The following is a 53,084-nucleotide window of genomic DNA, read 5'->3' on the forward strand; positions in this document are numbered from 1 at the left end:
TGAAAAGGGCCAGCGCAGATCAGGACTTGTCCTCGTCCTCGACCACACCCGCTTCCTCGCGCAAATCCTCGAAGTCGGTCTTGAGCCCCTCTTCCATGGCATCCAGCTCCACCAGCAGGCTGCGGAAGCTGGTCTCCTCCTTCGGTTCACCCTCGTCTTCCGGCCCATCCTCGCCCAGGCTGGCATCGGCCAACGCCTGCAGGTGCGCGGGCACCGGCGCATCGTCCAGGTCGTCGAGCACAGGTTCTGGCTCCATCTCGCGCAACTCGGCCAGGGGCGGCAACTCATCGAGGCTCTTGAGGTTGAAATGATCGAGAAACGCCTTGGTGGTGGCGAACATGGCCGGGCGGCCAGGCACTTCGCGGTAGCCGACGATGCGGATCCACTCGCGTTCCATCAGGGTCTTGATGATGTTGCTGTTGACTGCCACCCCACGCACATCTTCGATCTCGCCACGGGTGATCGGCTGACGGTAGGCAATCAAGGCCATGGTCTCGAGCAGCGCGCGAGAATAGCGCTGCGGGCGCTCCTCCCACAGGCGACCGACCCAGGGTGCGAAGTCCTCACGAATCTGCAAACGGTAGCCGCTGGCCACTTCCTTGAGCTCGAAGGCGCGACCATTGCAGGACTTGCCAAGCACCTCCAGGGCCTTCTTGAACACGGCAGGCGCCGGGCGCTCTGCTTCCTCGAACAATTCGAAGAGGCGCTCCAGGGACTGTGGCTTGCCAGAGGCCAGCAGAAAGGCCTCGATCAGCGACGCAAGGTCGCGGGGTTCGTTCAGGTTCATCGGCGCTCTTTACTGTCACTCGGCCCGGGCACGGACATGGATCGGGGTGAAAGGCTCATTCTGCACCAGTTCGATCAGCGATTCCTTCACCAGCTCGAGAATCGCCATGAAGGTGACCACCACACCAAGCTTGCCCTCCTCGACGCTGAACAGCTCGATGAAGGGTACGAAGCCTTCGCCCTTCAGACGCTCGAGCACCTCGCTCATGCGCTCGCGGGTCGACAAGGTCTCACGGGTGATCTGGTGGCTTTCGAACAAGTCGTTGCGGCGCATGACTTCGGCCATCGACAGCAGGATTTCTTCCAGCGCGACGTCGGGTAGCAACTTGCGCACCTTGGCCTGCGGCGCCTCCAGTTGTGGCACCAGCACCTCGCGCCCGATCCGCGGCAGCTCGTCGATACCCTCGGCGGCCGCCTTGAAACGTTCGTACTCCTGCAGGCGGCGGATCAGCTCGGCGCGCGGATCGCCCTCTTCTTCCTCGATTTCACTGGAGCGCGGCAGCAGCATGCGCGACTTGATCTCGGCCAGCATGGCAGCCATCACCAGGTATTCGGCAGCCAGCTCCAGGCGCACCGACTTCATCAGTTCGACGTAGCCCATGTACTGCCGAGTGATCTCGGCCACGGGGATGTCGAGAATATCGATGTTCTGCTTGCGGATCAGGTACAGCAGCAGGTCCAGCGGGCCCTCGAAGGCTTCGAGGAAGACTTCCAGGGCATCCGGGGGAATGTACAGATCAACCGGCATTTCGGTGAGGGCTTCACCGTAGACCAGCGCCAACTGCAGTTGCTGCGGCGCCTCGGTTTCGACCGTCGGCGCCTCGGGGGCCTGCACCTGGTTCACGCGTTGACCAGGAAGGGTGTGGGATCGCCGCAGCCTTCGCGGATCAGCTGTGGCTCGTCACCGGACAGGTCGATGATGGTGGACGCCTTCAGATCGCCGAAGCCGCCGTCGATGACCAGATCGACGTGGTGCTCCAGGCGTTCGCGGATTTCGTAGGGATCGGTCATCGGCTCATCGTCGCCGGGCAGGATCAGGCTGACGCTCATCAACGGCTCGCCCAGTTCCGCGAGCAGCGCCAGGGTGATGCCATGGTCCGGCACGCGCAGGCCGATGGTACGGCGTTTTTCATGCAGCAACAGGCGCGGCACCTCGCGGGTCCCGTTGAGAATGAAGGTGTAAGGGCCGGGTATATGGGCCTTGAGCAGGCGGAAGGTGCCGGTATCGACCTTGGCATACAACCCCAGCTGCGACATGTCGCAGCACATCAAGGTGAAATTGTGCGTTTTATTCAGGCCGCGCAGGCGCCGGACCCGCTCGATCGCCGCCTTGTCGCCGATCTGACAACCCAGGGCGTATGCCGAGTCGGTCGGATAGACCACTACCCCGCCCTTGCGGATAATCTCCACGGCCTGCTTGATCAGGCGCGCTTGCGGGTTCTCCGCATGAATCTGGAAGAATTGACTCACGTAATCGTCCTGTTCATACCGCCATAGGCTGTTCATGGCTGAATCGGCGCCACAGAGGTGGCAGGTCCTCGGGCAATGGCCGGTAGGCACCGATCTCGCCCCAGGTGCCGGGGCCGTGGAAGTCACTGCCAGCGCTTGCCAGCAGGCCGAACTCACGGGTGAGGATGGACATCGTGCCCACTTGCTCGGGCGGCATCATGCCATTGACCACTTCAAGTGCCTGCCCTCCCGCTTGAATATAGTCGGCGATCAGGCGTCTGCGCTTGCTACGAGTCAGTTCGTAATGCATGGGATGGGCCAGGCTCACCCAAGCATTGGACTGACGAAGGGTCGCGACAGTTTCCTCGAGTGTCGGCCAATGCAGCTTGACGTCACCCAGCTTGCCGGCGCCCAGCCATTTGCGGAACGCCTCACCGCGGTCCTTGACGTGCCCCGCACGCACCAGGAATTCGGCAAAGTGCGGGCGCGCCGGCGCGTTGCCGCTGTCGCCCAGTTCCTGCTGCACGGCGCGCGCGCCCTCGAGCGCATCGGGCATGCCCTTGCCCGCCAGACGCTTGGCGATATCCTCGGCGCGCAGCCAGCGACCACGGTGCAATTGCTCGATGGCCTCCAACAGTGGCGGGGCATCGAGGGGGAAGTTGTAACCCAGCACATGGATGGTCGCACCGCCCCAGGTGCATGACAGCTCAACTCCGCTGACCCATTGCATGCCCAGGTCAAGACACGCCTGGCGCGCCTCGGGGAGCCCTTCGAGGGTATCGTGATCGGTCAGCGCCAGCGTGCGCACCCCGTGCTCGTGGGCGCGGGCGACCAGTGCCGTGGGCGACAGGGCGCCGTCGGAGGCCGTGCTGTGACAGTGCAGATCAACATTCATGGAGGAGCGCTTTCGCCGGAATCGATGTTTGTTATTATGCCGTCACATCCCGCTTCTGGCTGCCATTGTGAAACAATTCATCGATTTCATCCCGCTGCTGCTGTTCTTCATCGTCTACAAGCTGGACCCACGCCCGGTCGAATTCGCCGGACAAAGCTTCGAGTTCGGCGGCATCTACAGTGCCACGGCGATGCTCATCATCAGCTCCGTGGTGGTCTACGGCGCGCTGTTCCTGCGCCATCGCAAGCTCGAAAAGGGTCAGTTGCTGACGCTGGTGGCCTGCCTTGTGTTCGGCGGCCTCACCCTGGCCTTCCACAGCGAAACCTTCCTCAAGTGGAAAGCGCCGGTGGTCAACTGGCTGTTCGCGCTGGCCTTCGCCGGCAGCCACTTCATCGGCGATCGGGTATTGATCAAACGCATCATGGGCCATGCCCTGACACTCCCGGAAACAATCTGGACCCGCCTGAACCTGGCCTGGATCCTGTTCTTCCTGGTCTGCGGCGCAGCCAACCTGTTCGTCGCCTTCACGTTCCAGGAGTTCTGGGTCGACTTCAAGGTCTTCGGCAGCCTGGGCATGACCGTGATCTTCCTGGTGGCCCAGGGCGTGTACCTGTCGCGCCACCTGCACGACACCGACCCTTCCACCCCTAAGCCCAAGGATTGACATGCTCTACGCCATCATCGCCAGCGACGTCGAAAACTCCCTGGAAAAACGCCTGGCTGCACGCCCTGCGCACATCGAGCGCCTGCAGCAGCTCAAGGCCGAAGGCCGTGTAGTCCTGGCCGGGCCGCATCCGGCCATCGACAGCAACGATCCCGGCGCGGCCGGCTTCAGCGGTAGCCTGATCGTCGCCGAATTCGACTCCCTTGCCGCCGCACAGGCCTGGGCCGACGCCGACCCGTACATCGCGGCAGGCGTGTACGAGAAGGTGGTGGTCAAACCGTTCAAGCAAGTGCTGCCCTGAGCCTGATCGAGCCTGTTCGCGGGCAAGCCTTCACGACGACTTGCACGCGCACAGGCCCAGGCAATCCCCGGATTCATCTATTGCGACCCACTGCCGACAACCTTCTGAATCGAACAAGAATCAGGAGTTCCGATGCGCCAAGGTCCGATGTCCCTGCTGCTTTTCTGCCTGTTGCTGCTCTCTCCCCTCGCCCTCGCCGAACAGCCTCTGTCGTTGGAAGCCGGTGCGCGCATCACCGAGCTGCAGCAACGTCTGGAGGAAAGCGAGAAACAGCGCGCTGCACTGAGCAAACAGCTGCAAAATGCCGACAGCGCCCGGCAAAGCACCCAACTCGAACGCCTGCGCCAGGACAACCAGCGCCTGCAGGCTACGGTGGAAAAACTGCAGACCACCAGCCCCCTACGCCTGCTTACCGACCAGCAGCAGTGGTTCCTGATCGGATCGGTCGTTGCACTGTTGTCGGCAGTCTGCGGTATCTTAGCCAGCGGCGGACACAGAAGACGCCGACAATGGTTGAATTGAGTGAGTCATGAGCGAGCTGTTACTGATTGATGATGACCAGGAGTTGTGCGAGCTGCTCGGTAGCTGGCTGACTCAGGAGGGCTTTGCGGTCCGCGCCTGCCACGACGGCGAGAGCGCGCGCCAGGCCCTGGCCGCCCACGCCCCGGCGGCGGTGGTGCTGGATGTGATGCTGCCCGATGGCAGCGGCCTGGAGCTGCTCAAGCAACTGCGCAGCGACCACGCCGAACTGCCGGTATTGATGCTGTCGGCCCGTGGCGAACCCCTGGACCGTATCCTGGGCCTGGAGCTGGGTGCCGACGATTACCTGGCCAAACCCTGCGACCCGCGTGAGCTGACGGCTCGCTTGCGTGCCGTGCTGCGCCGCAGTCATCCGGCGGCGCCCAGCACCCAGATCGAGATCGGCGACCTGGCCTTCAGCCCCGTGCGCGGGGTAGTCAGCATCGATCAGCGCGAGATGAGCCTGACACTCTCCGAGAGCCGCATCCTCGAAGCCCTGCTGCGCCAACCCGGCGAGCCATTGGACAAGCAGGAACTGGCGCAGATCGGCCTGGGCCGCAAACTGACGCTCTATGACCGCAGCCTGGACATGCACGTCAGCAACCTGCGCAAGAAGATCGGCCCCCACGCCGATGGCCGTCCACGCATCGTTGCCCTGCGCAGCCGCGGCTACTACTACAGCCTGTAAACGCCGCGGGGCGGCCATGCCCCGCAGCGACACCATTACTTGCGCAACGGATCGTCCCAGAACGGACGCTCCACCTCCTGCAGGGTATCTGCCCGACTCAACCCCAGATCGTGCAGCGCATCGTCGCTGAGGCTGGCCAATTGCCGACGCTGGCGGTACAGCTGCTGCCAGCGCAACAGTCGCTCAAGCGCCTGTGCAAGCAGTTGGCCCAAGGAGAAGGAAGTGTGGGTAAAACCGACATGACCTTTCATCGTGAAGCCCTCCGTGTGAGTGGCTTCAGTCTCGCGCCGAGCTTAGGATCAATCCAACGAATGTTTCTTATATCTTGCATCTGGAGGATTGATGCAATGTCCACCTACCAGAGCCTCGACGCCGACGTCTTGCGCACCTTCGTTGCCATCGCCGAACAAGGTGGTTTCACCCGTGCCGGGGAGGTCGTCAACCGAACCCAGTCGGCCGTGAGCATGCAGATGAAACGCCTGGAGGAAGACATCCTCCAGCGCCAGTTGTTCGAGCGCGACGGACGCCAGGTGCGCCTGACCGCCGAGGGCCAGGTGCTGCTCGGTTATGCCCGGCGCATCCTCAAGCTGCACGGCGAGGTGTTCAACACCTTGCGCATGCCACACATGGTCGGCGTAGTGCGCATCGGTACACCGGACGACTACGCCATGCGCTTTCTGCCGGCGATACTCACCAGCTTTGCCAGCAGCTATCCACTGATCCAGGTAGAGGTGCATTGCGAGCCATCGAAGCAATTGATGCTGCGCCAGGACCTTGACCTGACGATCATCACCCGCGAGCCAGGTGCCGAGGTGGGCCAACTGCTGCGCCAGGAACGCCTGGTATGGGCCGCTGCCAAGGGCTTCTGCCCCCACGAACAGCGCCCGATACCCCTGGCGATGTTCAACACCGACTGTTTCTGCCGCTCCTGGGCCTGCAATGCCCTCGAACATCAGGGGATCGATTACCGCATCGCCTACACAAGTCCGAGCCTGGCTGCGATCTTTGCCATCGTCGGCGCGGGTTTGGCGGTTACGGCCCAGTTGCAGAGCCTGATCGGCGACTCGCTGTGCATTCTCGGCGAAGACCAGGGCCTGCCGCAGTTGCCGATGGCCAATGTGATGCTGCTGCGCAACGCGCAAAGCCATTCGCCGATCACCGACTGCATGGCCGACTATGTGATCGACGGTTTCAGGTAAAGGTTGTCAGAGCTCCAGGCCCAGCATCACCGCACAGACGATCAGGAACACGCAGAACAGCGTACGCAGCACTTTCTCGGGCAGCGCATGGGCGAGCTTCACGCCCCAACTGATGCTGAGCAATCCGCCTACCGCCAGCGGAATACCGACATGCCAGTCAACGCTGCCATGAACGCCATAGGTGAGCAGCGTCACCATGGTGCTCGGCGCCGCAAGCGCCAGCGACAGGCCCTGAGCCACCACCTGGGTGGTGCCGAACACGCTGGTCAGGATCGGCGTGGCCACTACCGCGCCACCAACGCCGAACAACCCGCCCATGCTACCGGCGAAACAGCCCAGCACACCCAGCCACGGCCAGGGATAACGCAGCTGGCTGCTCGGCGGGCTGGCTTTCATGAACATGCGTGCCACGTTCCACACCGCCAGCGCCACCAGGAACGCGACGAAGCCCAGGCGCATGGAGTGTGCATCGAGCCCTACCGCCCAGATCGAGCCCAGCCAGGCAAAGATGAAGCTGCACAGCGAAAGCGGCACGGCATGGCGCAGCTCGATGCGGTTGCGCTGATGATAGCGCCACAGCGCCAGCAGCACGTTGGGCACCACCATCACCAACGCCGTACCCTGGGCCAGCTGCTGGTCGAGACCGAACAGCACTCCCAGTGCAGGAATCGCAATCAACCCACCGCCGATCCCGAACAGGCCGCCCATGGTGCCCAGCGCCGCGCCCAAAACGATGTACATCAACCACTCGATCATCAGTGCCTCATTCGACTGCATTCTCAATCCAGGCATGCTACCCAGTGGAGGCTGGCAGGGAAACGCACAGCAGCGCACAATGGCTTTGCGTTTTACGCACAAGCATGGGAAGGGTCATGAGTCCAGATATCCTCACCGAACAACTGAGTCTGTTTCTCGATGTACTCGAAACCGGCAGCTTCTCGGCGGCCGCGCGCCGTCACCCCTTGACGCCTTCGGCAGTCGCCCGACGCATCGACAACCTGGAAAACGCCGTGGGCAGCCGCCTGTTCGTGCGCAGCACCCATGCCGTGCGCCCGACTCCGGCAGGCAATGCCTTCGCCGAGCGCGCCCGGCGCATCATCGAGGAACTGCGCCTGGCACGGGCCGAAGCGGTATCCCTGAGCAATGCCCCGGAAGGCCTGATCCGCATGGATGCCCCTGCAGCCTTCGGCCGCCGCCACCTGGCGCCAGCGATCGCGGACTTCCTGGTGGCTTACCCCGGGCTCGATGTGCAACTGCGCCTGATCGACAGTTTCGTCGACATGCACGGCAGCCACCTGGGCGAGGTCGACCTGGTGCTGCGCGCAGGCACTCTGGCCGACACACGTCTGGTCGCCACGCCGCTGGCCTACATGGTGCGCATCGCCTGCGCCAGCCCCGCGTACCTGGCCGCCAGAGGCGTGCCCACCTGTCCCAGCGAACTGCCGCAGCACGACGGCCTGGACTGGGATGGCCTGGCACCACCGTTCGCCTGGCGCTTCGCCGTCGACGGCCAGGTGCGCCTGTACCGCCCGGCACGCCTGCGCATGACCGCCAACAATGCCGAAACCCTGCTGTTCGGCGCCCTCGCCGGCCTCGGCATCGCCCACCTGCCCACCTGGCTGGTCAGCGAATACCTGCTGCGCGGTGAACTGCTGCCGCTGTTCTGCGAAAACGGCCTGCCCGAACCGGAAACGACCGGTATCTATGCACTACGACTCGAACATGAAACGAACTCTCGCAGCCGCTTGCTGCTCGAATTCCTCAAGAGCCGCTTCAGTCCTGTCCCTCCCTGGGACCTGGCGCTACGCAGTGGACTGCGTGGTTGATGAGCGCGCTAACGATCAGCGTGCTAGATTCTTAACTGAACTCATTCAAGGACCTGCATGAACGCCGACATCAAAGCCCCCTGCGACGAGCTGCTGCTGGACAATCAGGTGTGCTTCGCCCTGCACTCCACCTCGTTGCTGATGACCAAGGTCTACAAACCCTTGTTGCAGGCCCTGGGCCTCACCTACCCGCAATACCTGGCCATGCTCGTGCTGTGGGAGCAGGACGGCCTGACCGTAGGCGAAATCAGCCAGCGCCTGTTGACCGACCCCGGTTCGCTCACCCCGCTGCTCAAGCGCCTGGAAAGCGAAGGCCTGCTCAAGCGCACCCGCAGCCGCGAGGATGAGCGCGTGGTGCTGGTGCAACTGACCGACAAGGGCCGTGATTTGCGCGACGAGGCCAGCAAGGTGCCGCACTGCATCCTGGAAGCCTCCGGGCGCACGGTGGAACGCTTGCAGAAGCTGCAAGCCGAACTGCTCGACCTGCGCAACAGCCTGCAAAAAAGCCTCTGAGGGCTATGCTGTGAAAGCCTGTCGGACGAATGGTCGAAAATTTATCTTGCGCACTAAATGATTGCGCGCTAATTTAAACCCATACCCACCCAGCGCCAAGGCGCACAGCACACAAGCGAGGCTCAAGATGCAAAAGGTCACTCCCCTGTACATCGCAGAAGCAACCTCCACTGGTGGTCGCGACGGCAAATCCCGCTCCAGCGACGGCAAGCTCGAAGTCAAGCTGAGCACCCCTAAAGAACTGGGCGGTGCTGGCGGTGAAGGCACCAACCCCGAGCAGATGTTCGCTGCCGGCTACTCGGCCTGCTTCATCGGCGCGCTGAAGTTCGTCGCCGGCCAGGAGAAGAAAGCCCTGCCTGCCGACGCCTCGATCACCGCCAAGGTCGGTATTGGCCAGATCCCCGGTGGTTTCGGCCTGGACATCGACCTGCACATCAACCTGCCGGGCCTGGCCCAGGCAGATGCCGAAGGCCTGGTGGAGAAGGCGCACAAAGTCTGCCCATACTCCAACGCCACCCGCGGCAACGTCGATGTGCGCCTGCACGTGACGGTCTGAGTAAACGCCAGACACAAAAAAACCCGGCCAAGGCCGGGTTTTTTGTGGGCGCCAGAAGGATTACTTCTTGGTACGGCCCTTGAAGCTGTTGTCGCGGGTATCGATATCGATCCACTCGTCGATTTCGATGAAATCGGCGACCTGGATTTCAGTACCGTTGGCCAGCTTGGCAGGTTTCATGACCTTGCCGGAAGTGTCGCCACGAGCAGCGTTCTCGGTGTAGACGACTTTGCGGCTGATGGTGGTCGGCAGTTCTACCGATACCAGACGGCCTTCGAAGAAGACGGCTTCGCAGACATCTTCCATGCCTTCTTCGATGTACGGCAGAACGGCGTCGATGTCTTCGGCGTTCAGCTCGTACATGGTGTAGTCGGTGGTGTCCATGAAGGTGTATTCATCACCGTTGATGAACGACAGGGTCGCTTCTTTGCGATCCAGGATCACGTCGTCCAGCTTGTCATCGGCGAAGTAGACGGTTTCGGTCTTGTAGCCGGTCAGCAGGTTCTTCAGCTTGGTCTTCATGATCGCGCTGTTACGGCCCGACTTGGTGAATTCCGCTTTCTGGACCAGCCACGGGTCGTTGTCGATCCGCAGTACGGTACCGGGTTTCAGCTCTTTACCAGTTTTCATTACGAAGTATCCGAATCTGGATGGATTTATAAAAATCGAGGCCGCATATCATATCCAATTTCGGTAAAACTGTACCAGCGCTGTGGCAAGGTCCGGCCGAGTGGCCTGTTCCAGGCACCATTGCCGGGCATGTGTCTGCAGTTGCGGCCAGTGTTTCAGCACCCCGCGCCAGGCCTCGCCCATGTCACGATCCATGTTCCAGGCACGCCACAACGCCACCAGTGCATCTGCGGCATCGTCCGACAGACCCTGTCGATAGATCTTGAGAAAAGCCTCGAGTTTTTCCCAGTGAGCGTTCTCTTCCTGCACGTAGATGTGCCACAGCAAAGGGCGCCCGGCCCATTGGGCACGCACGAAGGAGTCCTCGCCGCGCACGGCATTGAAGTCGCAACACCAGAGGATACGGTCGTAGTCGTCCTGGCTGACGAATGGCAGCACCTGCAAGGTCAGCGCCCCGCGCTGGCGCACCTCGCCCACGGCCAGTCGTTCACCCAGCCACGCATGCAGGTCGGACAGGATTCGACCTTCGGGGACCAGCAGGTGGGTGGGCTGATCGTCTGCCGCCAGGGCTTCCAGCCAATGACCCAACTGCGCGTTCTCGTAGGCGAACAACGACATCAGTCGCGCCTCGGGCGCAGGTTTCACGCCGAGGCCGGCAAGGAATGCCTTGCTCGCGGCAGCATCCTGCTCGAACGCAGCACGCTTGCCCAGCAGTTCGCCTTCACGCAGCAAGCCGCCGGTATTGGCGGTGAAACCCGGGAAGAAAAACACTTTGCGCAGGCCATTAGGTTGTGGCGAAGGCAGCCCATGACAACCCTCGACCCAGTCTTCGGCGCTCAGGTATTCGAGGTTCAGCCACAACGCTGGTGTCGAGCGCTCGGCCAGGGCTTCGACATAGGCCGCCGGCAGTCGGCAACCGAAGGCACCGATCACCACCTCGGCGGTTTCGCATGCGGGCCAATCGACCGGCCAATGGCATACCTCGACGCCTTGCTGATATTGCCGCGCGGCCTGTGGATCAGCCTCCGGGCACAGGCGTGCGAACGCGTGCAGGTCGTCCACCCAAAGGCGCACGGTCAACGCATGCTCATTGGCGAGCTGGCGCGCCAGGCGCCAGGTGACGCCAATATCGCCGTAGTTGTCGACGACCGTGCAGAAAATGTCCCAGGTGGCTTTCACGACCACTCCCCTCGCAGCGCAGAAAACCATGGATTGTGCGGATAAACCGGCACCGACAAAAGCGCTACCCGCACCCGGCAATAAAACAAATCGCACAGCCATGCGACAATGGCACCTCGATCGACCCCTGCCAGGAGGCCACGATGCCCCGTCGCCGCGAACTGAAGATCACCCTGAACCCTTTGCAGTTGATTGTCTGCGTGGCCTTCGGCCTGTGGCTCGGCGCCGTCGCCATCGCTTCAAGCCTGTGGCTGGCCTGGCAGCTGTGGCCACAGCAGGTCGAGCCACTGGCCCAGGCAGTGGCACCGGCACGCAGCGCCCTCGCCCCAGTTGCCCCGCCGCAACCGGCCGACGCGCAGCAGGCGATGTTCGAGCGCTACAAGGAAATCCTCAACACGCAGCAAGCCCAACAGGCCATCGAGGCCAACCCGCGCAACCTGAACAACCCCAGATGCCAGTTCTGGCTGCAGCAGAACCGCAATGCACCGACCGACAAGAGCCAGGCCAACGTGCTGGAGTTCTGCCGCTGACCATGGACAAGCCAACCCTGCTCGCGCGCATCATCGACACCCTCGAGCACGACATGGAGGTGCTGCGCCGCGCCGCCCAGACCGCCTACGAAACCGCCACCGCCGAAGAGAACATCGCCGAGAACAAGTACGACACCCTGGGGCTCGAGGCCTCCTATCTCGCCACCGGCCAGGCGCGCCGTACCGCCGAAATCCGCCAGGCGCTGCTGAGCTACCAGCAATTACTGCTGCGCGACTACGATCCGGCGCGCGGCATCCAGCTGAGCAACCGGGTAACGCTTGAAGATGAGCAAGGTCGCCAGCAGTTGCTGTTTCTCGGCCCCGAGGGCGCCGGGCTGAAAATCGGCGAAGGCCCTGGACGGGTGACCGTGATCACCCCGCGCTCGCCGCTGGGCAAGCAGTTGATCGGCAAGAAACTCGATGACGAAGTAAGCCTGGTGCTCGCCGGGGTGGCGCAGGTGCAGTTCGTTGTCGAAGTCGACTGACGGCAGAGTTCAGGCGCCTGCCATCGCATCGAACTGCTTCGCCAACCCCTGCGCCTCGAAACACGCCAACAGATAGTCGATGAACGCGCGCGTCTTGCCCGGCAGCAGCTTGCGCTCGGCGTAGTAGACGCTGACGCTGCCATCGTCCACATACCAGTCCGGCAACACCCGGCACAGGCGTTTGCTGGCGAAGTACGGCACGGCGAACGGCATGCTCACCAAGGCAATGCCCAGCCCCTGCTCCGCCGCAGCGCAGGCTGCATCCGAGTCGCTCATGGTCATCGCCTGGCGCAGGTGCAGCGGGCGCTGCTCCTGGTTGCGGCTGGTCAGCGGCCAGGAGCGCACTCGCCCGGTCTGCGGTGAACGGATCAGGATGCCGTCGTGCTGGGGTAGTTGTTCCGGCATCTGGATCGGCGCGTGCCGCTGCAGGTACTCAGGCGCGGCTACCAAGACTCGGTGTGCAGGCGCCAGCTTGCGCGCAACGACTCCCGGCGGCAGGTCGAAGCCGCCGCCAATCGCCGCATCGAACCCTTGGCCGATGAGGTCGACCTGGCGGTTGTCGAAATGCCAGTCCGGTGTGATCGCCGGGTATCGGCGCAGGAACTCTCCCAGCAACGGCAGCACGTACAAACGCCCGAACACGATGCCCATGCTGACCCGCAGCACCCCGGCCGGTTGACCTTCGCTACTGGCCAGGTTGGCCACAGCGTACTGGATGCTGCGAAAACTCTCGCTCACCTCACCGAGAAAGCGTTGCCCGGCCTCGGTCAGGGTCAGTTTGCGCGTACTACGCTGGAACAGGCGCACACCCAGGCGAGATTCCAACTGGGCGACGTTCTTGCCCACCGCCGCAGGTGTGATGGACAGACGCCGGGCGGCCTCGGCGAAGCTGCCGACCTCGGCACTGGTGATGAAGCACTCGAGGCTGCTGAAGGATTCCATAAGCGATTCCCAACCAGAAGTTCACTCTGATGATAGTGATTGCGATCTTATCAGCAGGTAATCACACGCCGATACTGGCCCCATCCAAGGCACACCGCCTTGCTCGCTTCAGGAGAGCAGCATGTCCCACGTATCGAACCTCGAAGGCAAAGTCGCCCTGGTCCAGGGCGGTTCCCGCGGCATCGGTGCCGCCATTGTCCGGCGCCTGGCCCGCGAAGGCGCACAGGTCGCCTTTACCTATGTCAGCTCTGCTGCCCCCGCGCAGGCCCTGGCTGACGCCATCAACGCCGAGGGTGGCCGCGCTCTGGCCCTGCGCGCCGACAGCGCTGATGCCAGCGCGGTACAGCAAGCGGTGCACGACACCGTCAAAGCCTTCGGCCGCCTCGACATCCTGGTCAACAACGCCGGCGTATTGGCCGTGGCGCCAGTGACCGAATTCGACCTCGGCGACTTCGACCGCATGCTGGCGATCAACGTGCGCAGCGTGTTCGTGGCGAGCCAGGCCGCGGCCCGACACATGGGCCAGGGTGGCCGGATCATCAACATCGGCAGCACCAACGCCGAACGCATGCCGTTCGCAGGCGGCGCGCCCTACGCCATGAGCAAGTCCGCGCTGGTCGGCCTGACCCGCGGCATGGCCCGTGACCTCGGCCCTCAGGGCATCACCGTCAACAATGTGCAGCCTGGCCCGGTGGACACCGACATGAACCCGGCCAGCGGCGAGTTCGCCGACAGCCTGATCCCGTTGATGGCGATCGGACGCTACGGGCATGCCGATGAAATCGCCAGCTTCGTCGCCTACTTGGCAGGGCCTGAGGCTGGCTACATCACCGGCGCCAGCCTGCTGGCCGATGGCGGTTTGGCCGCCTGAGCAATTGCGACAGGGAGCGGCCCACTGGCCGCCCCTATCCGCCAGCCGCCACGAAGGCTTCGTCCACTCGCGCCAACTGCGCTTCGCTCAAGGTCCCTGCCTGGTAATGCAGCTTGATCCAGGCCAGCAGGTAGTCGTAGCGCGCCCGCGCCAGGTCACGCCGGGTGGTCGCCAGTTGCTGTTCGGCATTGAGCACATCCAGACTCACCCGCTCGCCTCCCTGCACGCTCTTGCGCGTCGACACCACCAGCGCCTCGGCCGCCTGCAGCGCCCGCTCATAGGCACGCAAGCGACTGGCGCCGGACTCGCAGGCGTTGTACTGCTTGCGCAGCTCGATAAGCGTGTTGCGGGTATTGCCATCCAGTTCGTACTCGGCCTGCTCCAGATGCCGGCTGGCCTGGCGCGTCGAAGCGCTGACGCCACCACCGGCAAACAGCGGCACGCTGATCTCGATACCGACGGTGTTGGTGTCGTAGCGCTGATTGTAGGTGTTACCACTGTCCGACTCCTGGCGCCGCGAAGTGGCGAAGGCGCTGACCTTGGGCAGGTGCCCGGCGCGATTACGCTCGACTTCGTAGCGCGCCACTTCCAGCGCATGACGCTGCGAGCCGAGTTGCGGGTTGCTGGCCAGCGCCAGCGATTGCCAGGCCTCATAGCTGGTTGGCGTAACCTGCGGGAAGGCGAAGCCACTGCGCAGCGGCGCCAGCTCATCGATGCGCACAGCCGGCTCGCCGATCAGCGCACCGAGTTCGCGCAATGCGGCATCCTCGTCGTTACGTGCCTGGATTTCCTCGGCATCAGCCAACTCGAAACGTGCCTGGGCCTCGAGGATGTCGGTGCGCGTCCCCTCGCCGGCCTGGAACAGGCGCTGGTTCTGCTGGAATTGCTGGCGGTAGGCCTGCTTGCTGGCCACGCTGATGGCGATCTGATCCCGGGCATACAGGGCCTGGGTGTAGCTGGTCATCACCCGCACCAGCAACTGTTGGCTCTGGTCGCGGAAGCTCTCGTCGGCAAACAGCGCCTGGGCCACCCCCTTCCGGTAGGCGGCATAGGCTTCATAGTCAAACAGCGGTTGCTGGAGGATGAAAGTCGAGCCATAGCTGTCATAGCGCCTGTCTTCGCTCGAACGACGCGAATCACCGAGGTAGCTGGCTTTCGAATCGTTGCGACCCTTGTTGTAGCTGTAGGAAAGATTGGGCAGCAGGCCTGCACGTCCGATGGCGCGGTACTCCTGGCCTGCCTCGCGGGCCTTGAAGGCGGCGAGGTAGGTTGGATCGCGGCGCAAGGCCTGTTCGTAGACCTGAAACGGCCCCATGCCGGCCTGGGCCAGTGTCGGCAGCAGCACGCAGGCCGCCAGCAGACCGGTTGCAGATGATTTCATCGCAACCTCCTTATTGTTCGGTCAAGGCGCTGCCTGCACGGTCGAGCAGGGGCTTGAACAGGTAGTTGAGCAGCGAGCGCTCGCCAGTGCGCACGAACAGTTCGGCGGGCATGCCCGGACGGATCGACAAGCCCTGCAAACGCGCCAGCGCCTCTTCGCTGACGGTGCTGCGCAGCACGTAGTACGGCTGGCCGCTGCGCTCGTCGAGCAACTGGTCGGCCGATATCAGCGCCACCTCGCCGGTGACCCGTGGCGTGCTGTTCTGGTTGAAGGCCGTGAACAGGATATCGACCGGCAACTGCGGCGCGACCTTGTCCACCAGGTTCACCGGCAAGCGCCCCTCCACCTCCAGCGCTGCGCCTTGCGGCACGATCTCCAGCAACGTGTCGCCTGCCCGCACCACTGCACCCTCGGTGTGTACGCACAGGTTGACGGCGATGCCGTCGGCGGGTGCGAGGATCTCGCTGTGACGCAACTCGAAGCGTGCCGAGTTGAGCTGCTGCTCCAGCGTCGCGGCCTTGACCTGGGCCTCGGCCAGTTGGGTGCGCACGTCTTTCTGGTATTCCTCGCGTCGCTGCTGCAGGTTGAGCCGGGCCTCGACGATGCCTTGCTCCAGGCGCGCGCTGTCGCCCGCGTTCTGCGCCAGGTCACGTTGCACCTGGGACAACTGCCGCTGGTATTCGAGCACCCGATTGCGCGGGATGTAGCCCTCGCCGGCCAGCGGGCGCAGATTGTCCAACTGCTCGCGCAGGGAGTCAGCCTGGGCCTGCAGGTCGCCCCGTGCCCGGCGCATGCCGGCCAGTTGGGCCTGGGAGCCTTCGATGCTGGCCGACACCGCGCCCTGTTCACGGGCCAGGGCCTGGCGACGGCTATCGAACAGCTGGCGCTGACCTTCAACAACCAGGCCGAGTTGCGCATCGGACTCATCCATCAGCTCCGCAGGAAACTGCACCTGCCCCACGTTGTCCCGTTCACCGCGCCAACGCGCAAGGCTGGCCTGGGTCATGCGGTACTGGGCCTGCAGCGCCTCGACATCTGCTTGTACCTGGGTACGATCGAGGCGGAACAGCGGCTCCCCCTGACGCACCATCTGCCCTTCGCTGACCAGAATCCGGCTGACCACCCCGGCAGCCATCGACTGCACTGCCTTGCGCTTGCCCGACACCACCACGGTGCCCTGCACCGCCACGCCCTGATCCAGCGGCGCAAGGCTGGCCCAGGCCATGAATCCGCCAAAGCCCAGCAGGGTCAGCAGCCAGCCAAGGCGCACGTAGAAGCGTGCATCGCTCGTCACGCGGCTCATGCACCACCTCCGGCTTGCAGCGGCCGCTGTGCGGTGCCCTGGCCCAGCGCCTGGAGAATATCCCGCGCAGGGCCAAACGCCTGCACGCGCCCGTCATTCATCACCAGCAGTTTGTCAGCCTGGGCCAGCGCCGCGCTGCGATGGGTCACCAGCACCACCGTGCGCCCCAGAGCCTTCAACTGGACGATGGCATTGGCCAACGCCGCCTCGCCAAGGCTGTCGAGGTTGGAGTTGGGTTCGTCGAGCACGATCAGACACGGGCTGCCATAGAGCGCGCGCGCCAAGGCAATGCGTTGCTTCTGGCCGCCAGAGAGGTCGCCACCGCCCTCGCCCAGGCGCGTGTCGTACCCCTGCGGCAAGCGCAGGATCAATTCATGCACCCCCGCCAGACGCGCAGCCTCCACCACCTTATGGCCGTCGAGCTCGCCGAATCGGGCGATATTCTCGGCAATGCTGCCACGCAGCAGCTCGATACTTTGCGGCAGATAGCCGATATGCGGACCGAGCGCATCGCGGTCCCACTGGGAAAGCTCGGCGCCATCCAGGCGCACATGCCCCGCCAGCGGTTGCCAGACACCCACCAGCAACCTGGCCAGGGTCGACTTGCCGGACCCCGAAGCCCCCAGCACCCCCAGCACCTCACCGGGCGCCAGGGCAAAACTGACCTGCTGCACGGTGGCGACCCTGCGCCCCGGTGGCCCGCCGCTGACCTGCTCGATGGACAACTGACCGTCAGGCGCTGGCAGCGACATTGGCACTGGTGGTTCAGGATGCTCCTGCAGCAAGGTTTCCAGGCGCTTGTAGGCCAACTGCGCACCGCTCCACTGCTTCCACACCGCAATGAGCTGGTCGATCGGCGCGAGCACCCGGCCCATGAGAATGGAGCCGGCGATCATCATGCCCGGCGTCATCTGGCCCTCGATCACCAGCAGCGCACCCAGGCCCAGCACCAGCGACTGCAGACACAGGCGCAGGGACTTGCTGGTGGCAGTGATCACTGCCGACGTGTCGCTGGCCCGGTTCTGCAACTCGAGAAAGCGCCCGTGCAAGGCGAACCAGCGCTGGCGCAGCGCGCCGAGCATGCCCATGGCCTGGATGCTTTCGGCGTTGAGCAGTTGGCTGCCGGCCAGGCTGCTCGACTGCTGCTGCAGGCTGCTCGCTTCGGCCAGCGGGCGCTGGGTCAGGCGCTCGTTGAGCACGGCCAGCAGTACCAACAGCAAGGCTCCGGCACTGGCGAGCACACCCAGCCAGACGTTGAACAGGAAAATCACCGCCAGGTACACCGGAAACCAGGGGGCATCGAAGAAGGCGAACAACGCAGGGCCAGTGACGAACTGGCGCACCTGGGTCATGTCGTTCAAGGCCTGGCCAGCGGCGCCATCACCCTGGCGCAAGTTACGTTCGAACGCGGCGCGATAGATGTTCAGGTTTAAGCGCTGTTCCAGTCGATGGCCGACGCGAATGACAATGAAACTGCGCACCGCTTCCAGCACGCCCATATATACGAAGAAACCCACCACCATCAGGGTCAACATCCACAAGGTGGTTTCATTCTGCGAAGTCAGTACACGGTCGTACACTTGCAGCATATAAATCGACGGCACGAGCATGAGAATGTTGATCAGCGCAGTAAAACAACCGACGCTGATCAACGTCGATTTGAATTCGCCAAGTGCCGCCCACAAAAGTGCGCCGGGCCTGTTGCTCGGAAGTTTCATGTTTCGCCCTTATTGCCGTTATAACTTGGCCGGGTAATTAATTGTCCACACGCTCCAGCACCACTGCACTGCCGGCGGCTGAAGTCCAGGTATAGCGACCGGCGCCCTGTCGGCTGAAATGCACCACCGTGCTGCCGTCGCCGCCCACCAGTGCCAGGGTGTCGGGTGTCACCAGCCAACTGCCCGGACGAATCCCGAGCAAGCGCTCGGCGCAGGCCAGGTCGCCGTCAAGCGCGCCCTCGCTGGCCGACAGGCGCAGGGTGCAGGCATTGGCCTGCTGCTGCTGCGGATAAAGCGCCCAGCGCCCGGCCAGTTGCGCGGCGTTGGGGAGTAGCAGGCTGCTCGCCATACCTACCTCGGTCATAGACATCAAGGGAATCGCGCCCAGCGCGATCATTCGTTTGATTGCTCGCATCCATCCACCTCGCGTGGTCCATGTGGCTGGGAGCGACCCGCGCAGCGCTACGCGGGCCGCTCCCGGCCCGTCAGACCACGATATCCGTGGCGGCGGCCTGACCTACGGTGGTCACCAGGAAGTCAGCCAGGCTATTGCCGGTGAAGTCGATGGACAGGCTGCCCAGGTTGGTCGCCTGGTCGTAGCTGAGGACGGCCTCGCCGGCATGTCCGGTGAAGGCACTGACGAACTCTAGCGGTAGCTTGCCCTGGGAAAACGCCGAGATGGCTGACAGATCAATCTTGTCCTGACCGCTGACAAAATCCATGATCCGGTCCGGCGCCTTGGCTGTCGAATCGCTGATGGCCCCATAGACGAAGGTGTCCGCACCGCTTCCCCCCCAGAGGGTGTCAGCCCCGCCACCGCCGTAGATGATGTCGTTGCCAGCACCACCCTTGAGCACGTTGGCCACCGCGTTGCCGATCAACAGGTCGTTGCCCGAACCGCCGATGGCGTTTTCCACGGTCACGCCCTTGGCGATCGAGACGTTCCCGATCATGCCGCCAACATCGGAGAACGAAGCCTCGTTGAGGTTGATCTTCTGGTTCTGGGTGAACCCGGAGAAGTCCAGAGTATCGTTGCCGCCGCCATCCCACACGCTGAACACCACCTTCGACGAAGCCGAGGTGGCCGAGTAGAAGTCGCGATCAGCCGTGGAGTTGAAGCCATACACGGTATCGCCCGAACGCGTGGCGTAGTTGGCGCCGTAGAGTTTCTGGATCGCCGCGATGTCGTCCATCAGCGGGGCCGACGCGTAGTACTGCCCGCCGCCCTTGACGAAGTTCTGCGCGGTGTTGCTTTCGCTCCAGTAGCTCATGACGCTGTAGCCGCGGGTGTCCTGTGCATACGAAGCGTCACGGTAGCTCGGGTTGCCCTCGCCGGCGTTGTAGTCACCGGGGTGGGACAGGCCGAGCACGTGGCCGATCTCGTGGGTCAGGGTCTGGCGACCGTAGTTGCCAGTGTCGGGATTGATGTTCACCTGATAACCGCTATTGATCAGGTACCACGACTCACCTTTGTGCGAACCCCATCCGTCGAACGGCAGGTAGGCGAACGCCGCGCCACCGTTGCTGGCGCTGAAGTTGCCGAAGGTCATGTGACCGTCGCCGCCCGAAGCTGCCTCGGTGAAGCTCAGCTTGGCCACGTCGGCCCAGGACTCCATGGCCAGCTTGGCCTGGGCTTTCTGCTGGTTGTTGAACTGGCTGAAGCTGCCCAGGCCACGACTGACGAAGTCCGCCGGCGCTTTGGTCAGGAAGGTGTAGGTGAGGCTGATGGTGCCGTCCTTGTTCAGGTCCTTCCAGGACGCCCCGTCGCGCAGCAGCTGGGTGGCTGCCTGATCGACGGTGAACGAAGGTTTGCCATTGATGTTCGCACCACCGCGATCGTACTGGTGGGCGAAACTGTTGATCAGCCCGAAGGCCGAACTCGGCCCGTTCGGTTGCAACACCGAGGCAGCGGAAACAACAGCATTTGCTTTGACTTTCGACATGCAGACACTTCCTTGTTTGCGGAAAAGTTGATGTTCGACAGGAACGCTCAAACTTTCGGCGAGAGCATCCTGTCACTCGCCCTTGTGAGGCGCAAAAAAACTGACACATTCAGAAACTTTCTGTCCAGTGTTTTTTGACGCCAATCTTCCGAACGGAGAAATAAGCCGTGTGCCGCTGTTATTTGCGCAAACTGTTATGCATCAGGTGTATTGAGGAGTACCCATACTCCAGATAATGACTGACCGGTTTATTATTCAAGGCCGGGAAGTTTTATTATGAAAAAGCGACGTCCTGCTGATGATTCAAGACCGTTGTTCGTTAATGGCATCTGGCCTCGCGACAACCGGTCGCACGACCCTCCGTCGCCTGCTCGTTGACTTGCCGAGGGGCGCGGCGCTCAGTAGGTGCTGGTCACAGCCCCTCCACTGACAGGACGACACAATGACAAGACTCACGGTGCAATCCGGCGATTTCTTGCAAGGTGAAGGCGAGTATCGCAACGGATCGCTCACACTCAAGACCCCACGCAGCCAGGCCGGTGAGCGTATCTCTCTGGCCCGTATCAAGGACCTCCGGCTCGCCAGCCTGGAATCGAACCGCAACCTGGGCGCCACCCTAGGCTGGGGTGTAGCCGGCGCCCTGGTGGCCGGGCCGGTCGGCATGCTCGCCGGATTGTGGCTTGGCGGCAAAGAGGAGGAAGCCACCTTTCTCGCCACGTTCAAGGATGGCCGCAAGCTGCTGGCCATTACCGATGGCAAGACCTGGTCGAAGATCGACGACACCTGGCGCCAGCGTCAGCGCTCGGGCGCCAGGTAAAACCATCGGGGTCGAGTTCGTCTGCATGATCGAGGTGTTCTTTTCGCGGGCACCCCACTGAACCCAAGAGCAGTGTGATACCCGTGGGAGCGGGCTTGCCCGCGAAAAGAACACCGCACAGCCCCTGACACCCCTGCTACCATTGCGCCCCCTTTGCCAACCGCCCCACCGAATGCCGCCGGAGCAACCGGCGCGTCCGCCTTCCAAGGAGCCTTGCATGACCTCGCTTCGCCCCCGCCTGCCCTTTGGCCTGCTTGGCCTGGGCCTTGCGCTGCATGCTGGCCAGGGTCTGGCCGATGAACGCGTGACCCTCGCCCCCTTGCAGGTCACCGAACGCAGCGGCGATGACGGCTATCAACCTCGCGAAGCCCAGGTCGGCGGCTGGCATGCCGCACCGCTGCTCGACACCCCGGCCTCGGTCAGCGTGTTCAGTCGCCAACTGCTCGATGATCGCCAGGTACGCCTGCTCAGCGAGGTGCTGCAAAGCGATGCCTCGGTCGGCGAAAGCTACGCGCCGATCGGCTACTACGAGAACTTCAACGTGCGCGGCTTCGAACTGAATGCCGCCAGCAGCTACCGGATCAATGGCCAGACCATCGCCGGCGAGCAGAACGTGGCGCTGGAGAACAAGCAACAGGTCGAATTGCTCAAGGGATTATCGGGCCTGCAGAGCGGCGTGTCCGAACCCGGCGGGCTGGTCAACTATGTGACCAAGCGCGCCGAGGATGTGCGCAGTGTCACCGTCTCGACCAACGAGCAGGGCGAACGCTACCTGGCCACCGACCTCGGCGGCTGGTTCGGCAGCGAGAAACAGTTCGGCCTGCGCGCCAACCTCGCCCATGAAGACATCCGTTCCTACGTCGACCATGCCGACGGCAAGCGCGACTTCGCCTCGCTGGCATTCGACTGGCAGATCAACCCCGACGCCACCCTGCAACTCGATGTCGAGTATCAGCACCGCGAACAGCGCTCGGTGCCCGGCTACCAGTTGCTGGGCGGCACCCAGGTGCCCCACGGCATCGACCCGGACGACCGCCTGGCCTACCAGCATTGGGCCAAGCCTGTGACGAACGACTCGTTGAACCTGGGCGGACGCTTCGAGTACCGCTTCAACGAAGCCTGGACCGGCACGCTCAGCGCTTCGCGCAGCAAGGTTGTGATTGACGACTACAGTGCGTTCGCCTGGGGCTCCGGCGACGACGCGTTCTTCTCCGGCAACGGCGACTACGGCATCTACGACTTCCGCAGCCCCGACGACATCCGGCGCACCGACGAACTCCAGGCCACCCTCGAGGGACGTTTCCAAGCCTTGGGCCTGCAGCATGAACTGACTGTCGGCAGCAGCGCCCAGCGCCGGACCCTTGATCAGCGTCCGTATTACAACGAGTGGCTCGGCAGCGGAAACATCTACACCGGCGCGCCCGCTCTGGCGCCGTCCGAAAAACCGATCGGACATAGCGAACGCCGCCTGGACAGCCGCCAGTACGGCCTGTTCGTCAGCGACCGCATCAGCTTCAACGAGCAATGGCAGACCGTACTCGGCGCCCGCGAAGTGCGCCTGGACGAAAAGACCTGGGACGAAACCGGTGCTGCTGGCCGCCATACCCGCCAGTACCAGTTGCTGCCCAACGCCGCCCTGATCTACAAACCGCAAGCGGACACCACGCTGTACGCCAGCTGGTCCAAAGGCCTGTCGGCGGGCGGTACCGCGCCTTGGTTCGCCAGCAACGCTGCCGAGATCCTCGCCCCGACCCTGTCGCGCCAACTGGAAGTAGGCATCAAGCGCGACTGGAAAGGCCTGAGCCTGAGCGCAGCGCTGTTCCAGATCCGCCAGGCCTACCAGTACGCCCGCCCGCAGGAGGGTACGGCCCCGATCTATGTGCAACAAGGCCAGCAGAAGAACACCGGCCTGGAGCTCGGCGCCAGCGGCTGGGTGACATCCAACCTGCAGTTGCACGCCAGCGCCGCCGCAATCCGCGCCCGGGTGAAGAACAGCGGCACCGACGCCTACGAGGGCCACCAGGCGATCAACGTGCCTCGTCTGCGCGCGGCGCTGCAAGCCGAATACAACCTCCCGGTGCCGGGCCTGGCACTGCTCGGCGGTGCACGCTACAGCGCCAGCAAGTACGCGAGCCAGGCAGGCAACGTCGAGGTCGGCGGCTACACGGTATTCGATATCGGCAGCCGCTACCGCATCCGCATCGGTGACTACGACACCGTGCTGCGCCTGACGGTCGATAACCTCTTCGACAAGCGCTACTGGCGCGATGTGGGGGATTACCTGGGCGACAACTATCTGTTCCAGGGCGCGCCGCGCACGGCAAGACTGTCGGCTTCGGTCAGTTTCTGAATATATCGCGTCCCCTGCGGACACCGGCTTGGTCGGTGTTCGCGGGCGAGCCCGCCAAGCCGGATTTCACGCAAACAAAAAACCCTGAACCTTTCGATTCAGGGGTTTCTTGTGGAATGTGGCGGTGAAGAAGGGATTTGAACCCTTGATACGATTTCTCGTATACACACTTTCCAGGCGTGCTCCTTCGACCACTCGGACACTTCACCGGATCTCTTCAAGCCATTCAGCCTGTCGAGGCGCGCTAATTTAGTAGAAGACCTTTCCTTTGGCAAGCATTTTTTTCAGAATTTTCATGCGCTTAAGCCTCGCCCCGGAAAAGGCTGGCCAGCCAGGGCGATGCTGCCAATCTGGCCTGCGCTTTTTCCGCATTCCGGACACCTGCCCCGACGCCACACGGGGTAGCTGGCCAAGGCTGACCGGCCAGTCAGCCTTGGCGCTTTACCTGGCCTGCGCTGCTGGGTAACGTCATCGCCACGCCACCCAAAGGACTCTGTCATGAGCGAGCTGATTACCTACCACGCCGAAGACGGCATTGCCACCCTGACCCTGAACAACGGCAAGGTCAATGCGATCTCGCCTGACGTCATCACCGCCTTCAACGCAGCACTGGACCGTGCCGAGGAAGAACGTGCCGTGGTGATCATCACCGGCCAGCCAGGCATTCTTTCCGGCGGCTACGATCTCAAGGTGATGACCGCCGGCCCCAAAGAGGCGATCGACCTGGTCACCGCCGGCTCCACCCTGGCCCGCCGCCTGCTCTCGCACCCGTTCCCGGTGATCGTCGCCTGCCCTGGCAATGCCGTGGCCAAGGGCGCGTTCCTGCTGCTGTCGGCCGACTACCGCATCGGTGTCGAAGGCCCGTACAAGATCTGCCTGAACGAGGTCCAGATCGGCATGACCATGCACCATGCCGGGATCGAGCTGGCCCGCGACCGCCTGACCCGCTCGACCTTCCAGCGCTCGGTGAACAATGCCGAGGTCTTCGACCCGCATGGTGCAGTGGTGGCCGGGTTCCTCGACAAGGTGGTACCCGCCGAGCAACTCCAGGAAACGGCGCTGAGCGCGGCGCGGGAACTGAAGAAACTGAACATGCTGGCGCACAAGAATACCAAGCGCAAAGTGCGCAAGGCGCTGCTGGAGACGCTCGACAAGGCGATCGAGGCCGACAAGGGCCACATGGGCTGAAACCAGGCTTGCTGGAGTCGCCGCGTGCCGCTCCAGCAAGCCAGGACGCGACCGGGCTCCGTTCGCCGGTTTGCCCTGACCAGTGCACGGTCGTACACTGCGCCGCGACTGTCTGGTGTGAGCCGTATCATGCTCTATATGCTTCGCATGCTCCTTCTGGCGCTGCACTTCCTGCTGGTCGGCGCCGTCGGCCTGGTCATCGGCCTGTGCCGCCCCTTCAACCCCGATAACAGCCGCCTGTTCGCCCGCCTCTACAGCGTGCCGGCAGCCTGGCTCATGCGCATCCGGGTCAAGGCTGAAGTCGGCCCCTTGTGGGACCAGCCGCCCGGCTGCGTGATCGTCGCCAATCATCAATCCAACTACGACCTGTTCATCCTCGGCCAGGTGGTTCCACGGCGGACGGTCGCCATCGGCAAGAAGAGCCTGGGCTGGATTCCGTTGTTCGGCCAATTGTTCTGGCTCGGCGGCAACGTACTGGTGGACCGCAAGAATGCCTACCAGGCGCGCAAGGCGATGCGACTGACCACGCGGATCCTGCGCGACGACACCTCGATCTGGATCTTCCCCGAAGGCACACGCAACCCGACTGAACACCTGCTGGCGTTCAAGAAAGGCGCGTTCCACATGGCGGTCGAGGCCGGCGTACCGATCGTGCTGGTATGCGTCAGCCGCTACTCCAAGCGCCTGAGCCTCAACAGTTGGCGACAGCGCACGGTGATCGTCCGCTCCTTGCCACCGATCGCCACCCATGGCCTGGGACAGCAGGACGTGCCGGCGCTGATGGAGCAATGCCGACTGCAGATGCAGCAGTGCATCGATCGTATGGAGCGGGAGTTGCCGCAGGCCTGAGCCGCCAGCTTGCTCTACGCCGCAGCACGGCCCAAGCTGTCGGGGTGTCCAACCGAAGAAGCAGGCAACCATGGGTCGAGTCGTCGCAGCGGCGGTGTACAGCGCCGGGAGAAAGGTCACCAACATCAGCCTCGACGAGGGCAGCGAATGGGCACGCAAGCCTGGGCACTTCGTCTGGATAGGCCTGGAGGAGCCCAACGCCCAGGAGCTGGCCAACCTGCAGCGCCAGTTCGGCCTGCACGAACTGGCCATCGAGGACGCGCTGGAGAAGCACAGCCGCCCCAAGCTCGAAACCTTCGGCGACGCGCTGTTCATCGTCACCTATTCGCCGGTGCGCCATGAGGGCAAGCTGGAGTTCATCGAGACCCACATCTTTGCGGGCAACGGCTACATCATCACCTGCCGCAACGGCCATTCGAAATCCTACGCCCTGGTACGTCAGCGCTGCGAAGCGCGGCCGCTGCTGCTCGAGCATGGCGAGGACTTCGTGCTCTACGCCCTGCTCGACTTCGTCACCGAAAACTACCAGCCCGTCAGCGAGGCGATCCATGGCGAGATCGAGGAGCTGGAGCAAAGCGTGCTCAGCGGCTCGCTGCAAGAGCAGGACATCCGCCGCCTGCACAGCTTGCGGCGCGACATCCTGCGCTTGCGCCGCTACGTGGCGCCGATGGTGGAGATCGGCGAAGAGCTGCAGCGCCTGAGCTTTCCTTTCATCGACAAGAACATGCGCCCGTACTTTCGCGACGTGCAGATCCACGTCACGCGGCAGATGGAGGACCTTGTCGGCATCCGCGACATCGCCAGCCAGACCATCGAGATCGGCATGCTACTGGAGTCGTCACGCCAGAGCATCGTGCAGCGCAAGTTCGCTGCCTGGGCGGCAATACTCGCCTTCCCCACGGCCATTGCCGGGATCTACGGGATGAACTTCCAGAACATGCCGGAGCTGAGCTGGCACTATGGGTACTTTGCGGTGCTGGGCGTGATCGGGGCGGGATGTGCAGGGCTGTATGCGAGCTTCAAGCGCTCGGGATGGTTGTAACGGGCTAGCTAGCGAGTCGTTCTTTTCGCGGCGGCGCCATACAAGCCCGCGAAAAGAACGACGCAGCGGCAGGCTCAGGCCGCGCTCTGCTTGCCCTTGCGCGGTTGCTGGACGAACCGCAGCATCCACTCGCCCACCAGATCGCCCTGGTGCTCGGTGGCCAGGCTCGCCACCGCCTGGTGATACACCTCATCCCCCAGAACGTCCTGGCGCGCATCGAGCAGCGCACGGGAATAGTCGTGGACAAACTCCGGATGCCCCTGGAAGCACAGCACCTGGTCACCCACGTGATAGGCCGCATTCGGGCAGAAATCGCTGGAGGCGATCAGGGTTGCGCCTTCAGGCAACGCGGTCACCTGGTCCTGATGGCTGATCAGCAGGGTCAGTTCGGTCACCTCAGGGTCCATCCATGGCGCGTGGGCAGCCAGGCTGTAGCGGTGGATACCCAGACCCCAGCCGCGATCGGCGCGCTCAGCCTTGCCGCCCAGCACCAGCGCCAGCACCTGGTGACCAAAACAGACCCCCAGCAGCTTCTCGCCCCGCTCATAAAGCTTGAGCAGGTAGGCCTTGAGGGTCTGGATCCAGGGATCAGTACCGAACGAGTCGGCCTTGCTGCCGGTTACAAGGTAGGCATCGAAGGTTTCACCTTCGGGCGGATACTCGCCGTTCATCACGTTGAAGACGCGAAACTCGGCGGCGATCGGCTGACGCGAGAACAGCTGCTCGAACATCCTTCCGTAGCCCCGATACTGCGCGGTCAACTCCGGTCGCAGGACATCGGTTTCAAGGATGCAGATGCGTAACGACATAGGGATAGCCCTGAACGACATGTGGTGGAATCTGATGTAGAGACTGACGCGAAAGACACGTACAAGCAAGAGGTGTGCACTGACGAACGGTCACCTGGCAGGCCCTGCCCCTACAGGATCCTCGATGTGTCTAGTCAGAGCATGCCAGCTAAATGGCCAATGGCCTCATAACGTTCGGAAATGCCTGTTGACACGCTTAGAACAAAGGGTTCTCAAACAAGGCCGGTGTTCGCCCTACTGTTGGGGTAGGCATCCACGCAAGAGGCACGCAAGGCCTGCGTTTCATACGCCATAGTGATCGACCCGACGCAAGACAAGGAAGCCAAAGGCTATTCAGGAATAACAACAAGAAGGCGGTCCGCCATGTTCAGACAATCGAAAGTACGCCAAGCCGGACTCATACTCTTCGCCACCACGTTGCTGCTGATCCTGCCGAACCTGACACGCTTGTTCGGCTGAAGGCAGCGGTGGCATTCGCACGCCGCGCAAGGGTAATCTGCCGACCTTTCCGGGTTGGAGATCGCTCATGCGCCATTGCCTGAGTTTGCTGTTGCTGTTGGTCAGCCTGCCACTGGCGGCTGCGCAATTGACACTGGAGCTGGGCAACGGTCAACGCCAATGGCAGTCCGAGCAATTGCTCGAGCACCCGCAGGCGCGTGCTATCGACATCCCTCAGGACGTCGCCTACAAACGCCCCATGCATTACCGTGCGGTGCCGCTGGCGACCCTGCTCGAAAGGGTGAAGCCCGGCGATCACCTGCAAGCGGTGGCACTGGATGGTTTTGCCGCGGAGATGCCCGCTGCGCAGCTGCTGCAGGAAGGCCCGGCCCGGGCCTGGGTGGCCGTCGAAGATCCGCGCCAGCCATGGCCAGCGCTGGCCCAGGACAAGCCCGGCGCCGGCCCGTTCTACCTGGTCTGGACCAACCCGCAGGCAAGTGGCATCCGCCCCGAACAATGGCCCTACCAGATCGCCAGCATCCGTCGCCTGGCGCCGGTCGCCGAGCGCTTCCCTGCCCTGCTGCCTGCGCCCGAGCTTCCCGCGCAAGACCCGGTACGCCAGGGTTTTGCGTTGTTCCAGCAGAACTGCCTGGCCTGTCATCGCCTCAACGGTGCGGGGGATGCCCAGTTCGGGCCGGACCTGAACCTGCCGCACAACCCCACCGAATACTTCCAGCCGGGTTACCTGCGCCTGTACATTCGCGATCCGCAGAGCCTCAGGCAGTGGCCGCAGGCACGCATGCCGGGGTTCTCGAAGGATGTGTTGAGCGAGCAGGAGCTCGATGCGCTGATCGCCTACCTCGGGCACATGGCCAAGCGGCGACCTTGAGAGGAATGCGCGGGGCCGCAGCGCAGCCCCGAACGCGTCAGGCGATGGGTCTTTCCTGTTTGACGCCCCAACCCTCGACCTCGCCTCCCAGCGGCGAAATCACCGCCTCGAAGGCCTCCTCGAAAGCCCCGATCCCTCGGTAGGTGGCGTACATGACCTTGCTCAGCTCCAGGTGCCAGGCGCCGTCATCGCGCTCGTGTACCTGGGCATTGATCGACTCTCCGCGGAATTGCCCCGCGGCCCGGCGTGCCCCGACTTCGTCTGGAAAAGTGGCATAGAACTCGATGGGATGGATCTGGGTGAAGTCGAAACCACCCGCTTTCATCTGGCGAAGCACGCTGCTGCTGATGTCTTCGTTCTGGCTGCTCATGAAACGTCCTCCTGAAAAACCCAAGGGATAGACTTTCCGTGCACTACGCACCTGCCGGCAGCCCGCAAGGGGCCTGGCAGTTCGAGCTGATGCAAGACGCGAATGAAAACGGCGTAGACCCGCAGAAGACCGACGCCTCTGTCCAGCGTAGTGCGGATGACGGCACCTTGCCAGGTGCCCCGTTCAGGGCGCTTCGTGGATGGTGGTGATGATCACGCCGTTCTGCTCCTTGAGCCACAGCGCGGTAGGGGAAGGTTTTCGGTCCTGGAAGTCGTTGAGGTCCAGTTCATCCATGAGCGGAAACAGCTTGGAGCGGATGGCCCGCGCCGCATCCTCTTCACTGGGCAGGTGCTCGCTTTTGAGCAGCAGGGACTGCGGTACACCTTTCTGATCAGCAAAGATGACTTCCCACTCTTTCATTGATCGACCCTCTTGGAAGCACAACGGTGAGTGATATCCGTACTTAGCTGACCATACACAAAGGCTGATGTTCAGAGTGGCTGAGGGATGGAGATGAAGATTTCTTCAGCAAGCGATGACAGATGCCGTAAATGAAAAAGCCCGCCATCATCGGCGGGCTTCTGCTTACGGGCAAGCGTTACTCAGGCTTGCCGTGAACCACGCCGGCGGTGTTGTCCAGCAGGCTCTTGGTCGCGGTCTGGATATAGGCCTCGAGCTTCTTGAGCATCTCAGGCTGATCCGGGCTCTCGATCAATTCGGCCTTGAACTCACGCCCCAGCTGGTAGCGATACATCCGCGGCGTCATGTCCTTGGACTCGATGAGGATGTGATCCCCCTGCACCAGGCCAACGATCTGCTCGCTGCCCGATGGCTTGATCATGCCCACGCCCTGGTCACCGGCAGGCAGGTTCAGCAGATCACGGCCCCAGCACTGGTGACGGGTGTCGCCACCCAGGCGACCCATGATGGTCGGCACGATATCGACCTGGGTGCCGACGGTGTGGTTGACCGCACCGAACTTGTCCTGGATACCCGGTGCGATGAGCAGCAGCGGCACGTTGAAACGACCCAGGTCCAGCTCGGTAACCTGCTGGTGGTTGCCAAAACCATGGTCGCCGACGATCACGAACAGGGTCTCCTTGAAGTAGGGCTCCTTGCGCGCCTTCTCGAAGAACTGGCCCAAAGCCCAGTCGGAGTAGCGCATGGCAGTCAGGTGCTCGTCCAGGCGGCCCTGCCCTGTGACCTTCTCTACCGGCAGGTCCTTGGGCAAGGCGTACGGGGTGTGGTTGGAGAGCGTCTGCAGCAAGGCGTAGAACGGTTTCTTGCCGTAGTTGTGGGCCAGCTCCTGGTTGGCACGGTCGAACATGTCCTGGTCCGAAACGCCCCAGGTCGGGTCGGAGAACACCGGATTGACGAAGTCGTTGCGGCCGATGAAGGTGGTCATGCCCTGGTTGCCGAAGAACCCGGACTGGTTGTCCCAGGCGAAGTCGCCGTTGTAGACGTAGACATCGTCGTAGTCACGGGCGCTGAGCAGCGCCGGCAGGCCCGAGAGCTTGTGCCCGCCCTCGGGAGTCTGCATCAGGTACTCGAAGCCCGGCAGGTTGGGGAAGCACGCCATGGTGGCGAACATGCCCTGGTGAGTGTGGGTGCCGTTGGAGAAGAAGCGATCGAACAACAGCCCTTCCTTGGCCAGCTTGTCGAAGTACGGGGTGATGTTGTTCGGACTCCCCAGGGCGCCCACCGAGTGACCGGCGAAGCTCTCCATGAGGATCACCACCACGTTCTTGATCGGCAGGGTGTTGCCGGCCGGCGGCACGAAGTCGCGGCGGATGGCCGCCTGGTCGGCATCGACCAGCGTGTCGTTGGGGGTCAGCAGCAGGTCACGCACGCTTTGCTGGGCGACTCCGGTTTCCAGCACCGGTTTCCAGATATTGGCGCGGTCTTCGCCGAAACGGCTCTTGGCGGCGTCGATCAGCGTCAAGGTGCCGTTCAGGCCCAGCTGGTTGACGAAGTTGGAGTCGGTGGTGAAAGCGTCACCCCAGCGCATGGGTGGGCCCTGGCGCAGGGTGCCACGGGCGGCGACCACTGCCACCAGCAGGATGACCATGAACACCGCCAGGCGGCCGTACCAGGGTGCGACACGGCGCTGAGCGACGATCTGGCCGCTGCCCTGGCCACCACGAGTCAAACGGTCGATGCCCTTGAACAGCAGGCTCAGCAGCCAGGTGCCGAACAGCCACGCCAGCAGGTAGCGAACCACCGGGAAACCGTACCAGAGCATGCTCATGACGGTCTTGGGGTCTTCCTGGATGTACTGGAAGACCAGGCCGTTCAGGCGCTGGTGGAATTCACGGTAGAAATCCAGTTCCATCAGGCCAAGGAACATCACGATGCTGGAGCTGACGGTCAACCAGAAACGGAAAAAGCCGCGCCGCGCCATGGCCCAGGGGCTGTTAAGGGCCAGCAGTAGCGGGATGCTCAGGTACACCACCACCCGCAGGTCGAAGCGCAGGCCGTTGAGGAAGCCTTCGGCCACCGTGGAGTACGGGGTGTCGCCGATCATGTCGCTGTTGTAGATCAGCAGCGCCAGGCGCACCAGGCTGAGCATCAGCATGATCAGCAATCCGCTGAGCAAGGTGTAGGCGAGGTGCGATTTGAGAGTCGGCGAGAACGGTGCCGACGCGGCCCGTTGCTTCAAGGCATCCGTGTTAGCCATGAATGGGAAGATCCTAGGATTTCGGGTTGGGAAAGGCGCTGGACGCAGCCTCGCAGTCCTGTGCCGGACAATCGCCGGCAAGGGCCCATACATTAAATGTGCGGCGCGGAGTTTGGTTAATGCCGTGTGAAAATTTTGTCACGATGAACGGTCAGAGCCGAACGTTGCCCCGCGGACCGGCAATTGCCCAGATGATCAGGCCCAGCACCGGCAACAGCAGGATGAGCAGAATCCACAGGATCTTGATCCCTGTCTCGCTGCCGCTTTTCAGCACGTTGATGATCGCCCAGATATCCAGGGCCAGAATGACCAGCCCGACCAGGCTGTTGAAGGTAGACCCCATGCTGCAACTCCTGCGTGAACGTTCCTGTGGCTGAGCATAGCCTGCTATCGGCGCGATAGAAGGGAATCCTTGGCCGGGCTCGCAGGTCACTGGATAAACTGCTGTCATCCATCGCTTTCGAGGTTCCCATGCCACCCGCCCACAGCCACAGCGCCGCCACCCCTTCTCTCATCGATGCCTGGCGCCAGCAAGCGCTGAGTACCCCCTGGCTCAGTGCAGGCCTTGGGCTGAGCCTGCTGGCGATCGTACTCCTGCTGCTGGCCAGCCTGTGGAATGCCGTCAACGGCGATCACTCACAGAACCTGCACCTGGCGGCGCTGGGCGGGCTATCGGGTTTTGGCGCCACGGCCTTGGGCGCGGTGCTGGCCGTTGTGCTGCGCGATGTCAGTGCTCGCAGCCAGGATGTGATGCTGGGTTTTGCTGCCGGCATGATGCTCGCCGCCAGTTCGTTCTCGCTGATTCTGCCGGGTCTGGATGCGGCACGGGAAATCACCGGCAACGGCCCCGCCGCTGCGGGCGTCGTCGTGCTGGGTATGGGCCTGGGGGTGTTGCTGATGCTCGGCCTGGACCGATTCACCCCACACGAGCACGAGAGCACAGGCCCTTGTGGGCCCGACGCCGAACGAATCAGCCGGGTGTGGCTGTTCGTGCTCGCCATTACCCTGCACAACCTGCCCGAGGGCATGGCCATCGGCGTGAGTTTCACCAACGGTGACATGAGCATCGGCCTGCCGCTGACCAGCGCCATCGCAATCCAGGACATTCCCGAAGGCCTGGCCGTGGCCATGGCCCTGCGCGCCACAGGATTGTCGAATTTCAAGGCCGCGCTGGTGGCGATCGGCTCTGGCCTGATGGAGCCGCTGGGGGCAGTGATCGGCCTGGGCATCTCTACTGGCTTCGCCCTCGCCTACCCGATCAGCATGGGCCTGGCAGCGGGCGCGATGATCTTCGTGGTGTCGCACGAGGTGATTCCGGAAACTCACCGCAACGGCCACCAGACCTCGGCAACGCTGGGCCTGATGGGCGGCTTTGCGGTGATGATGTTTTTGGATACTGCGCTGGGCTGATCTGCGGGAACCCCATGAGGGCGGCGCTCGCCGCCCCTGCAACAGGCAATCGCCGCGTCAGACGTGCACCGCGACCTTCAAGGCCTCCAACGCCGGCTCCACCTTGATGCCCAACTCGGCGCCCAGCTCCAGCACGCGCGCCAGGTCCTGCTGACCGACCATCACCATCTGCAGCTCGTCATCGAGCAACTGGCTGAAGTTCAGCAGCACATAGCCGCCCGCTTCCTTGTTCAGTGCACCCATCTGCACCTGGATGCGGTTGAGCGCGGTCAGCGGCTCGGTACGTGCCAACTGCTTGGGCTTGAGGGTGAAGGGCACGCTCTTGTCGAACGAATCGCTGATCGCCTGGAACAGGTCCTGGTAGCTGTCGGCTTGGAACACCACGGTGTCCGGCAGACTGCCGAGCACCACCCATTCGCCCAGCGGGATCGGGAAACTGTCGTCGTAGTTGATGTCGGGATTGGCCGCAAGAAAAGCGGCAGGGTCGGCGTAAGCCTGGGCGGCCTCGTCGGCGATACGCTCGATGTCCGCCTCGCGCAGGCAACCGGCGCCGATGAGGCTGATGAATTCGAGCAACTGGTTTTTCATGGGGGGCCCTGCTTGGCGAATGGCGAAAAAGGCGCCAAGGATACCCCCCGAGGTGTCAGCCGACCAGCGCCTGCAGGCGAGCGGCCGCTTCGCTGGCACCCATGGTCTGCGCCGCGACCAGCGCGGTAGCGCCACGCGCATCCTGGCGGGCCGGGTCGGCGCCCTGGGCCAGGAGATAGTCGAGGATTTCGCTGCGGTTGAACATCGCTGCCAGCATCAATGCCGTGCGGCCATCGACGGCTGCCGCGTCCACCGGCACCCCGTGCTCGATGAACAGCCGGATCATCGCCAGGTCGCCCTTGAAGGCAGCACCAGCAATCGGTAATTGGCCATTGTCGTTGGCGATCAAGGGATCTGCGCCATGGGCCAGCAGCACCTTCACCGCCTCATGATGACCGTGATAGCTCGCCAGCATCAGCAAGGTGTCGCCCTTGTGATTGCGCAGGTTAGCCGGCAGGCCACCGTCAAGCAGGCGCTCGAGCATGGCGGCATCGCCTCGGCGGGCACGCTCGAATACTTCTTCAGCGAAGGCGGCGGATTCTTCTTCGGTCATCGCGGTGGGCTGTTGGTCGGACATCTGGAACCTCCTGACAAGTGTGTTGGCCCAATTTTGTGTCAGGCCGTCGCCGGGCAGCAAAGGTTCAGATTCTATGGGACCGAGAGGCAGGCTCTATGACCTTGCAAAATGCACTGTGCAAAATGCACGACCATGCACAATGCCCGGCAGTCAATCCCGCGAATCAAATTAACTAATTGTTTTTAAAGGAATTTATTTTATATCAAAGCCTGGCACGGTCACTGCAACCATCAACTCACGTCTGCAAACCTACACGTCAGGAGTTGATATGGACCTCATCCAGGAAAAATTCGTTTCGGTCTTCCCGGCCTATCAGGTCGACACCAAGTCCCGTCCGGACGGCGGCATCCTGCTGACCCTGCGCGCCGCCGACGGCACGGTGACTCGTCGTGTGCTTTCCTATGCGCAACTGCACAGCGCCGAGCAACTGTCCTGGGCCATCAGTGCCATTCGCCGCGACCTGGCCGAGCAAGCCAGCGAACTGCCTGTTATCTCCATGCTGCAAAGCCAGCAACGTTTCGCCCTGCCGACCTATCGTTGACAGTGCCGCCCGTTTCGCGGGGCAATCCTCCTTCCACGAAGGGATTCTGTGGGAAGAGGATTGCCCCGCGATCTATTACAGCTCGCTCATCCCTGCAAACTGTCGTGCCTGCTCGTCGCCGGTCATGCGGATGCCCTGCTCGTTGCCAAACAAGCGCACGGCCAGGCAGAACGGTGTATCGCCCAGATCGATCCAGCGTCGAGTCTGCGCAGGCACTACCAGCACATCGCCCTTCTCGCACAGCAGCGCAAATACCTGCTCACCCAGACGCAGGCTGATTTGGCCTCGCCCGCTCACCATCGCGAATACCTCGACGGCGTCATGCACGTGCTCATCACGCAGGTCGACTTCGGTCGGCTGATCGCCGTCTCGGTTCAGCAGCATCAGGGTCTGGCAACCGTGCGTGGTCATCAACATGTCGATCAGGCCACCGGCCTCCTCGCGCACTTGGGCCTCGGCGCTGCCTGGGCGAATGCGCAGGCCGTGGTCGTGCCGTGCAAATTGCACGCCCTGCTCGGCCAGGGTGGCGGCAATGTCTTCATGGTGGGTCAGCACCTTGTTCGCCAGCTGCGGGCTGCTGGAATGAAAAACGCTGAGAATGCTCATCAGGGGCTGTTCCTGGTCTGTTGCGAACGAAGGGCAATGATAACGGCTGCAGCCAGCGCTGCGACGCTGGCCATACCAAAGGTGAACTGCGGGCCGAGCAGTTTCCAGCTGTAGCCCGAATAAAGCGCACCCAGCGCGCCACCGGTGCCGGACAGCGCCGCATACAGCGCCTGGCCCTGCCCCTGCTGGCGAGCGCCAAAGCTGGACTGGACGAAGGCGATGGAGGCCGCGTGGAAGCAGCCGAAGGTGGCTGCGTGCAGCAACTGGGCAAGGATCAGCACCGCCGGAATATCGGCAAGGCTGCCCAGCAGCAGCCAGCGCAACGAGGCCAGCAAGAAGCTCGCCAGCAACACGCTGCGCACCGGGAAGCGCGCAAAGATCCGGCTCATCAGCATGAACATCAGCACCTCGGCGACCACCCCGAGCGCCCACAGCAGGCCAATGGCGCCGCGGCTGTAGCCCAGGTGTTCCAGGTGCAAGGTGAGGAAGGTGTAGTACGGGCCGTGGCTGAGCTGCATCAGCGCCACGCAGATATAGAACGCCAACACGCCCGGAGCCGCCAGTTGCTTGAGAAAGCCCTCTGCCCCGCGCCGTTCGGCGTGCTCGACCGGTTGGGCATTGGGCACCCACAGGCTGGCAATGACGATGCCGCCCATGATGCTGACCATCGCCAGCGGGTAGATGTCCAGGCTCAACCATTCGAACAACCGCCCCAACCCGACCACGGTGAGGATGAAACCGATCGAGCCCCATAGCCGGACCTGGCTGTAGCGCGAGGTCTGCCCATGCAGATGCGCCAGAGTGATCACTTCGAACTGCGGCAGCACCGCATGCCAGAAGAACGCGTGCAAGGCCATGACCAGCGCCAGCCAGGCGTAGCTCTTGGCGAAGAAGATCAGGGAAAAGGTCGCCAGCGTACACAGGGCCCCCAGGCGCACGATCAGCAGGCGCCGACCGCTGCGGTCACCCAGCCAGCCCCACAGGTTGGGGGCGATGCAGCGCATGAGCATGGGGATCGCCACCAGCTCGCCGATGCGTGCCGGGGAAAAGCCGAGGTGGTCGAAGTACAGGGCCAGGAAAGGTGCGGTGGCACCGAGCAAGGCGAAGTAGCAGAGGTAGAAGCTGGACAGACGCCAGTATGGGATGGGGTGCATGGATGGGCCTTGTGGGGACCTGTACAGGCCTCTTCGCGAGCAAGTCGGAGCGGCGGTTCGGCGCTCCGACTTGCCCGCGAAGAGGCCGTGCCTGGCTAGATCAGAGCTGGCCCAGCACCGGGGTGTTGACCTTCACCTCGGCATTCTGCGCACGGTGGCGCAGCAGGTGGTCCATCAGCACGATGGCCATCATCGCCTCGGCGATCGGCGTGGCGCGAATGCCCACGCACGGGTCATGGCGCCCCTTGGTGATGACGTCGACCGGGTCCCCATTGACGTCGATCGAGCGGCCCGGCACGGTGATGCTCGAGGTTGGCTTGAGTGCCAGGTGGGCAACGATCGGCTGACCCGACGAAATACCCCCGAGAATGCCGCCGGCGTTATTGCTGAGGAAGCCTTCTGGCGTGAGCTCGTCGCGGTGCTCGCTGCCGCGCTGGGCGATGCTGGCGAACCCGGCACCGATCTCCACGCCCTTGACCGCGTTGATGCTCATCAGCGCGTGGGCCAGTTCGGCGTCGAGGCGGTCGAAGATCGGCTCGCCCAGGCCCGGCATCACGCCCTCGGCGACCACGGTGATCTTCGCGCCGACCGAATCCTGGTCACGGCGCAGTTGATCCATGTAGGCCTCAAGCTCAGGGACTTTGTCCGGGTCGGGGCTGAAGAAGGCATTCTGCTCGACGCTGTCCCAGGTCTTGAAGGGGATTTCGATCGGGCCCAACTGGCTCATGTAGCCGCGCACGCGAATGCCTTGGGTGGCCAGGAACTTCTTGGCGATGGCACCAGCCGCCACGCGCATGGCGGTTTCACGGGCCGAGCTGCGGCCACCGCCGCGGTAATCACGGATGCCGTACTTGTGGTGATAGGTGTAGTCGGCGTGGGCCGGGCGGAACAGGTCCTTGATGGCCGAGTAGTCCTTGGACTTCTGGTCGGTGTTGCGGATCAGCAGGCCAATCGAGCAACCGGTGGTACGACCTTCGAACACCCCGGAGAGGATTTCGACTTCGTCGGCTTCCTGACGCTGGGTGGTGTGCCGACTGGTACCGGGCTTGCGACGATCCAGGTCGTGCTGCAGGTCGGCCAGCGAAATTTCCAGGCCCGGCGGGCAGCCGTCGACGATGGCGACCAGCGCGGGGCCATGGCTTTCGCCTGCGGTGGTGACGGTGAACAGCTTGCCGTAGGTATTGCCGGACATGGACGCTCCGCGAAAATCAGCCTGAACTTGAAAGAGGCCGCCAGTATACGGAAAGCCACAGCTTTGCGAAAAAAATCGCGAGAACCTTCGTTCGCACCCCAGGTCAAATCGAACATCTCCCCATGCAGTATCCGAAGATGCGCATCGTCGCCCTGCTCCTGCTGTTGTTCACAAGCCTGGCCCAGGCCGCCGCCCCTACCGTGCTCAAGCATCCCATCGACCTGGACACCGGCCATGGCGTGCTGCACGGCAGCCTGTTGTTGCCGCTGCAGGACACACCGCCGCCGGTGGCGCTGATCATCGCCGGCTCCGGGCCCACCGACCGCGACGGCAACAACCCGGCATCCGGGCGCATCGACAACCTAAAACGCCTGGCCCAACTGCTCGCCAACGAGCACATCGCCAGCGTGCGCTACGACAAGCGCGGGGTCGCCGCCAGCCAGCCGGCGGCGCCCGACGAACGCGACCTGAGCGTCGAAGGTTATGTCGCCGATGTCGTGGCCTGGGCGCACAAGCTGCAAGCCGACCCACGCTTCGGCCCGGTGATCCTGATCGGCCACAGCGAAGGCGCGCTGATCGCCAGCCTCGCCGCCAATCAAGCCGGTGCCAGCGCGGTGATCACGCTGGCCGGCAGCGGCCGCCCCATTGCCGATGTGCTGCGTGAACAACTGGCCCAGCGCCTGTCGCCGGCGCAACTTGCCCGCGGCAACAGCCTGTTAGACCGCCTGCAGGCCGGCCAGACCAGCCTGGATGTGCCCACGCCCTTGCGCGAGGTGTTTCGACCGACGGTGCAGCCCTACCTGATCTCACTGTTCCGCCAGGACCCGGCCAGGGCCTTCTCGCGTTTGCAGGTACCGGCACTGATCGTCCAGGGCCGCAACGACGTGCAGGTCGAGGTCGACGACGCCGAGCGCCTGAAAGCCGCCAAACCGGACGCCGAGCTGGTGCTGATCGATGGCATGAACCATATGCTGCGCATCAGCCCGCGAGCGATGAGCGAGCAGCGCGACAGTTACAGCAATCCTGACCTGCCCCTGGCCCACGAGCTGGGCGAGCGGATCGTCGCCTTCATCCACCGCTTGCAGTCCGCCTGACACTTTTACCCCTCAGGTCTTGCCCGGTGCTGCCGATAATGCATGGCAAGAGGCGGTGATGCCAAAGAGCCTTATCGTGCAGCAAGCGTTGCGCGCACAGGCATGGCATCACCCGGCCCGTGCACTTGAGGATTGCCCTGATGACCGATGCACCCGCCGCCGAGGCGATCGAAGAACAACCACCGGAAAGCGCGCCGCTGCCCTGGGCGGACCTGGCCGCCGAGCACTTTCAGCTGCTGCGCCTGGCGCCGCTGCCCACCGACCGCAACAGCGGCGCGCGACCGCTGCGTTTCGTGCAGTTCGGCTACGCCGAGCGCCACGACAAGGCCAACAGCCTGCTGCGCATGGAAATCCTGCTGCCAGGCCAGAAGGTACGCAAGGAGCAGAACCGCCTTGACGTGCGGGTCGACCATGAACAGCGTGTCGTGCGCATCGGTGACGACGCCGGCCTGCAACTGGAGCCACTCAACCGCGGCCTTGGCCGCTACGTGCTGGCCCAGGCCGTGCAATGGCTGCAGCGCAAATGGTCGCACTACCAGGTCGAGGGCATGGCCCTGCCCAGCAAGGATGCCCTCAACGAAGACTCGCGCCTGCGTCGCGACCACGTGCTGCGCAGCGTAGGGCTGGAGGTGGAGTATGCCGACGGCCAGATGCTCAAGGCCCGAACCGTCGAAACGGCGGTCGGCCAGCTCAAGAGCGCCTGGAGCAACGAGAAGGTGCAGCGCGTCGACATGCTCGAAGCGGCGACCATGCTGCAACAGGCAGAGCAGAAACTGCAGGAGAAGGAAGCGCAACTGCGCGAGCGCGACGAGCGTGTGGCCAAGTACCGCCGCGAGGATAGCGGCCTGCGCTTCACCATCACCTGCCTGGTCGCCTTTGCGGTGTTCCAGGCCGGCCTGCTGATCTGGATTGCCACTCGCTGACGCCCGATCGCGGGGGGCATGCCCCCCGCGACCGAAGCCTCATACCCGCGAAGCAAACAACTCCTGGTGGTCCCGGCATTGCTGCGCCGTCAGCATGAACACGCCGTGGCCACCGCGCTCGAAGTCCAGCCAGGCGAAGTCCACCTCCGGGTAGAGGGCTTCGACATGGACCTGGCTGTTGCCCACCTCGACAATCAACAAGCCCTTCTCGGTCAGGTGATCAGCGGCCTCGGCAAGCATGCGTCGCACCAGGTCCAGACCGTCGTTGCCGCAGGCCAGGCCAAGCTCGGGCTCGTGGTGGTACTCGGTGGGCATGTCGGCGAAATCCTCGGCGTCGACATAGGGCGGATTGGACAGGATCAGGTCGAAACGCTGGCCCGGGAGCCCGGCAAAACCATCGCCCTGCACGGTGAATACACGCTGGTCGAGGCCGTGGCGCTCGATATTCTGATTGGCCACTTCGAGCGCGTCGAAGGACAGATCGGCCAGTACCACTTCGGCCTCCTGGAACACATCGGCGGCAACGATTCCGATGCAGCCGGAGCCGGTGCACAGGTCGAGGATCCGCGCCGGCTCGCTGGCCAGCCACGGCTCGAAGCGCTTCTCGATCAGTTCGCCGATCGGGGAACGTGGTATCAGTACCCGCTCGTCGACGATGAACGACATGCCGCAGAACCACGCCTCGCCCAGCAGGTAGGCGGTCGGTACCCGCTCCTCGATACGTCGCTTGAGCAAGTGCTGCAGACGCACCCGTTCGTCATCCTCCAACTGGCAGTCCAGGTAGCTGTCGGCCACCTCCCAGGGCAAATGCACGGCACCGAGCACCAAGAGGCGGGCCTCGTCCCAGGCGTTGTCGGCGCCATGACCGAAGAACAGCTCGTGCTCATGGAAGCGGCTGACCGCCCAGCGGATGTGGTCGCGCAGGGTGCGCAGGCGGGATGTGATCACGGAGTACTCCTTTTCAGACTGTGCGAAAGTCTAACAGCCCCCCGGCTGAAATGTTCCACCGGTTCCCGTTCGGATAGCCACAGGCCAGTAACCATGCCGTCTGCGTTGTCAACCATTCACATTGGCGCCGAGGCAAGGGAGAATAGAGGGATAAAAGCCCTTCCAAGGAGCCCTTGATGTCCGTTCCAACCACGATGTTCCGCCTCACCGGCCGCGATTACCCGCCGGCCAGGCTGAGCCAAGCCAGCCTGATCGTCATCGACGCGCAAAAGGAGTACCTGAGCGGTCCACTGGCGCTGTCGGGCATGGACGAGGCCGTGGCGAACATTGCCAAGTTGCTCGAGGCTGCCCGCAAGGCCGGACGCCCGATTATCCATGTCCGCCACCTCGGCACCGTCGGTGGCCGCTTCGACCCGCAGGGTGTGGCCGGCGAATTCATTCCGGGCCTCGAGCCGCAAGGCGACGAAATCGTCATCGAAAAGCGCATGCCCAACGCGTTCAAGAACACCAAGCTGCACGAGACGCTGCAGCAGCTTGGCCACCTGGACCTGATCGTCTGCGGTTTCATGAGCCACTCCAGCGTCAGCACCACGGTGCGCCGTGCCAAGGACTATGGTTATCGCTGCACCCTGGTGGAAGACGCCTCGGCCACCCGTGACCTGGCGCTCAAGGATACGGTCATTCCGGCCGCGCAGATCCACCAGTGCGAGATGGCCGTGATGGCCGACAACTTTGCCTGTGTCGCCCCGACCGCCAGCCTGATCTGACCGCGCAACCGCCCGGCAGCCGGGCGGAACCCGACGGGCGAGCACAGGTCTGATTCCGGATACCTACAGAGGAACACGGAATGAAGCTCAAAGGCAGTTTCGATGCCAAGCGCCTGCGCCCGCGCGAGCCGGGCAACTGGGGCGCGCGCCTGGCTGCCGGCCTGTCCGCCCTGCTCGCCACCCTGGGCATCCTCCTGGCCATGGCCGGTTTCGCCGGACTGCTGGGCAACTACCAGGCCCTGGCCGAACTCAATGCCAACCGCCCCTTGTCGGCCATTCTCACGGTGATCGGGTTGCTGATGCTGTACCTGGGGGTGCGCTTCTGGCGGCGCAGCCGCATTCGCCTGCGCCGAGGGCGGGAGCTGAACCTGTCGCCGCACTTGATGAAAAAGCATGATTGAGCGTTGACCAGCGCGCTGCTGACGACGCAGGGCCGTTCGCGTAGAATACGCCGCCCACGTGGAGGCACACATGCAAGACGACGACTTTTCCCTCTTCCGCAGCGAGGTGCGTGGCGTCAAGCCCATCGCACACGACCGCGCCGAAGTCGGCAAGCCCAAGGCCGACCGCAAGCAGCTGGCCGGCCTGCGCCAGGCCGCTACCGTGCGCAGCGACCAGCCGCTGGTGGTCGATGGCATGTCGGACCAGTTCGTCATCGACGTTGGCGCTGAAGACGAACTGATGTGGCGCCGCGACGGCGTGCAGGAAAGCCAGATTCGCAAGCTCAAGCTCGGCCAGATCGCCTTCGAGGGCAGCCTCGACCTGCACGGCATGACCGTTGAACGCGCGCGCGAAACGCTCTGGGACTTCATCGCCGAAGCCACCAAGCTGGAAGTGCGCTGCGTGCGGGTCACCCATGGCAAGGCTGCGCGCATCGACGGCAAGCGCCCTATGATCAAGAGCCACGTCAACACCTGGCTGCGCCAGCACCCGCAAGTGCTCGGTTTCGTCTCTTGCCAGGCCCGTCATGGCGGCACCGGCGCCTTGTACGTGATGCTCAAGCGGACCATGCTCGACGGTCGCGACGAATGACATCACGCTTGCAGCGCCGCGTTTGCCGCCGTAACCTTCGTTTTTGCGTTTTTTCCCACAGGTAGATCCATGTCCCTGGAACAGAACTACACCGAGATCCTCAGCCAGATCGGCGAGGACGTCTCCCGTGAGGGCCTGCTCGACACGCCCAAGCGGGCCGCAAAGGCCATGAAGTACCTTTGCCGCGGTTATGAACAAACCCTGGAAGAAGTCACCAACGGTGCGCTGTTCACTTCGGACAACAGCGAGATGGTGCTGGTCCGGGACATCGAGCTCTATTCGATGTGCGAACACCACATGCTGCCGTTCATCGGCAAGGCCCATGTGGCCTACCTGCCCAAGGGCAAGGTGCTGGGGTTGTCCAAGGTGGCACGGATCGTCGACATGTACGCACGTCGCCTGCAGATCCAGGAAAACCTCAGCCGCCAGATCGCCGAGGCCGTGGAGAAGGTTACCGGCGCCGCAGGCGTTGCGGTGGTCATCGAGGCCAAGCACATGTGCATGATGATGCGCGGTGTCGAGAAACAGAATTCGAGCATGATCACTTCGGTGATGCTTGGCGAGTTCCGCGAGAACGCCGCCACCCGCAGTGAATTCCTCAGTCTGATCAAGTGATCGGACTCTGCGCGAAGCCGACCCCTCGGGGTCGGCTTTTTATTTTCCGTTGTGCACCACAGATCAGGAGTTGCCCATGATCGTCAAAGCCCTGCGAGTCGGCCTCGGCCAGCTCATCGTGTTCGGCGACTGGATCAGCCGCCCGGCCAAGCGCAAGCGCGACGCCGCCGCCCAGGCCAAGGTCGAGCAGCAGGCCAAGGGGCTGGCGCTGTACCAGTTCCATGCCTGCCCGTTCTGCGTCAAGACCCGCCGCGCCCTCCACCGCCTCAACGTGCCGGTGGCACTGCGCGATGCGAAGAACGACCCGCAACACCGCCAGGCACTGCAGGAAGGCGGCGGCCGGGTAAAGGTGCCGTGCCTGCGTATCGAAGAGGACGGCAAGGTGACCTGGATGTATGAGTCCAAGGACATCATTGGCTATCTGGAAAAGCGCTTCGGGTCGGTCTGAGCCTGGCGCAGTCACAAGGACTGCGCCGCTGCCAAGCCGATCAATCCACCATCGGCACATGCCGCGGATGGCTGGCAACCCGCTCAAGCCAAGCCCTCACCCCCGGATACTCGGCCAGGTCGAAGCCACCCTGTTGCGCCACGTGGGTGTAGGCATACAACGCCACATCGGCGATCGAGTACTGCTCGCCCACCAGGTACGGCGTCATCTGCAACTGGCGCTCCATCACCTTGAGCGCCTTGTAGCCGCCCTTGTGCAACTTGCGGTACTCCTCGAGGCGCTCATCCGGCAATCCCAGGTAGAACTGGATGAAACGCGCCACGGCAATGTAAGGCTCGTGGCTGTACTGCTCGAAGAACTGCCATTGCAGCACCTGGGTACGCAAGCGCGGCTCGACCGGCAGGAACTCGCTGCCGTCGGCGAGGAAGTTGAGGATCGCGTTGGACTCCCACAGGCAGGTACCGTCTTCGAGCTCCAGCACCGGCACCTTGCCATTGGGGTTTCTGGCCAGGAACTCGGGGGTCTCGGTCTCGCCTTTGAGAATGTCGACCGAGTGCCACTCATAGGGGCGCCCCAGAAGATTCAGCATCAACTTGATCTTGTAGCAGTTGCCCGACTGGTAATCCCCATAAACCTTGTACATCGCCCCTCCCCTCCTGTGCAGTTGCAGGTCAGCGCCCAATAGTTGGGGACTGTACGGCTAAATGCAATGACTGCTGTATGGCAAGCTTCCGATTCGCCCGCGTTAGTCTGAAAAAACTGCTTACATGAACAAGGAATGCCCCATGACCGACGCCACTTCCACGCGTCTGCGCCCACTGGCGGACAGCGCCCCATCGGCGGTGGTCGCCGGTTTCATCGCCATGCTGACCGGCTATACCAGTTCCCTGGTGCTGATGTTCCAGGCTGGCCAGGCCGCTGGGTTGACCACCGCGCAGATTTCCTCGTGGATATGGGCGCTGTCGATCGGCATGGCGGTGTGCAGCATCGGCCTGTCGCTGCGCTATCGCACCCCAATCACCGTGGCCTGGTCGACGCCGGGCGCAGCGTTGCTGATCACCAGCCTTGGCGGTGTCAGCTATGGCGAAGCCATCGGCGCGTACATTACCTGCGCCGTGCTGGTGCTGGTCTGCGGCTTGACCGGCAGTTTCGAGCGCCTGGTGCGGCGTATTCCGGCGTCGCTGGCGTCGGCCTTGCTGGCAGGGATCCTGTTCAAGATCGGCAGTGAAATCTTCGTCGCCGCCCAGCATCGCACCCTGCTGGTACTGGGCATGTTCTTCAGCTACCTGCTGGTCAAGCGCCTGTCACCGCGCTATTGCGTACTGGCCGCGCTGGTGGTCGGCACGACGCTGTCCGGCATCCTGGGGCTGCTGGACTTCAGCCACTTCAACCTGGAGGTGGCAAAACCGGTCTGGACCACGCCGAGCTTCTCGTTGGCAGCGACCATCAGCATCGGCATCCCGCTGTTCGTGGTGGCGATGACTTCGCAGAACATGCCCGGAGTTGCCGTGCTGCGCGCCGACGGCTACCAGGTGCCGGCCTCACCGCTGATCTCGGCGACCGGCTTCGCCTCGCTGCTGCTGGCCCCCTTCGGTTCGCACGGGGTCAACCTGGCGGCCATCAGCGCGGCGATCTGCACCGGCCCGCACGCCCATGAAGACCCGGCCAAGCGCTATACCGCGGCAGTCTGGTGCGGAATCTTCTATGGTATCGCCGGGGTGTTCGGCGCGACCTTGGCGGCGCTGTTCGCGGCGCTACCGAAGGAGCTGGTGCTGTCGATTGCGGCGCTGGCGCTGTTCGGCTCGATCATGAACGGGTTGACCGTGGCGATGAGCGAAGCGCGGGAGCGTGAGGCGGCGCTGATCACCTTCATGGTGACGGCCTCGGGGCTGACGCTGTTTTCGATCGGTTCGGCGTTCTGGGGGATCGTGGCGGGGGTGATTACCTTGCTGATACTGAGTCCGCGCAAGGGGTAAAGGTTATTGGTTGCCTGTACCGACCTCTTCGCGGGCAAGCCCGCTCCCACAGAGGTCCAGCAGTATTGAAGGCTGCGCCGTACCTGTGGGAGCGGCGGTTCGCCGCTGCGACTTGCCCGCGAAGAGGCCAGCCTCATCCCAAGCGGAAATGCCCCACCATCCCCTTCAACTCATCCCCCAACTGCGCCAGCTCCACACTCGACCGCGCATTGTCCTGCATCGCCAGCGCCGCCTGATCCGCACTACCGCGAATCTGCGTGACGCTGCGGCTGATCTCCTCGGCCACCGAGCTTTGCTGCTCCGCTGCGGCAGCGATCTGCTGGTTCATCTGCTGGATCAGCGACACGGCCGAGGCGATGCTACCCAGGGCGCTTTCGGTGTGCAGCGCATCAGCCACGGCCATGCGCACCAGCTCGGTACTGCCACGAATCTGCGCCACCGATTGCTGGGCGTTGCCGCGCAGGCTGGCCACCAGGCGCTCGATCTCCTCGGTCGACTGCCGGGTACGCCGTGCCAAGGCCCGCACTTCGTCAGCCACTACGGCAAAACCACGGCCCTGCTCACCAGCGCGCGCGGCCTCGATCGCCGCGTTGAGCGCCAGCAGGTTGGTCTGCTCGGCGACGCTCTTGATCACCTCCAGCACATCGCCGATGGTGTGGATCTCGGCACTCAGGCTGTCGATACCGGAGCTGGCGGCTTCCGCAGCCTCGGCCAGCTGTTCGATGCGCTGCATGCTCTGGCGTACCACCTGCTGGCCGGACTCGACCTTGTCGTCGGCATCCTGCGCCGCTTGCGCTGCCTCCTCGGCGTTGCGCGCCACATCGTGCACGGTCGCAGTCATCTGCTGCATCGCGGTGGCGACCTGTTCGGTCTCCTCCTTCTGGCTGCCGACCTCACGGTTGGTCTGCTCGGTCACCGCCGATAGCGCCTGGGCATTGCCGGCCAGTTGTTCGATGCCCTGCTGCAATCCGCTGACGATACCTGACAGCCCCGCCGCCATCTGCTGCATGGCCAGGGTGAGTTGCCCCACCTCATCGCGACCTGCCACTTGCGCCTCGACCACCAGATCGCCAGCCGCGATGCGCTGGGCACTGGCGATCACCCGTTTGAGCGGCCCGACCACGGCGCGCGTGATCAACCAGGCGGCAACGATGCCCACCAGCAACGCCAGGGCCGTGGCGATGGCGATGGCCAGCGCGTTGTGCAGCAGCTCCTGGCGCATGGCTTCCTGCTGCTCCGCATAGGCCTGGTCAACCCGGCTGGTGACCTGTTCGGCGCTGGCCTGCAACTGGGTCTTGGTACCCTGCTCCTTGGCCAGTTCATCAGTGTATTCGTTGAGTTTGTCGGAGAAGGTGGCGATATGCCCGGCCACCTCGCCCAATACGCTCTGGTAACCGGAATCGGTGACGGCGGTCTTGAGCTGATCGACCAGATTCGCCGCATCGACCGTCTGCGCGATGCGCCCGGCGGACACCACCTCTTCGCCCTTGCGCCCCTGCTCCAGACGTACCCGCGCCTCGTCCATCGCCTGCAGCATCAGGCGCGAGACCTGGGCCACCTGCGCGGCCTGATCGAGAAACTCGCTGCCCTGCTGGCCCTGGGACTGCTTGAGGGTGTAGGCGCCATCGTCCGCCAGCCCGGCCTGCAGCACATCGAGGTTGTTGGCGACGCTGGACACCGACCAGCCAGCCGTATCCAGCGCCAGCTCCTTGGCCTGCACGGCCTCGACGAAGGCATCGAAGGCCTGGCCATAGGCATTGAGGTCTGCCTCGCTCGCCGCCAGCGTCGGCAGGCTGCGCACGCGTTCGACCAGCGTCTGCAAGCCCGCGCGCAAGGCCTCGGCCTCCTTGATGTCAGAACGCAGGGCGAAGGCTTGCTCATGCTGGCGTAGACGCAGCAGGTCGGTATTGACCTCGCCCATCTGCCGCAGCCCGTCAAAGCGCTGGCCGATATTGTTCAGGGCGTACACACCGATGGCCGCCACCGCCAGGGTCAACAGCAGCACCAGGGCGAAACCCAGGCCGAGTTTACGTGCCATGCCCAGATTGGACAGACTACCGCGCTTGGTCGCCCCCATCGCCGCTCCCCCTTGCCCATGCAGGTGTTCCCGAATACCAAGAGTGACAACCGTGCCGGCCGGCTCACAAGGGCTTGACGTCAGAATGGTGTCAAATAGCTATGACCCTGTCGTTTTCAGCTATCTGTAGGTCGCCCTGCATGTGCGAAGAAGGCCTGGGCACGGATGTCCTGCCCATACGCGACATTGATGCGTAGCCAGTCGCTGTCGGCTCCCTGGTGATCGAAAGCGCTGCCTGGGGTAAGCAACACCGAATGCTCCAGCGCCAGGCGATCGAGCCAGGCGAAATCCCGGCCCGGCACCCGCGCCCAGACGAACATGCCGCCATAAGGCTCGCAGAATACCTCCCAACCAAGGACCTCCAACTGCCCCAGCAACTTGGCCATGTGCTGGGCCAGGCGCAGCCGCAAACGCTGCACGCTCTTGCGATAGCTGCCGTTGGCGAGCATCTGCCCGACCACTTGCTCGACGAAGCGTGAAGTGCCGATGCCGGTCACCATCTTCAACTGCGCCAGTTGGCCGATCAGCTCGGCGTCGGCGGCGATGTAGCCGACCCGCAGGGCACTGCTCAGGGTCTTGGAAAAGCTGCCCAGGTAGATCACCCGCTGTTCGCTGTCCAGCGTCGCCAGTCGCGTGGCCGGGCCGTCCTGGAAGTCTGCGTAGATGTCATCCTCGATGATCCGCAGATCATGCTCACGCGCCAGCTCCAGCAAGCGGTAGGCGGTCTTGGGGCTGAGACTGGTGCCGGTCGGGTTCTGGTAAAGGCTGTTGACGAACAGGCAACGCGGGCGGTGTTCGACCAGCAGTTGCTCGAGCGCCTGGACATCAGGGCCTGCAGGGGTGCGCGGCAACGGCAGCATGCGCACCTGATGCTGGCGCAGCAGGGTGAACAGGTTGTAGTAGCCGGGGCTTTCGACCACCACCGTATCGCCGGGCTTGAGTAGCGTCCGCACCAGCAAGTCAAGGCCATGGCTGCCGCCTTGGGTGGTGAGAATGCGCTCAGCAGCGGTGGGGATATCCAGCTGCGACAGGCGCTTGTGCAACTGCTGGCGCAGGCTGGCCAACCCCAGCGGCGAGCAATAGCGGAACAGGTCTTCGGGGTCGCCACGGCTGACCAGACGTATCGCCTGGGCCAGGGCATCACGGGCGTGCCAGGCGGTGGGCAGCCAGCCACAACCGAGCTTGAGCAAGGTTTCGTGACCATCCCTGAACTGCCTCCAGCTGCCATCGATGGCATCGCCCCAGGCCATGGCATCCTCCTGGGCCAGCCCGGGCTTGCGCTCGGCGACGAAGAAGCCGGTACCGTGGCGCGCCTCCAGCCAGCCAATGGCCACCAGACGGTCGTACGCATCGATCACACAGGATTGGCTGACTTCAAGGGTGCTGGCCAAGGTGCGAATCGACGGCAGCCGCGCACCGGGTCGCAGACGCTGTTGCTCGATCCAGGCTCGCAACTGGTCTGTCAGTTGCTGGACCAGAGGGACGGGACTGAGGCGATTCAGGGAAATGTGCATGGCAAAGTGTTTGCTGATTTTTGGGGAACAGTTAATCACAAATGCCGGGGATGTGTGTCTTGTTGGCGCAGGGAGATGAATTCAATGTGGTTTCACCCACCCCTTCGTAGATGGATACCCCATGCCCGCCCGCCTGGCCTTTGCCCTGTGCCTGATCACCCTCGCCGTGAACCTGCAGGCCCCGCTCTACACCACGTACGCCGATCTGTCCGGATACGGCGCCGCCGCTACCGCCCTGGCATTTTCCAGCTATGTGCTGGGTGTGCTTCCCGTGCTGCTGGCCTTCGGCGGCTTGGCCGACCGGGTCGGCCGCCGCCCATTGATCATGGCCGCACTGCTACTGTCGATGCTGGCCACAACCCTCGTCCTGCTCGCACCCGGCCTCGAAACCCTCGCTCTGACCCGACTGCTGATGGGCGTCGGTACGGCCTTGGCGACCACCACCGCGACCGCCTACATGGGAGAACTGCTGGGCGGCGCCGACAGTACCCGGGCTGCCAATTGGGTAACCGCCAGCACCTCGTTGGGCTTCGGGCTGGGCGCGGCACTGACCAGTCTGTTCCTGTTGCGTGGCCCGAGCCTGAGCCCGGGTAGCTTCTACCTGCAACTGCTGCTGGCCGCCGTCGCCCTATTGCTGGTGTGGCGCCTGCCTGACCGTCGTCCGACACAACGCAGCGCCATGCTGCGCCTGCCCTGCTATCCGCCCGGCAGCCTGCCGTACGGCCTGGCGATCCTGCTGGCCTGGGCCTGCACCGGGCTGGTCATCGCGCTGCTGCCAGGTGTACTGCGCCAGCACGGGCTGAGCGAGTGGTCGGGCTTCTCCACCTTCTGCGTAATCAGTTGCGGCGTGCTGTCCCAGCCGCTGGCTCGGCGCCTGGCAAGCGTGCGCGCCACTCTGCTCGGCCTGACGATCCTGCCGCTGAGCTATGCCCTGTTGGCCTGGGGTGCAGAAAACGGCAGGTTGGCAGCGGTACTGGCAGGTGCCGTGGCTGCCAGCAGCGCCTGTTATGGCTTCATCTACCTTGGCGGGCTGGCGGCGGTAAACACCCTCGCCGGCAACGAGAAGACCCGCGCCAGCGCCGGCTTCTTCCTGCTCGCTTACCTGGGTTTCAGCCTGCCGGTGATCTTCACCGGGCTGCTCAGTGATCGCCTCGGCTCGCGCATGGCGCTGGTGTTGTTCGGCGCAGCCCTGCTGCTGGGCTGCGCCGCGGTGGCGGTGGCGTTGCTGATCTCGGCACGCATCTCGATCAGATGGCCGTGGCACCGCCATCCACGGTCAGGCTATGGCCGGTGGTGAACTTCGCCCCATCGCTGCACAGATAAAGCACCGCGCTGGCGATCTCCTCGACCTTGCCGATGCGCCCGACCGGGTGCATCGCTGCGGCGAACTCGGCCTTGCGCGGATCGGCCTCGTAGGCGCGACGGAACATGTCGGTGTCGATCACTGCCGGGCACACCGCGTTGACCCGAATCCCTTTCTTCGCATACTCGATGGCCGCCGACTTGGTAAGGCCGATCACCGCGTGCTTGGACGCAGCATAGATGCTCATCTTGGGGGCGGCGCCCAGCCCGGCCACCGACGCTGTGTTGACGATCGCACCGCCGCCCTGGGCCAGCAGCAACGGCAACTGGTATTTCATGCACAACCAGACGCCCTTGACGTTGACGCCCATGATCGCGTCGAACTCGGCCTCGCTACCCTCGGCCAGACGCCCCTTCTCGATCTCGATTCCGGCGTTGTTGTACGCGTAGTCCAGGCGACCATAGACGTCGATGATCTTCTCGTGCAGCTGGCGCACATCGCTGTCGCGGGTCACGTCGCAGGCCACGAACAGCGCGTCACCACCGGCTTCGCGAATCAGTGCGACGGTTGCCTCGCCACCGGCCACGTCGAGGTCAGCCACCACCACCTTCAGCCCCTCGGCGGCAAATGCCTGGGCCGTGGCTCGGCCGATACCTGCCGCGCCGCCAGTGACCAGGGCGACCTGGCCGGAAAAAGTCATGCTCATCACAGGCTCCTGCTTCACAGAGATCGAGTAGAGACTGAGTCTAGTCAGAGCACCACCCGGCTGGGCAGCATCATCAGAAGCACGGTTGGACTACCATCGTTTGCAGTGATTCTGCGCTGCCAGCCAGATCATCGAGGTGGATTACCGGGCATTCGCCAACCCGGTCAACCTTGCCTGGCCAGGCTCGACGGTCTATCAACAGGCTTTGCCATCTACAGGGAGAGATACCATGACCCAGACCAACCGCCGCTTCCTGCTCGCCAAACGCCCCGTCGGTGCCGTGCGCCGCGAAGATTTCGACTACCAGCAGGGCCCCGCCGCAGCACCCACCGACGGCCAGATCCAAGTGCGCAACCTCTACCTGTCGCTGGACCCGGCAATGCGCGGCTGGATGAACGAAGGCAAGTCCTACATCCCGCCGGTGGGTCTGGATGAGGTGATGCGCGCGCTGGGCGTCGGCGAAGTCGTCGCCTCCAAACATCCGGACTACAAGCCCGGCGACCATGTCAGCGGCGCCCTTGGCGTACAGGACTACTTCACCGGCACGCCCCAGGGGCTGCACAAGATCGACCCGCGCCTGGCACCCCTGCCCCGCTATCTGTCTGCGCTGGGCATGACCGGCATGACCGCCTACTTCGCCCTGCTCGACGTCGGCCAGCCGAAGGCGGGTGAGACCGTCGTCATTTCCGGAGCTGCCGGCGCCGTTGGCAGCATCGCCGGGCAGATCGCCAAGCTCAAGGGCTGCCACGTCGTGGGGATCGCCGGCGGCGCGCAAAAGTGCCAGTACCTCAAGGATGAACTGGGCTTTGACGGTGTCATCGACTACAAGGCCGAAGATGTGCTCGCCGGCCTCAAGCGCGAATGCCCCAAGGGCGTGGATGTGTATTTCGACAACGTCGGTGGCGAAATCCTCGACGCCGTGTTGAGCCGCCTGAATTTGAAGGCCCGCGTGGTGATTTGCGGCGCCATCAGCCAGTACAACAACAAGGAGGCGGTGAAAGGACCAGCCAACTACCTGTCGCTGCTGGTGAACCGCGCACGCATGGAAGGCTTCGTGGTGATGGACCACGTCAAGGAGTACGGCAAGGCTGCGCAGGAAATAGCTGGCTGGTTGGCCAGTGGCAAGGTCAAGAGCAAGGAGGATGTGGTCGAAGGCCTGGAGACCTTCCCGGAAACGCTGCTCAAGCTGTTCAGCGGGGAGAACTTCGGCAAGCTGGTGCTGAAGGTCTAAAACGGATACAGGTGGCCGCTCCGTGCGGGAGCGGCATTGTAGCGCGATGGGCTGCATGGCAGCCCCTGGATCGAATCAACCGCGAATCTCGGCCACCACCGACGCCAGCGCCTTTGCCGGATCCGCCGCTTGGCTGATCGGGCGGCCGATTACCAGGTAGTCGGAGCCGGCATCCAGTGCCTGACGCGGCGTGAGGATGCGGCGTTGATCGTCCTGGGCACTGCCCGCCGGGCGAATACCCGGGGTCACCAGTTGCAGCGCAGGATGCGCGGCCTTCAGTGCCGGTGCTTCCAGCGCTGAGCACACCAGGCCATCCATACCGGCCTTCTGCGCCAACGCCGCCAGGCGCAACACCTGCTCCTGCGGATCGATATCCAGGCCGATGCCTGCCAGGTCCTCACGCTCCATGCTGGTCAGCACGGTGACACCGATCAGCAGCGGCTGCGGCCCGCTGCGCTTGGCCAGCTCTTCACGGCAGGCCGACATCATGCGCAGGCCGCCGGAACAATGCACGTTGACCATCCACACGCCCATTTCGGCAGCGGCCTTGACCGCCATTGCCGTGGTGTTGGGGA

General features: G+C 63.5%; 59 protein-coding genes, 1 tRNA gene and 1 pseudogene (1 of these 61 cut by a window edge). 29 read left to right on the plus strand and 32 right to left on the minus strand.

Annotated elements, in window-relative coordinates:
* Nucleotides 1–19: 19 nt before the first annotated feature.
* The 4 genes from scpB to F6X62_RS21335 all read right to left on the minus strand — a co-directional run bounded on the left by scpB (nt 20) and on the right by F6X62_RS21335 (nt 3,130).
* Nucleotides 20–787, minus strand: coding sequence for an SMC-Scp complex subunit ScpB (gene scpB, locus F6X62_RS21320; RefSeq protein ID WP_153774616.1), 768 nt, complete (start codon nt 785–787; stop codon nt 20–22).
* A 15-nt stretch (nt 788–802) separates the two neighbouring features.
* On the minus strand, nt 803–1,501 hold the full coding sequence (locus F6X62_RS21325; protein WP_178117578.1) for a ScpA family protein: 699 nt from the start codon (nt 1,499–1,501) through the stop codon (nt 803–805).
* Nucleotides 1,502–1,626: 125 nt separating this feature from the next.
* On the minus strand, nt 1,627–2,256 hold the full coding sequence (locus tag F6X62_RS21330; protein WP_081255296.1) for an L-threonylcarbamoyladenylate synthase: 630 nt from the start codon (nt 2,254–2,256) through the stop codon (nt 1,627–1,629).
* A 13-nt stretch (nt 2,257–2,269) separates the two neighbouring features.
* Nucleotides 2,270–3,130 carry a PHP domain-containing protein gene (locus tag F6X62_RS21335; RefSeq protein WP_153774618.1) on the minus strand — a complete coding sequence of 287 codons (861 nt, stop codon included), beginning with the start codon at nt 3,128–3,130 and terminating at the stop codon, nt 2,270–2,272.
* Between the two features lie 67 nt (nt 3,131–3,197).
* On the opposite strand from F6X62_RS21335, the gene F6X62_RS21340 reads away from it, so the two are divergent.
* The 4 genes from F6X62_RS21340 to F6X62_RS21355 all read left to right on the plus strand — a co-directional run bounded on the left by F6X62_RS21340 (nt 3,198) and on the right by F6X62_RS21355 (nt 5,302).
* A complete protein-coding gene (locus F6X62_RS21340) occupies nt 3,198–3,794 on the plus strand; it encodes a septation protein A (protein ID WP_112898890.1) in 597 nt (198 codons plus the stop codon).
* A gap of 1 nt (nt 3,795) precedes the next feature.
* On the plus strand, nt 3,796–4,095 hold the full coding sequence (locus F6X62_RS21345; protein ID WP_050706755.1) for a YciI family protein: 300 nt from the start codon (nt 3,796–3,798) through the stop codon (nt 4,093–4,095).
* Nucleotides 4,096–4,227: 132 nt separating this feature from the next.
* Complete coding sequence (locus F6X62_RS21350; RefSeq protein WP_153774619.1) at nt 4,228–4,617, plus strand: translation initiation factor 2; 390 nt, start codon at nt 4,228–4,230, stop codon at nt 4,615–4,617.
* Between the two features lie 7 nt (nt 4,618–4,624).
* Entirely contained in the window at nt 4,625–5,302 is a 678-nt protein-coding gene (locus F6X62_RS21355; RefSeq protein ID WP_054891952.1) for a response regulator transcription factor, read from the plus strand.
* A 35-nt stretch (nt 5,303–5,337) separates the two neighbouring features.
* Here F6X62_RS21355 and F6X62_RS21360 read toward each other — a convergent pair whose 3' ends face one another.
* Nucleotides 5,338–5,553, minus strand: a complete 216-nt coding sequence (locus F6X62_RS21360) for a DUF1127 domain-containing protein (protein WP_054891953.1) — start codon at nt 5,551–5,553, stop codon at nt 5,338–5,340.
* A gap of 96 nt (nt 5,554–5,649) precedes the next feature.
* On the opposite strand from F6X62_RS21360, the gene F6X62_RS21365 reads away from it, so the two are divergent.
* Entirely contained in the window at nt 5,650–6,501 is an 852-nt protein-coding gene (locus F6X62_RS21365; protein ID WP_153774620.1) for a LysR substrate-binding domain-containing protein, read from the plus strand.
* 6 nt (nt 6,502–6,507) lie between these two features.
* On the opposite strand, the gene F6X62_RS21370 is transcribed toward F6X62_RS21365, so the two are convergent.
* Complete coding sequence (locus F6X62_RS21370) at nt 6,508–7,257, minus strand: sulfite exporter TauE/SafE family protein (RefSeq protein ID WP_063546849.1); 750 nt, start codon at nt 7,255–7,257, stop codon at nt 6,508–6,510.
* Nucleotides 7,258–7,373: 116 nt separating this feature from the next.
* Here F6X62_RS21370 and F6X62_RS21375 point away from each other — a divergent pair, with 116 nt between their 5' ends.
* The 3 genes from F6X62_RS21375 to F6X62_RS21385 all read left to right on the plus strand — a co-directional run bounded on the left by F6X62_RS21375 (nt 7,374) and on the right by F6X62_RS21385 (nt 9,396).
* Nucleotides 7,374–8,327, plus strand: coding sequence for a LysR family transcriptional regulator (locus F6X62_RS21375; RefSeq protein ID WP_054891955.1), 954 nt, complete (start codon nt 7,374–7,376; stop codon nt 8,325–8,327).
* A gap of 57 nt (nt 8,328–8,384) precedes the next feature.
* On the plus strand, nt 8,385–8,840 hold the full coding sequence (locus F6X62_RS21380; protein ID WP_054891956.1) for a MarR family winged helix-turn-helix transcriptional regulator: 456 nt from the start codon (nt 8,385–8,387) through the stop codon (nt 8,838–8,840).
* A 127-nt stretch (nt 8,841–8,967) separates the two neighbouring features.
* Nucleotides 8,968–9,396, plus strand: coding sequence for an organic hydroperoxide resistance protein (locus F6X62_RS21385; RefSeq protein WP_011532840.1), 429 nt, complete (start codon nt 8,968–8,970; stop codon nt 9,394–9,396).
* Nucleotides 9,397–9,456: 60 nt separating this feature from the next.
* On the opposite strand, the gene efp is transcribed toward F6X62_RS21385, so the two are convergent.
* Together efp and earP are read right to left on the minus strand one after the other, a co-directional pair.
* On the minus strand, nt 9,457–10,026 hold the full coding sequence (gene efp / locus F6X62_RS21390) for an elongation factor P (RefSeq protein WP_054891957.1): 570 nt from the start codon (nt 10,024–10,026) through the stop codon (nt 9,457–9,459).
* 48 nt (nt 10,027–10,074) lie between these two features.
* Nucleotides 10,075–11,205: an elongation factor P maturation arginine rhamnosyltransferase EarP gene (earP, locus tag F6X62_RS21395; RefSeq protein ID WP_153774621.1), complete on the minus strand. Its 1,131-nt coding sequence runs from the start codon at nt 11,203–11,205 to the stop codon at nt 10,075–10,077.
* Nucleotides 11,206–11,348: 143 nt separating this feature from the next.
* Here earP and F6X62_RS21400 point away from each other — a divergent pair, with 143 nt between their 5' ends.
* Together F6X62_RS21400 and F6X62_RS21405 are read left to right on the plus strand one after the other, a co-directional pair.
* Nucleotides 11,349–11,735 (plus strand): hypothetical protein, encoded by a 387-nt coding sequence (locus tag F6X62_RS21400; protein ID WP_153774622.1) that lies wholly within the window; start codon nt 11,349–11,351, stop codon nt 11,733–11,735.
* Nucleotides 11,736–11,737: 2 nt separating this feature from the next.
* Nucleotides 11,738–12,220: a GreA/GreB family elongation factor gene (locus tag F6X62_RS21405; RefSeq protein WP_054891960.1), complete on the plus strand. Its 483-nt coding sequence runs from the start codon at nt 11,738–11,740 to the stop codon at nt 12,218–12,220.
* A 9-nt stretch (nt 12,221–12,229) separates the two neighbouring features.
* Here F6X62_RS21405 and F6X62_RS21410 read toward each other — a convergent pair whose 3' ends face one another.
* A complete protein-coding gene (locus tag F6X62_RS21410) occupies nt 12,230–13,162 on the minus strand; it encodes a LysR family transcriptional regulator (protein ID WP_054891961.1) in 933 nt (310 codons plus the stop codon).
* A gap of 121 nt (nt 13,163–13,283) precedes the next feature.
* Between F6X62_RS21410 and F6X62_RS21415 the strand changes: the two genes are divergently transcribed.
* Nucleotides 13,284–14,033 carry a 3-oxoacyl-ACP reductase family protein gene (locus tag F6X62_RS21415; RefSeq protein ID WP_153774623.1) on the plus strand — a complete coding sequence of 250 codons (750 nt, stop codon included), beginning with the start codon at nt 13,284–13,286 and terminating at the stop codon, nt 14,031–14,033.
* 34 nt (nt 14,034–14,067) lie between these two features.
* Here the strand turns inward: F6X62_RS21415 and F6X62_RS21420 are convergent, their stop codons facing one another.
* The 5 genes from F6X62_RS21420 to F6X62_RS21440 all read right to left on the minus strand — a co-directional run bounded on the left by F6X62_RS21420 (nt 14,068) and on the right by F6X62_RS21440 (nt 20,378).
* Nucleotides 14,068–15,414: a TolC family outer membrane protein gene (locus F6X62_RS21420; protein ID WP_065862102.1), complete on the minus strand. Its 1,347-nt coding sequence runs from the start codon at nt 15,412–15,414 to the stop codon at nt 14,068–14,070.
* A gap of 10 nt (nt 15,415–15,424) precedes the next feature.
* A complete protein-coding gene (locus F6X62_RS21425) occupies nt 15,425–16,717 on the minus strand; it encodes an HlyD family type I secretion periplasmic adaptor subunit (RefSeq protein WP_153774624.1) in 1,293 nt (430 codons plus the stop codon).
* Complete coding sequence (locus F6X62_RS21430; RefSeq protein ID WP_153774625.1) at nt 16,714–18,435, minus strand: type I secretion system permease/ATPase; 1,722 nt, start codon at nt 18,433–18,435, stop codon at nt 16,714–16,716. Before F6X62_RS21430 ends, F6X62_RS21425 begins: the two co-directional genes overlap by 4 nt.
* 37 nt (nt 18,436–18,472) lie before the next feature.
* Complete coding sequence (locus F6X62_RS21435) at nt 18,473–18,784, minus strand: AprI/Inh family metalloprotease inhibitor (protein WP_234465198.1); 312 nt, start codon at nt 18,782–18,784, stop codon at nt 18,473–18,475.
* A gap of 136 nt (nt 18,785–18,920) precedes the next feature.
* Nucleotides 18,921–20,378: a serralysin family metalloprotease gene (locus tag F6X62_RS21440; protein WP_153774627.1), complete on the minus strand. Its 1,458-nt coding sequence runs from the start codon at nt 20,376–20,378 to the stop codon at nt 18,921–18,923.
* A 442-nt stretch (nt 20,379–20,820) separates the two neighbouring features.
* Between F6X62_RS21440 and F6X62_RS21445 the strand changes: the two genes are divergently transcribed.
* Together F6X62_RS21445 and F6X62_RS21450 are read left to right on the plus strand one after the other, a co-directional pair.
* Nucleotides 20,821–21,195, plus strand: a complete 375-nt coding sequence (locus F6X62_RS21445; protein WP_054891968.1) for a hypothetical protein — start codon at nt 20,821–20,823, stop codon at nt 21,193–21,195.
* A gap of 217 nt (nt 21,196–21,412) precedes the next feature.
* Complete coding sequence (locus F6X62_RS21450; protein WP_153774628.1) at nt 21,413–23,545, plus strand: TonB-dependent siderophore receptor; 2,133 nt, start codon at nt 21,413–21,415, stop codon at nt 23,543–23,545.
* A gap of 119 nt (nt 23,546–23,664) precedes the next feature.
* Here F6X62_RS21450 and F6X62_RS21455 read toward each other — a convergent pair.
* Nucleotides 23,665–23,754 (minus strand) — tRNA-Ser (locus F6X62_RS21455).
* Between the two features lie 289 nt (nt 23,755–24,043).
* Here F6X62_RS21455 and F6X62_RS21460 point away from each other — a divergent pair.
* The 3 genes from F6X62_RS21460 to F6X62_RS21470 all read left to right on the plus strand — a co-directional run bounded on the left by F6X62_RS21460 (nt 24,044) and on the right by F6X62_RS21470 (nt 26,624).
* Nucleotides 24,044–24,733, plus strand: a complete 690-nt coding sequence (locus tag F6X62_RS21460; RefSeq protein WP_054891971.1) for a crotonase/enoyl-CoA hydratase family protein — start codon at nt 24,044–24,046, stop codon at nt 24,731–24,733.
* 129 nt (nt 24,734–24,862) lie between these two features.
* Nucleotides 24,863–25,582 (plus strand): 1-acyl-sn-glycerol-3-phosphate acyltransferase, encoded by a 720-nt coding sequence (locus tag F6X62_RS21465; protein ID WP_153774629.1) that lies wholly within the window; start codon nt 24,863–24,865, stop codon nt 25,580–25,582.
* A 70-nt stretch (nt 25,583–25,652) separates the two neighbouring features.
* Nucleotides 25,653–26,624 carry a magnesium and cobalt transport protein CorA gene (locus tag F6X62_RS21470; RefSeq protein WP_153774630.1) on the plus strand — a complete coding sequence of 324 codons (972 nt, stop codon included), beginning with the start codon at nt 25,653–25,655 and terminating at the stop codon, nt 26,622–26,624.
* Nucleotides 26,625–26,698: 74 nt separating this feature from the next.
* Here F6X62_RS21470 and F6X62_RS21475 read toward each other — a convergent pair whose 3' ends face one another.
* Entirely contained in the window at nt 26,699–27,433 is a 735-nt protein-coding gene (locus F6X62_RS21475) for an amidotransferase (RefSeq protein ID WP_151925534.1), read from the minus strand.
* 526 nt (nt 27,434–27,959) lie between these two features.
* Between F6X62_RS21475 and F6X62_RS21480 the strand changes: the two genes are divergently transcribed.
* Entirely contained in the window at nt 27,960–28,760 is an 801-nt protein-coding gene (locus F6X62_RS21480) for a cytochrome c (RefSeq protein WP_153774631.1), read from the plus strand.
* Between the two features lie 37 nt (nt 28,761–28,797).
* On the opposite strand, the gene F6X62_RS21485 is transcribed toward F6X62_RS21480, so the two are convergent.
* The 4 genes from F6X62_RS21485 to F6X62_RS21500 form a co-directional block, all read right to left on the minus strand.
* On the minus strand, nt 28,798–29,130 hold the full coding sequence (locus tag F6X62_RS21485; protein WP_151925532.1) for a ribonuclease E inhibitor RraB: 333 nt from the start codon (nt 29,128–29,130) through the stop codon (nt 28,798–28,800).
* 183 nt (nt 29,131–29,313) lie between these two features.
* Nucleotides 29,314–29,550 carry a hypothetical protein gene (locus tag F6X62_RS21490; protein ID WP_125931685.1) on the minus strand — a complete coding sequence of 79 codons (237 nt, stop codon included), beginning with the start codon at nt 29,548–29,550 and terminating at the stop codon, nt 29,314–29,316.
* Between the two features lie 178 nt (nt 29,551–29,728).
* Nucleotides 29,729–31,807, minus strand: a complete 2,079-nt coding sequence (locus tag F6X62_RS21495; RefSeq protein ID WP_153774632.1) for an LTA synthase family protein — start codon at nt 31,805–31,807, stop codon at nt 29,729–29,731.
* Between the two features lie 151 nt (nt 31,808–31,958).
* Nucleotides 31,959–32,150 (minus strand): PLDc N-terminal domain-containing protein, encoded by a 192-nt coding sequence (locus F6X62_RS21500; RefSeq protein ID WP_054891979.1) that lies wholly within the window; start codon nt 32,148–32,150, stop codon nt 31,959–31,961.
* 128 nt (nt 32,151–32,278) lie between these two features.
* Here F6X62_RS21500 and F6X62_RS21505 point away from each other — a divergent pair, with 128 nt between their 5' ends.
* A complete protein-coding gene (locus tag F6X62_RS21505; protein ID WP_125931683.1) occupies nt 32,279–33,217 on the plus strand; it encodes a ZIP family metal transporter in 939 nt (312 codons plus the stop codon).
* A gap of 57 nt (nt 33,218–33,274) precedes the next feature.
* Here F6X62_RS21505 and F6X62_RS21510 read toward each other — a convergent pair whose 3' ends face one another.
* Nucleotides 33,275–33,805 (minus strand): hypothetical protein, encoded by a 531-nt coding sequence (locus F6X62_RS21510; RefSeq protein ID WP_054891981.1) that lies wholly within the window; start codon nt 33,803–33,805, stop codon nt 33,275–33,277.
* Between the two features lie 55 nt (nt 33,806–33,860).
* Complete coding sequence (locus tag F6X62_RS21515) at nt 33,861–34,382, minus strand: ankyrin repeat domain-containing protein (protein ID WP_153774633.1); 522 nt, start codon at nt 34,380–34,382, stop codon at nt 33,861–33,863.
* A 268-nt stretch (nt 34,383–34,650) separates the two neighbouring features.
* On the opposite strand from F6X62_RS21515, the gene F6X62_RS21520 reads away from it, so the two are divergent.
* Nucleotides 34,651–34,923 (plus strand): DUF3509 domain-containing protein, encoded by a 273-nt coding sequence (locus tag F6X62_RS21520; protein ID WP_054891983.1) that lies wholly within the window; start codon nt 34,651–34,653, stop codon nt 34,921–34,923.
* A 75-nt stretch (nt 34,924–34,998) separates the two neighbouring features.
* On the opposite strand, the gene F6X62_RS21525 is transcribed toward F6X62_RS21520, so the two are convergent.
* The 3 genes from F6X62_RS21525 to aroC form a co-directional block, all read right to left on the minus strand.
* Nucleotides 34,999–35,529, minus strand: a complete 531-nt coding sequence (locus F6X62_RS21525; protein ID WP_151925530.1) for an oxidase — start codon at nt 35,527–35,529, stop codon at nt 34,999–35,001.
* Nucleotides 35,529–36,683 carry an MFS transporter gene (locus tag F6X62_RS21530; protein WP_153774634.1) on the minus strand — a complete coding sequence of 385 codons (1,155 nt, stop codon included), beginning with the start codon at nt 36,681–36,683 and terminating at the stop codon, nt 35,529–35,531. Before F6X62_RS21530 ends, F6X62_RS21525 begins: the two co-directional genes overlap by 1 nt.
* 100 nt (nt 36,684–36,783) lie before the next feature.
* Nucleotides 36,784–37,875, minus strand: a complete 1,092-nt coding sequence (gene aroC / locus F6X62_RS21535; protein WP_063545745.1) for a chorismate synthase — start codon at nt 37,873–37,875, stop codon at nt 36,784–36,786.
* A 122-nt stretch (nt 37,876–37,997) separates the two neighbouring features.
* On the opposite strand from aroC, the gene F6X62_RS21540 reads away from it, so the two are divergent.
* On the plus strand, nt 37,998–38,969 hold the full coding sequence (locus F6X62_RS21540) for an alpha/beta hydrolase (RefSeq protein ID WP_232233641.1): 972 nt from the start codon (nt 37,998–38,000) through the stop codon (nt 38,967–38,969).
* Nucleotides 38,970–39,109: 140 nt separating this feature from the next.
* On the plus strand, nt 39,110–39,892 hold the full coding sequence (locus tag F6X62_RS21545) for a hypothetical protein (protein ID WP_054891987.1): 783 nt from the start codon (nt 39,110–39,112) through the stop codon (nt 39,890–39,892).
* Nucleotides 39,893–39,931: 39 nt separating this feature from the next.
* On the opposite strand, the gene prmB is transcribed toward F6X62_RS21545, so the two are convergent.
* A complete protein-coding gene (gene prmB, locus F6X62_RS21550; RefSeq protein ID WP_054891988.1) occupies nt 39,932–40,840 on the minus strand; it encodes a 50S ribosomal protein L3 N(5)-glutamine methyltransferase in 909 nt (302 codons plus the stop codon).
* Between the two features lie 176 nt (nt 40,841–41,016).
* On the opposite strand from prmB, the gene F6X62_RS21555 reads away from it, so the two are divergent.
* From F6X62_RS21555 to F6X62_RS21575, 5 genes are all read left to right on the plus strand, one after another.
* Nucleotides 41,017–41,607, plus strand: coding sequence for a cysteine hydrolase family protein (locus tag F6X62_RS21555; protein WP_153774635.1), 591 nt, complete (start codon nt 41,017–41,019; stop codon nt 41,605–41,607).
* A gap of 80 nt (nt 41,608–41,687) precedes the next feature.
* Nucleotides 41,688–42,008: a hypothetical protein gene (locus F6X62_RS21560; RefSeq protein WP_054891990.1), complete on the plus strand. Its 321-nt coding sequence runs from the start codon at nt 41,688–41,690 to the stop codon at nt 42,006–42,008.
* A gap of 70 nt (nt 42,009–42,078) precedes the next feature.
* Nucleotides 42,079–42,639: a Smr/MutS family protein gene (locus F6X62_RS21565; protein ID WP_054891991.1), complete on the plus strand. Its 561-nt coding sequence runs from the start codon at nt 42,079–42,081 to the stop codon at nt 42,637–42,639.
* Between the two features lie 69 nt (nt 42,640–42,708).
* Nucleotides 42,709–43,254, plus strand: a complete 546-nt coding sequence (gene folE, locus F6X62_RS21570; RefSeq protein ID WP_054891992.1) for a GTP cyclohydrolase I FolE — start codon at nt 42,709–42,711, stop codon at nt 43,252–43,254.
* Nucleotides 43,255–43,330: 76 nt separating this feature from the next.
* Nucleotides 43,331–43,702 (plus strand): glutaredoxin, encoded by a 372-nt coding sequence (locus F6X62_RS21575; protein WP_153774636.1) that lies wholly within the window; start codon nt 43,331–43,333, stop codon nt 43,700–43,702.
* Between the two features lie 40 nt (nt 43,703–43,742).
* On the opposite strand, the gene F6X62_RS21580 is transcribed toward F6X62_RS21575, so the two are convergent.
* Nucleotides 43,743–44,345: a glutathione S-transferase family protein gene (locus tag F6X62_RS21580; protein WP_153774637.1), complete on the minus strand. Its 603-nt coding sequence runs from the start codon at nt 44,343–44,345 to the stop codon at nt 43,743–43,745.
* A gap of 142 nt (nt 44,346–44,487) precedes the next feature.
* On the opposite strand from F6X62_RS21580, the gene F6X62_RS21585 reads away from it, so the two are divergent.
* Complete coding sequence (locus F6X62_RS21585) at nt 44,488–45,678, plus strand: benzoate/H(+) symporter BenE family transporter (RefSeq protein WP_063545749.1); 1,191 nt, start codon at nt 44,488–44,490, stop codon at nt 45,676–45,678.
* 133 nt (nt 45,679–45,811) lie between these two features.
* Here the strand turns inward: F6X62_RS21585 and F6X62_RS25705 are convergent, their stop codons facing one another.
* From F6X62_RS25705 to F6X62_RS21595, 3 genes and pseudogenes are all read right to left on the minus strand, one after another.
* Nucleotides 45,812–46,687, minus strand: a complete 876-nt coding sequence (locus tag F6X62_RS25705) for a methyl-accepting chemotaxis protein (RefSeq protein ID WP_371926324.1) — start codon at nt 46,685–46,687, stop codon at nt 45,812–45,814.
* Nucleotides 46,688–46,723: 36 nt separating this feature from the next.
* Nucleotides 46,724–47,755, minus strand: a pseudogene (locus F6X62_RS25710) (methyl-accepting chemotaxis protein); the annotation flags it as partial.
* 116 nt (nt 47,756–47,871) lie between these two features.
* Nucleotides 47,872–49,269, minus strand: a complete 1,398-nt coding sequence (locus tag F6X62_RS21595) for a PLP-dependent aminotransferase family protein (RefSeq protein ID WP_153774639.1) — start codon at nt 49,267–49,269, stop codon at nt 47,872–47,874.
* 121 nt (nt 49,270–49,390) lie between these two features.
* Here F6X62_RS21595 and F6X62_RS21600 point away from each other — a divergent pair, with 121 nt between their 5' ends.
* Nucleotides 49,391–50,566 carry an MFS transporter gene (locus F6X62_RS21600; RefSeq protein WP_153774640.1) on the plus strand — a complete coding sequence of 392 codons (1,176 nt, stop codon included), beginning with the start codon at nt 49,391–49,393 and terminating at the stop codon, nt 50,564–50,566.
* Here the strand turns inward: F6X62_RS21600 and F6X62_RS21605 are convergent.
* Nucleotides 50,517–51,278, minus strand: a complete 762-nt coding sequence (locus F6X62_RS21605; RefSeq protein ID WP_063545753.1) for an SDR family oxidoreductase — start codon at nt 51,276–51,278, stop codon at nt 50,517–50,519. The two genes, F6X62_RS21600 and F6X62_RS21605, sit on opposite strands and share 50 nt — an antisense overlap.
* Before the next feature lie 229 nt (nt 51,279–51,507).
* Between F6X62_RS21605 and F6X62_RS21610 the strand changes: the two genes are divergently transcribed.
* Nucleotides 51,508–52,509: an NADP-dependent oxidoreductase gene (locus F6X62_RS21610; RefSeq protein ID WP_153774641.1), complete on the plus strand. Its 1,002-nt coding sequence runs from the start codon at nt 51,508–51,510 to the stop codon at nt 52,507–52,509.
* Nucleotides 52,510–52,584: 75 nt separating this feature from the next.
* On the opposite strand, the gene pyrF is transcribed toward F6X62_RS21610, so the two are convergent.
* On the minus strand, nt 52,585–53,084 hold the 3' portion of the coding sequence (pyrF, locus tag F6X62_RS21615) for an orotidine-5'-phosphate decarboxylase (protein WP_153774642.1). Its footprint extends 202 nt past the window's final position; the window shows 500 of its 702 coding nt (coding positions 203–702); its start codon lies off the right edge, out of view — the gene reads right to left on this strand; the stop codon is at nt 52,585–52,587.

This window comes from Pseudomonas sp. MNR3A (assembly GCF_009650575.1).
GTDB classification, from domain to species: Bacteria; Pseudomonadota; Gammaproteobacteria; order Pseudomonadales; family Pseudomonadaceae; genus Aquipseudomonas; species Aquipseudomonas machongensis.

Excerpts from the sequence above, each read along its gene's own strand:
- F6X62_RS21410 (WP_054891961.1), bottom strand. The coding sequence starts at position 13,162 with ATGGAATCCTTCAGCAGCCTCGAGTGCTTCATCACCAGTGCCGAGGTC.
- F6X62_RS21385 (WP_011532840.1), top strand. The coding sequence starts at position 8,968 with ATGCAAAAGGTCACTCCCCTGTACATCGCAGAAGCAACCTCCACTGGT.
- F6X62_RS21450 (WP_153774628.1), top strand. The coding sequence starts at position 21,413 with ATGACCTCGCTTCGCCCCCGCCTGCCCTTTGGCCTGCTTGGCCTGGGC.
- scpB (WP_153774616.1), bottom strand. The coding sequence starts at position 787 with ATGAACCTGAACGAACCCCGCGACCTTGCGTCGCTGATCGAGGCCTTT.
- F6X62_RS21595 (WP_153774639.1), bottom strand. The coding sequence starts at position 49,269 with ATGCACATTTCCCTGAATCGCCTCAGTCCCGTCCCTCTGGTCCAGCAA.
- F6X62_RS21500 (WP_054891979.1), bottom strand. The coding sequence starts at position 32,150 with ATGGGGTCTACCTTCAACAGCCTGGTCGGGCTGGTCATTCTGGCCCTG.
- F6X62_RS21335 (WP_153774618.1), bottom strand. The coding sequence starts at position 3,130 with ATGAATGTTGATCTGCACTGTCACAGCACGGCCTCCGACGGCGCCCTG.
- F6X62_RS21445 (WP_054891968.1), top strand. The coding sequence starts at position 20,821 with ATGACAAGACTCACGGTGCAATCCGGCGATTTCTTGCAAGGTGAAGGC.
- F6X62_RS21495 (WP_153774632.1), bottom strand. The coding sequence starts at position 31,807 with ATGGCTAACACGGATGCCTTGAAGCAACGGGCCGCGTCGGCACCGTTC.
- F6X62_RS21505 (WP_125931683.1), top strand. The coding sequence starts at position 32,279 with ATGCCACCCGCCCACAGCCACAGCGCCGCCACCCCTTCTCTCATCGAT.
- folE (WP_054891992.1), top strand. The coding sequence starts at position 42,709 with ATGTCCCTGGAACAGAACTACACCGAGATCCTCAGCCAGATCGGCGAG.
- F6X62_RS21480 (WP_153774631.1), top strand. The coding sequence starts at position 27,960 with ATGCGCCATTGCCTGAGTTTGCTGTTGCTGTTGGTCAGCCTGCCACTG.
- F6X62_RS21515 (WP_153774633.1), bottom strand. The coding sequence starts at position 34,382 with ATGTCCGACCAACAGCCCACCGCGATGACCGAAGAAGAATCCGCCGCC.
- F6X62_RS21350 (WP_153774619.1), top strand. The coding sequence starts at position 4,228 with ATGCGCCAAGGTCCGATGTCCCTGCTGCTTTTCTGCCTGTTGCTGCTC.
- F6X62_RS21355 (WP_054891952.1), top strand. The coding sequence starts at position 4,625 with ATGAGCGAGCTGTTACTGATTGATGATGACCAGGAGTTGTGCGAGCTG.
- aroC (WP_063545745.1), bottom strand. The coding sequence starts at position 37,875 with ATGTCCGGCAATACCTACGGCAAGCTGTTCACCGTCACCACCGCAGGC.
- F6X62_RS21375 (WP_054891955.1), top strand. The coding sequence starts at position 7,374 with ATGAGTCCAGATATCCTCACCGAACAACTGAGTCTGTTTCTCGATGTA.
- F6X62_RS21440 (WP_153774627.1), bottom strand. The coding sequence starts at position 20,378 with ATGTCGAAAGTCAAAGCAAATGCTGTTGTTTCCGCTGCCTCGGTGTTG.
- F6X62_RS21485 (WP_151925532.1), bottom strand. The coding sequence starts at position 29,130 with ATGAGCAGCCAGAACGAAGACATCAGCAGCAGCGTGCTTCGCCAGATG.
- efp (WP_054891957.1), bottom strand. The coding sequence starts at position 10,026 with ATGAAAACTGGTAAAGAGCTGAAACCCGGTACCGTACTGCGGATCGAC.
- F6X62_RS21525 (WP_151925530.1), bottom strand. The coding sequence starts at position 35,529 with ATGAGCATTCTCAGCGTTTTTCATTCCAGCAGCCCGCAGCTGGCGAAC.
- F6X62_RS21370 (WP_063546849.1), bottom strand. The coding sequence starts at position 7,257 with ATGATCGAGTGGTTGATGTACATCGTTTTGGGCGCGGCGCTGGGCACC.
- F6X62_RS25705 (WP_371926324.1), bottom strand. The coding sequence starts at position 46,687 with ATGCAGCAGATGGCGGCGGGGCTGTCAGGTATCGTCAGCGGATTGCAG.
- F6X62_RS21360 (WP_054891953.1), bottom strand. The coding sequence starts at position 5,553 with ATGAAAGGTCATGTCGGTTTTACCCACACTTCCTTCTCCTTGGGCCAA.
- F6X62_RS21585 (WP_063545749.1), top strand. The coding sequence starts at position 44,488 with ATGACCGACGCCACTTCCACGCGTCTGCGCCCACTGGCGGACAGCGCC.
- F6X62_RS21545 (WP_054891987.1), top strand. The coding sequence starts at position 39,110 with ATGACCGATGCACCCGCCGCCGAGGCGATCGAAGAACAACCACCGGAA.
- F6X62_RS21560 (WP_054891990.1), top strand. The coding sequence starts at position 41,688 with ATGAAGCTCAAAGGCAGTTTCGATGCCAAGCGCCTGCGCCCGCGCGAG.
- F6X62_RS21605 (WP_063545753.1), bottom strand. The coding sequence starts at position 51,278 with ATGAGCATGACTTTTTCCGGCCAGGTCGCCCTGGTCACTGGCGGCGCG.
- F6X62_RS21400 (WP_153774622.1), top strand. The coding sequence starts at position 11,349 with ATGCCCCGTCGCCGCGAACTGAAGATCACCCTGAACCCTTTGCAGTTG.
- F6X62_RS21420 (WP_065862102.1), bottom strand. The coding sequence starts at position 15,414 with ATGAAATCATCTGCAACCGGTCTGCTGGCGGCCTGCGTGCTGCTGCCG.
- F6X62_RS21555 (WP_153774635.1), top strand. The coding sequence starts at position 41,017 with ATGTCCGTTCCAACCACGATGTTCCGCCTCACCGGCCGCGATTACCCG.
- F6X62_RS21610 (WP_153774641.1), top strand. The coding sequence starts at position 51,508 with ATGACCCAGACCAACCGCCGCTTCCTGCTCGCCAAACGCCCCGTCGGT.
- F6X62_RS21470 (WP_153774630.1), top strand. The coding sequence starts at position 25,653 with ATGGGTCGAGTCGTCGCAGCGGCGGTGTACAGCGCCGGGAGAAAGGTC.
- F6X62_RS21540 (WP_232233641.1), top strand. The coding sequence starts at position 37,998 with ATGCAGTATCCGAAGATGCGCATCGTCGCCCTGCTCCTGCTGTTGTTC.
- F6X62_RS21430 (WP_153774625.1), bottom strand. The coding sequence starts at position 18,435 with ATGAAACTTCCGAGCAACAGGCCCGGCGCACTTTTGTGGGCGGCACTT.
- F6X62_RS21490 (WP_125931685.1), bottom strand. The coding sequence starts at position 29,550 with ATGAAAGAGTGGGAAGTCATCTTTGCTGATCAGAAAGGTGTACCGCAG.
- F6X62_RS21405 (WP_054891960.1), top strand. The coding sequence starts at position 11,738 with ATGGACAAGCCAACCCTGCTCGCGCGCATCATCGACACCCTCGAGCAC.
- F6X62_RS21435 (WP_234465198.1), bottom strand. The coding sequence starts at position 18,784 with ATGGCGAGCAGCCTGCTACTCCCCAACGCCGCGCAACTGGCCGGGCGC.
- F6X62_RS21530 (WP_153774634.1), bottom strand. The coding sequence starts at position 36,683 with ATGCACCCCATCCCATACTGGCGTCTGTCCAGCTTCTACCTCTGCTAC.
- F6X62_RS21380 (WP_054891956.1), top strand. The coding sequence starts at position 8,385 with ATGAACGCCGACATCAAAGCCCCCTGCGACGAGCTGCTGCTGGACAAT.
- F6X62_RS21345 (WP_050706755.1), top strand. The coding sequence starts at position 3,796 with ATGCTCTACGCCATCATCGCCAGCGACGTCGAAAACTCCCTGGAAAAA.
- F6X62_RS21460 (WP_054891971.1), top strand. The coding sequence starts at position 24,044 with ATGAGCGAGCTGATTACCTACCACGCCGAAGACGGCATTGCCACCCTG.
- F6X62_RS21565 (WP_054891991.1), top strand. The coding sequence starts at position 42,079 with ATGCAAGACGACGACTTTTCCCTCTTCCGCAGCGAGGTGCGTGGCGTC.
- F6X62_RS21600 (WP_153774640.1), top strand. The coding sequence starts at position 49,391 with ATGCCCGCCCGCCTGGCCTTTGCCCTGTGCCTGATCACCCTCGCCGTG.
- F6X62_RS21465 (WP_153774629.1), top strand. The coding sequence starts at position 24,863 with ATGCTCTATATGCTTCGCATGCTCCTTCTGGCGCTGCACTTCCTGCTG.
- F6X62_RS21520 (WP_054891983.1), top strand. The coding sequence starts at position 34,651 with ATGGACCTCATCCAGGAAAAATTCGTTTCGGTCTTCCCGGCCTATCAG.
- F6X62_RS21510 (WP_054891981.1), bottom strand. The coding sequence starts at position 33,805 with ATGAAAAACCAGTTGCTCGAATTCATCAGCCTCATCGGCGCCGGTTGC.
- F6X62_RS21365 (WP_153774620.1), top strand. The coding sequence starts at position 5,650 with ATGTCCACCTACCAGAGCCTCGACGCCGACGTCTTGCGCACCTTCGTT.
- F6X62_RS21575 (WP_153774636.1), top strand. The coding sequence starts at position 43,331 with ATGATCGTCAAAGCCCTGCGAGTCGGCCTCGGCCAGCTCATCGTGTTC.
- F6X62_RS21580 (WP_153774637.1), bottom strand. The coding sequence starts at position 44,345 with ATGTACAAGGTTTATGGGGATTACCAGTCGGGCAACTGCTACAAGATC.
- F6X62_RS21475 (WP_151925534.1), bottom strand. The coding sequence starts at position 27,433 with ATGTCGTTACGCATCTGCATCCTTGAAACCGATGTCCTGCGACCGGAG.
- F6X62_RS21425 (WP_153774624.1), bottom strand. The coding sequence starts at position 16,717 with ATGAGCCGCGTGACGAGCGATGCACGCTTCTACGTGCGCCTTGGCTGG.
- F6X62_RS21415 (WP_153774623.1), top strand. The coding sequence starts at position 13,284 with ATGTCCCACGTATCGAACCTCGAAGGCAAAGTCGCCCTGGTCCAGGGC.